Genomic DNA, 56,643 nt, shown 5'->3' on the forward strand with positions numbered 1-56,643 from the left:
GCGACCAGGCGACCGAGCAGCCGCATCGGGCCGCCCCGCCCGTACGGGGTACGGATCAGCACGCAGGCCGCGCCCGGCAGGTCCGGCGCGTAGTGGTCGGTGCGCAGGGTGACCCCGTCGCGGACCCGCACCGGGGCGTCCCGGGTGACGGTGACCCGGCCGACGCGGGCGGCGGGCAGCCGCAGCACGGCCGCGGCGAGCCGGGTGACGAGCCGCACGGTCAGCGGTCGCCGGACGGTTCGGTGGTGGTGCCGCGGGCGGCGCGCACCTCGTCGCGGTGCGCCCGCATGCTGTGCACCATCTCGCCCATGAACCGGTGCACCACGGCCAACTCCTCGTCGGTGAACCGGTCCATCACCTGGTCGGTACGCCGGCCCAGCGGGCCGAAGAAGCTCTGCGCCAGCGTCGCGCCGCGGTCGGCGTAGTGCAGGAGGATCTTGCGGCGGTCGGTGGTGTCCCGGTCGCGCCGGATGTGCCCCGCGCGCTCCAGCCGGTCGACGAGCGCGGTCACCGAGCCGGAGGAGAGGTTGAGCACCTCGCCGAGGCGGCCGGGGGTGATCGGCTCGCCCACCAGCTCGGCCTCCATCACCGCGATCAGCGCCTGGAGATCGGTGGGGTTCAACCCGTGCAGCCCGGCGAACGCGTGCCCGACGTGCTGGGCGTCCGCCGAGTAACGACGCAGGTCGTTGGTGATCTCCGCGACCATGCGCCCCCGTGGGTCGCTCCGTCGCCGGTACATGCCGTGCCCCGTCACCGCTCGCCGCCATCCCCTCGGTCCGGCTTGCAGCATAGAGCCTTGCCGGATAATCTCGCTCATCAAGATACTCGGCTGGCGAGAATCATCCCGCAGGATCAAGAGGGCATCCGATGTCACTGTTCACCCGCGTAGCCCGGGGCCGGCTGGCCGCCTGGCTCACCGTGGCCGCCGCACTCGTCGTCGGCGCGGTGGTCTTCGGGTTACCCCGACCGGACAACCCCGAACCGGTCTCCGCCACCGGCCTCTCCGTCGAGTGGCAGTCCACCCAGGTCGAGCGCCTCCAGGACCAGTTGCCGTCGCGGGACACCCAGCCCGCGCTGGTCGTGGTCAGCCGCGCCGACCGGGCTCCGCTCAGCGCGTCCGACCGGTCCGCGCTGGACGCCGCGGCCGGCAAGCTCGGCCCGCTCGCCGTCGGCGGCCGGGTCGCCCCCGCCCAGCTCTCCCCCGACGGCACCGTGGCGCTGGTCGCCGTGCCGCTGTCCACCGCGGGCGACCAGCAGGCCGTGGTCGACGAGGTGGGCAAGGTGCGCGACGCGGTGGCCGACCTGCCCGACGACCTGACCGTCGAGGTCACCGGCGGTCCCGCCTTCACCGCCGACCTGAGCAAGGTCTTCCAGGGCGCCGACACCACACTGCTGCTGGTCACCGCCGCCGTCGTGGCGCTGCTGCTGCTGATCACCTACCGCAGCCCGTTCCTGTGGCTCGTGCCGCTGCTCGTGGTGGCCGCCGCCGAGCAGTTCACCCTGCGCACGGTCGAGACCGTCGTGCCCGCGCTGGGGATCTACCTGCCCAGCGGCCAGGTCACCGGCATCGCCAGCGTGCTGGTCTTCGGCGCCGCGACCGACTACGCCCTGCTGCTCATCGCCCGCTACCGCGAGGAGCTGCGCCGCGAGGAGAACCGGTTCACCGCCATGCGGGCCGCGCTGCGCCGCACCGCCGAGCCGATCCTGGCCAGCGGCGGCACCGTCGTCCTCGGCGTGCTCACGCTGCTGCTGTCCGAGCAGGAGACCAACCGGGCACTCGCGGTGGCGTGCGCCATCGGTGTGGTGTTCGCCATGCTCTCCGCCCTGTTCGTGCTTCCCGCCGCGCTGGTGCTGTTCGGCCGGGGCCTGTTCTGGCCGTTCGTTCCGCGCGTCGGCAGCGCCGCCCGGGAGGGCCGGCTCTGGGGCCGCCTCGGCGAGCTGGTCGTCCGCCGGCCCCTGCCGGTCGCGGTGCTGGCCACGCTGCTGCTCGCCGGCCTCGCGCTCGGCGGGCTGGGCATCCGCACCGGCCTGTCCGAGACCGAGCAGTTCCGGGAGCGGCCCGAGGCGGTCGCCGGCGCGGAGACGCTCGCCCGCGCCTTCCCGGCCGGCAGCACGCAGCCGGTCGCGGTGCTCACCAACCCGCAGGCGGCACCCGCGGTGCTCGCCGCCGCCGGCGCGGTCGACGGTGTCGCCTCGGCCCGGCCCGGCCTCGCCGGGGACCGGGTCGCCCAGGTCGACGTGGTGCTCACCGCCGAGCCCGGCACCGCCGCCTCCGACCGGGCCGTGACGGCGCTGCGCGACGCGGTCGCCGCCGTGCCCGACTCCGCGCCCCCCACCGTCGCCGGGGCGGACGCCCCGGACGGCGCACTGGTCGGCGGCACGGTCGCCGCCACCTACGACTCCGACCAGGCCAACACCAGGGACCTGCGGCTGATCCTGCCGATCATCCTGCTGCTTGTCGGCGCCGTGCTGGTGCTGCTGCTGCGTGGCCTGCTGGCCCCGCTGCTGCTGGTGCTGACCGTGATCGCGTCGTTCTTCGCCAGCCTCGGCGCCGCCTGGCTGCTCTTCGACCACGTGCTGGGCTTCCCGGCGCTGGACAGCGGCGTGCTGCTGCTGGCGTTCGTGTTCCTGGTCGCACTCGGCGTGGACTACAACATCTTCCTGGTCACCCGGGCCCGGGAGGACGCCCGTCGGACCGGGACCCGCGACGGCATGCTGTCCGCGCTGCGGGTCACCGGCGGCGTCATCACCAGCGCCGGCGTGCTGCTGGCCGCGGTCTTCGCGGTGCTCGGCGTGCTCCCGCTGATCACGCTCACCCAGATCGGGATCATCGTCTGCGTCGGCGTGCTGCTGGACACGCTGCTCGTCCGTACCGTGCTGGTGCCGGCGCTGGCGTTCCTGCTCGGCGACCGGTTCTGGTGGCCCGGGCGGATCACCCGCGACCCGGACGCGCCCACCGAGGCGGCCCACGCACCGGCCGAGCCGGTCACCGCGCGGGACTGACCAGGTGACCGGGCGTCGGCAGCACGCCGACGCCCGGTCGCCGCGGGCCGCTCAGAAACCGAGGCACTCGCAGCTGGTCATCAGCTCGCGGACGTTGTGGACGTACTGCGGGTTGGGGATCGCCAGCGGCTGCCCCTCCCGGGCCACCGCGCCGTGCCCGTAGTTGTACGCCGAGATCACGGCGTTGAGCAGGCAGGAGTTCAGCTCGGCGGTGCACAGCGAGGCGTCCAGCCGGTAGTCCGACTCGAAGTACATGTCGCCGATGTACTTCGTCAACCAGGCCAGATAGGTGCCGCCCAGGTAGGCGTTGTCCCGGTAGTCGTCGATGTCGTACGACTGCTCGAACCGCTGGTTCATCCACTCCGCGGTGGCCGGCATGACCTGCATCAGCCCGACGCCGCCGTCGCAGGCCACGATTGTCGACTGCCAGCCGCTCTCCTGCCAGGCGGTCGCCTTCATCAGCGCCGACGGGACGCGGATGTCGGGCGCGGAGGTGGGCCAGTAGGTGCGGGCCGCCGCGTCGGCCAGCGCCGCCTTGACCTGGCTCTGCGTCGCCTTGGTGCCCCGGTGGGTGGGCTTGCAGCCGCTGGGCGCCGGCTTCGGCGGGGGCGGCGGCACCCGCGTCTCGGTCGGCGGCTTCGGCCGGGCCAACGGCGCCGTCGACGTGCGGGACGGCTTCGGCCGTGGCTTCCCGCTCGCCTTCGCGCTGGGGCTGGGCTTGCCACCGATCGCCTCGACCGCCGGCGGCGCCTCGCTCGGCGCGTCGGCCGGCGCCTCCGCCGGCTCCTCGACCGGACCCGCCGTGGGCAGCTCCGCCGCCACCTCGCGGACCGGCCGTTCCTCGCCGCCGCACCCGGTCACCGTGCCCGCCGCCAGCAGTGCCGCCACCGCAGCCGCGGCCCACCGGCCGACTCCTCGCCGCATCGATCCTCCCCGTGGTCCCCCGTCCGGCGCACCCTAGCAGGGATCGACGGGGGTCCGGGGCCCCCGCGACGCCGGCCGGTGCGCCCGGGGCCGCGGCGGCCCCTCTCCCGCGTCCGGGCCGTCCGGGCCGGCGTCCGCCGGGTTGGCGGGATCAGCACCCGCCGCCAGGGTGGACCGGTCGACGCCCGCAGCCGGGTCGGACGGGTCGACGCCCGCAGCCGGGTCGAGCCGGCCGTCCCCGCTCGCCGCCCGGTTCCGGGTCGACCAGGCGATCACGAACACGGCGGTCCAGGCGGCGCCCAGCAGCACCGACGAGGCGGTGCCGCTGGCCGCGCTCCAGCCCAGGTAGAGCCGCGCGCCGGTGACCGCCACCACCCCGGCCGAAGCGACCGTCCAGACCGCCACCCCGACCGGCCAGCGCGCGCCGCGCGCCAGCAGCCAGGCCAGCGTGCCGAAACTCGCCGTCACCACCGCGTTCTGGCCGGGGAACAGGTCCCGGACCCGCTCCGGGACGCCCGGACCGGTCAGGTCGACCACCCCCACCAGCAGCACCAAGGGCACCGCCGCACCGACCGTGCCGACCACCCCGAGCAGGTCCGCCCGCCAGGGCCGGTGCCGCCGGGCCACCACCGCCGCCACCAGGGCCACCGCGGTGATCAACACCCAGCCGCGCAGCACCGACACGAGGGCCAGCGCCGCGTCCGCCACCCCCGGGGTACGCCGGGCGGCGAACCAGTCGCCGACCAGCCCGTCGAGCACCCCGAGCCCGCTGTGCCGGACCACCGCCGCCAGTAGGGCCGCCACCGCCAGCCCGGCGGCGAACAGCAGCGCCAGCCCGAACGCCAGGTTGACCAGCCACGCGCCGACCGGACCGACGCGCATGCCGAGCAGGAGGAACAACACCCCGTACCGGGCCCGGAGCCAGCGCAGCGGTGGCAGCGCGGCGGCGCGGGCCGCCAACGCCCGGGCCGGGTCCGGATTGCGCCCGAGCCAACGGCCGGCCAGCACCACGCCGAGCAGGCACAGCAGCAGCATCAGCACCGCGCCGGTGGCGCGGCCGAGCAGGTCCGACACCCGCCGGTACGACTCGCCGGCCAGATAACCGGCCAGCACGGACGCGCCGACCCAGCTCACCACCCCGGCCAGGTTCCACGGCGCGAACCGCCGGTACGACATCCCGGCGCCGCCGGCCAGCCGGGGCGCCAGCGTGCGGGCGAACGCGACCCAGCGCGCGGCCATCATGCCGCGCCCGCCCAGCCGGTCCAGCAACTCCTCGGCGCGTCGCCACCGGTGCGGGCCGATCCGGGCGCCGAGCCCGGAGGCGCGCAGCCGCGGCCCGTGACGCCGCCCGGCCCGGTAGGCGAGTGTGTCTCCGATCACGGCGGCGGCCACCATCGCCGCCAGCGCGGGGGCGAGCCGTAGCGTCCCCGCGTACGCTAGGAAGCCGACCAGCAGCAGGGTCGCCTCGCCCGGCACCAGCAGCCCGAAGATCACCGCGGTCTCGCCCGCGACGATCATCGCGGCGACCAGGTAGATCAGCAGGGGCGGCAGCTCCTGCAGCCAGTTCAGCAGATCAGGCATTCGGCACCCCGCACGGGAGCCAGCATGCCAGTGGCTGGAACGGTCGGCCCAGCACTTTCGACACAGATCCGGGCCATCTCGGGGTGACCCCGAGGCGTGCCCCGGCAACCGCAGACAGGAGTATGGAGGGTATGCAGCTTCGCACCGACCTCCGCAACGTCGCCATCATCGCCCACGTCGACCACGGCAAGACGACCCTGGTCGACGCCATGTTGCGGCAGGCCGGCGCCTACGGCGCCCGCGGCGAGGACACCGAGCGGGTCATGGACTCGATGGACCTCGAGCGGGAGAAGGGCATCACCATCCTCGCCAAGAACACCGGCGTGCGATACCTGCCGGCGGACGGCGACCCGGTCACCATCAACATCATCGACACCCCCGGCCACGCCGACTTCGGTGGTGAGGTCGAGCGCGGCCTGACCATGGTCGACGGCGTGGTGCTGCTGGTCGACGCCAGCGAGGGCCCCCTGCCGCAGACCCGGTTCGTGCTCCGCAAGGCGCTGCGCGCCCGGCTGCCGATCATCCTGGTGATCAACAAGGTGGACCGCCCGGACGCCCGGATCAAGGAGGTCGTGGACGACACCTACGAGCTCTTCCTCGACCTGGACGCCGACGAGGAGCAGATCGACTTCCCGATCGTCTACGCCTGCGCCCGCGACGGCATCGCCTCGCTGACCCAGCCGGCCGACGGCGCGATCCCGGACGACAGCACCAGCCTGGAGCCGCTGTTCCGTACCCTGCTGGACACCATCCCGGCCCCCGCGTTCGACGAGGACGCGCCGCTCCAGGCGCACGTCACCAACCTCGACGCCTCGCCGTTCCTGGGCCGGCTCGCGCTGTGCCGGGTCCGCCAGGGCACGATCAGCAAGGGTCAGACCGTGGCCTGGTGCCGTACCGACGGCAGCACCCAGCGGGTCCGCATCTCCGAGCTGCTGATGACCGAGGGCCTGGAGCGCAAGCCCGCCGAGTCCGCCGGGCCGGGCGACATCATCGCGGTCGCCGGCATCCCGGAGATCATGATCGGCGAGACGCTCGCCGACGCCGAGAACCCGGTCCCGCTGCCGCTGATCACGGTGGACGAGCCGGCCATCTCGATGACCATCGGCACCAACACCTCGCCGCTGGTCGGCCGGGTCAAGGGTGCCAAGGTCACCGCGCGGATGGTCAAGGACCGGCTCGACAAGGAGCTGGTCGGCAACGTGTCGCTGCGGGTGCTGCCCACCGAGCGGCCGGACGCCTGGGAGGTGCAGGGCCGCGGTGAGCTGGCCCTGGCGATCCTGGTCGAGCAGATGCGCCGCGAGTCCTACGAGCTGACCGTCGGCAAGCCGCAGGTGGTCACCAGGGAGATCGACGGCAGGACCTGCGAGCCGGTCGAGCGGCTGACCATCGACGCCCCGGAGGAGTACCTCGGCGCGATCACCCAGCTCCTCGCCACCCGCAAGGGCCGGATGGAGCAGCTGGTCAACCACGGCACCGGCTGGATCCGGATGGAGTGGCTGGTCCCGGCGCGCGGCCTGATCGGCTTCCGCACCGAGTTCCTCACCGACACCCGGGGCACCGGCATCCTGCACCACGTCTTCGAGTCGTACGAGCCGTGGTTCGGTGAGCTGCGTACCCGCAACAACGGCTCGCTGGTCGCCGACCGGGCGGGCGCGGTCACCTCGTTCGCGATGATCAACCTGCAGGAGCGGGGCCAGCTCTTCGTCGAGCCGACCACCGAGGTGTACGAGGGCATGATCGTCGGGGAGAACTCCCGCTCCGACGACATGGACGTCAACATCACCAAGGAGAAGAAGCTCACCAACATGCGGGCGTCGACCTCCGACGAGACCGAGAAGCTGATCCCGCCGCGCAAGCTGTCGCTGGAACAGGCCCTCGAGTTCTGCCGCGAGGACGAGTGCGTCGAGGTCACCCCGACCGCGGTGCGCATCCGCAAGGTGATCCTCGACCAGACGCAGCGGGGCCGGATGGCCGCCCGCCGCAAGCACGCCGGCTGACCCACCCCGCACACCACCGGAGCCCGGCCCGCCCCCTGGCGGACCGGGCTCCGCCGTCTCCCCCGTCGGGTGGGGGTCAGGCGGGCTTGGTGGCCTGGAGGGCGAGGACGTCGGGGATCGGGGCGGAGCCGGACTCGACCACCCGGTCGAGCACCAGGCCGGCGGCGGTGACGGCGGTGAGCAGGTCGGCCAGCGGCAGGTGCCAGGCGCCCACCCGGGCCCGCACCCCGTGCGAGTTCCAGGACCGGAAGGTGTGCTCCGGCTCGGCGTAACCGCCGTCGATCACGACCCGCTCCGGGTCGGACCGGTCGGCGAACGCGCCACAGAAGCACGGATGCACCCCGACGTGCACCAGCCGGCCGCCCGGTGCCAGCACCCGGGCCATCTCCGCGACCGCCGCCGGATAGTCCGGCATGTCGGTGTGCGCCAGCACGCAGACCGCGGCCGGCACCGCGCCGTCGGCCAGCGGCAGCGCGGTCGCGTCGGCGCGGGCCACCGGCAGCCGGGCCCGGGCGTGGCGGAGCTGCCCGGCCGACAGGTCCACGCCGACCGGCGTCCAGCCGAGCCGGGCCAGCTCGGCGGCGTGCGCCCCGGTGCCGCAGCACAGGTCCAGACAGCGACCCGGGCCGCCGCCCAACAGCTCCGCCAGCACCGACTGGACCCGGTCCATGTAGGTCGCCGAACCGACCGTGGCGTACTCCTCGTACCAGTCGGCGATGTCGTCGTACAAAGCGGTCGCCATCCTGGCACGTTAACGCCGTACCGGCCGCGCCGCAGCCCCGCGCGTCGAGAAGATCGGCTACGGTCGGCCCATGATCTGGGACGAGCTCGACGCGCACCTGGACCGGGTGCCCGGCACCGTCTCCGCGTACGTGGGACGTCCCGGCGCCCGGCCCGTCTGGACCCGACAGGCCGACGCCACCCACTACGCGGCGAGCACCATGAAGGTGGCCGTGCTGGTGGCGCTGCACCGGGCCGCCGAGGCCGGCCGGCTCGACCTGGACGCGGCGGTGCCGGTGCGCAACGCGTTCGACTCCGCCCAGCCCGGCGCGCCCCGCTTCGCCAACGCCCGCGACTACGACAACGACGAGGCGGTCTGGGACGCCGTCGGCGGTACCGCGCCGCTGCGCTGGCTCGCCGAACGCATGATCATCCGGTCCAGCAACCTGGCCACGAACCTGTGCGTCGGCCAGGTCGGGCTGCCCGCCGTGGCGGAGGCCTGGGCGCGGGCCGGCGCGCGGCACAGCGTCACCGGCCGCGGCATCGAGGACTTCGCCGCCCGCGACGCCGGCATCGACAACCTGGTCACCGCCGCCGACCTGGCCGCCCTCCTCGGCGAGCTGGCGCTGGGCGCGAGCCGGCCCGGCCCACTCGCCTCGCCGGCCGGCTGCGCCGCCATGCTCGACGTGCTCGTCGCCCAGGAACACCGTGAGGACCTGGCCGCCGGGCTGCCCGACGGCACCCGCATCGCGCACAAGAACGGCTGGGTACGCGGCGTCCGCCACGGCGCCGGCGTGGTCTTCCCGGACGACGCGCCGCCGTACGCGATCGTGGTGTGCACGACCACCGACCTGGCCGACGGCGGCGCGGACGGCGAGCAGGTCGAGGACGACGCGTGCCGGCTCATCGCGCACGTCTCCGCGCGGGTGTGGGACGCCCGGCACGAGCTGGCCGGCTGAGCCGCTACTCCAGCAACTGCTCCCGCAGCCCCGCCCGGACCTCGTCGGTCACGCCCAGCCCGTCGCGCAGGTACGCCTCGAACGAGCCGTGCGCCCGGCGCACCTCGTCGTACGCGGCGTCCAGGTACTCCGCGCGCACCTCCAGCAGTGGCCGGGCCACCGCCGGGTCGAGGTCCGGCCGACGGCGCGTCATCGCCGTCAGCAGCACCTCGCGCAGGCTCTCGGTCAGCTCGTTGTGCCGCAGGTAGTCGGCCCGGATCGCCGGTTCCGGCACGCCCAGCGCGGTCAGCAGCACCACCGACAGCCATCCGGTGCGGTCCTTGCCGGCGGAGCAGTGGAACAGCAACGGCAGGTTCGCGCCGTCCGCGGCCAGCCGCACCGCCGCGCCGAACCCCGCCCGCGCCGGTTCCCCGGTGACGAACCAGCGGTAGATCGCCGTCATCGCCCCCGGCATGCCCTCGCGGGCCAACTCCGCGTACGCCGCCAGGTCGTGCCCCTGCAACACGGCCGAGACGTAGGTGAACACCGGGTGGGCCGCGTCGTACACCGGCAGGTGCACCACGCGGGGCGCGCCCACCAGCCGGTCCGGCGGCGCCACCTCCTGCTCCTGCACGGCGCGCAGGTCCACCACGCAGGCCGTGCCGAGCTTGCCCAGCACCGGCAGATCGTCGTCGGTCAGCCGGCCCAGCGCCGCGGTCCGGACGAGCCGCCCGGCACGGACCCGCCGCCCGTCGGTCGTCGGCAGCCCGCCCAGGTCACGGGCGTTCGGCGCGCCCACCAGCTCCCAGTCCCGCCCGGTCATCGGCCCTCCCCTGCTCGCCACCAGTGCCTATAGGGTGCCCCACATGACGATCGCGGCGGTACGCACCCACCGGCTCTCGGCCCCCTTACACACCCCGTTCGTCACCGCGCTGCGGAGCACCACCTCCGTGGAGACCCTGATCGTCGAGGTGATCGACAGCGACGGCCGGTCCGGGTTCGGCGAGGCCCCGCAGGTCTGGCAGGTCACCGGCGCGTCGATCGGCGGCGCCGAGGCGTGCGTCCGCGAACTGCTCACCCCGCTGCTGACCGGTCGCGACGCGGACGACCTCCAGGCCCGCTGCCGACAGGTGCGCCGGGCCGTGGTGGGCAACGAGTCGGCGAAGGCGGCCGTCGACGTGGCGCTGCACGACCTGGCCGCGCGGCGGCTCGGCGTACCCCTGGTGCGGTTGCTCGGCGGCACCGCGCTGCGCGTCCCGACGGACGTCACGCTGGCCGCCGGCGACGCGGTCGACCTGGCCGCGGCGGCCGGTCGGCGCCGGGCCGAGGGTTTCACGGTGCTGAAGCTCAAGGTCGGCACCGACGCCCACGGCGACCTGGACCGGGTCCGCGCGGTGCGCGCCGCCGTCGGCCCGGACGCGCGGATCCGGCTGGACGCCAACCAGGGCTGGACGCCGCGCGAGGCGGTCCGGGTGATCCGCGGCATCGAGGACGCCGGGCTCGACGTCGAGCTGGTCGAGCAGCCGGTGCACCGCCGTGACCTGGACGGGCTGGCCTGGGTCAGCGACCGGGTGGCGGTGCCCATCCTCGCCGACGAGTCGGTCTTCGACGTGCGCGACCTGGTCGAGGTGATCCGCCGTCGGGCGGCCGACATGGTCAACGTGAAGCTGGCCAAGTGCGGCGGCCTGCAACCGGCCCGCACGCTGCTGGACCTGGCCGCCGCGCACGGCATGGGCACGATCGTCGGCTCGATGATGGAGGGTCCGGTCGGCGTGGGCGCCGCGGCCAGCCTGGCCGCCGCGCACGGCACCACCGCCGTGTCGGATCTCGACGCCGCCTGGTGGCTGGCCTGGTCGCCGGTCACCGGCGGGCTCCGGTACGAGGGCGCGGACGTGCTGCTGCCGGACGCCCCGGGGCTCGGCATCGCCGACGTGAATGAAGCTAAAGTTCAGCGCCACGGTTGAGTGAGGTTGGATTTTTTCATAGGGTCCCCCACAGGAGCGTGGGAGGAGGGGTGCGGATGACGCCTCAACCGGGCCACCAGGCCGTGGTACGGGTCCCGGTGGCGACCCTGTGGGCAGACCCCGACGCGGTCCGCCCGATCGACGGACCCGCCCTGCGCGACCGCCCCGACGTCGCCGCCTGGGTTGCCGGGATGGATCGCGACCAGTGGGTCGGCGACTGCGTCCTGACCCAGTTGCTGCTCGGCGAGCCGGTGCTGGTCACCGGGGCCGGGCCGGACGGCTGGGTCCGGGTGGTCGCCCTCGGGCAGCCCGCCGCCAAGCTGGACCCTCGCGGCTACCCGGGCTGGATGCGGTCGGCCCACCTGGCCGCGCCCGCCGACACCGGTCCGACCGGGTCCGCGTTGGTGGTCGACGTCCGCCGGACCACACTGCACGAGGCCGCCGGCGGGTCGCCGGCGCTCACCGGGGTGACCCTGGGCACCCACCTCACCTCCGCCGGCCGGCCGGCGGACGGCTGGCGGCCGGTCCGGGCGCCCGGGCGGGTCGAGCCGCTCTGGGCCCCGGAGGGCGACCTGGTGCCGCTGCCCGCCGAGCGGCCCCAGGCCAAGGAGGTGCTCGCGGTCGCCGAGCGGCTGCGCGACCTGGTCTACATCTGGGGCGGCCTGTCCACCGACGGCATCGACTGCTCCGGTCTGGTGCACCTGGCCTGGCGGCGGTACGGCGTCACGCTGCCCCGCGACGCGGACGACCAGGCCGAGGCGACCACGCCGCTGGCGCTGGACGACGAGCGCCCCGGCGACCTCTACTTCTTCGCCCGCCCCGGCCGGCGCATCCACCACGTCGGGATCGTCACGGCCGAGCCGCACGGCGGCCGGCGCCGGATGCTGCACGCCTGCTACCTCACCCGCCGGGTGGTCGAGGAGGAACTGCCCCCGGACCGGGTCGCCACCCTGGTCGGCGCGCACCGCGTCTGACCCGGTGTCCGGGGCGTGTCCGCCCCGGACACCGGCGCGGTCAGCGACGCGCCTCGGCCAGTTCCCGGCGCCGGTCCCGCGACGACTTGGCCAGGCTCGCCACCGTGGCCACGGCCAGCGTGCCGAGGATGACCGTCAGCGAGAGCCAGATCGGGATGTGCGGCGCCCACGCCACGTGCTCACCGCCGTTGATGAACGGCAGGTTGTTGTCGGCCAACGCCTCCAGCACCAGCTTCACGCCGATGAAGCCGAGCACCACGGCCAGCCCGTAGCTGAGGTAGATGAGCCGGTCCAGCAGACCGCCCAGCAGGAAGTAGAGCTGCCGCAGCCCCATCAGCGCGAAGACGTTCGCGGTGAACACCAGGTACGGCTCCTGGGTGATCCCGAAGATCGCCGGGATCGAGTCGAGCGCGAAGATGAGGTCGGTGGTGCCGATCGCGATCATCACGATCAGCATCGGGGTGAACAGTCGCCGCCCGTTCTCCCGGGTGGTCATCTTCGCCCCGTCGAAGTCCCGGGACAGCGGCAGCGCCTTGCGGCTCCACCGGATCAACAGGTTCTCGCTGAACTCGTCCTCGTCCGGCTCGCCCTGTCGGGCCAGGTTCACCGCCGTGTAGATCAGGAACGCGCCGAAGATGTAGAACACCCAGGAGAACTGGGAGATCAGCGCCGCGCCGGCGGCGATGAACCCACCGCGCATCACCAGCGCCAACAGGATGCCGATGAGCAGCACCTTCTGCTGGTACTGCCGGGGCACCCCGAAGCGGGCCATGATGATCACGAAGACGAAGAGATTGTCCACCGAGAGGCTGTATTCGGTCAGCCAGCCGGTGTAGAACTGGCCGGCCACGCTCGGCCCGGCCGTCACCCAGAGCACCACGCCGAAGAGCAGCGCCAGCACCACGTAGAAGCCGACCCACAGGCTGGACTCGCGGACGCTGGGCTCGTGCGGGCGGCGGCCGATGATGAACAGGTCGGCGAGCAGGACCGCGATCATCGCGGTCAGGGTTACCGCCCACACCAATGCGGACACGTTCAAATCCATCCTCCGGCAGACACGCAGCGTCGGGCACACCGTACGCCGGGTGTTGGGCCGGGGTGCGTCGACGCTGACTGTGGTGACTGTCGGAGGTCTCTTCCGCCGGCGCCCGGGTGGACTCCGACCGACGGAGCCGGGTCGAGCGACCGGGGGTGCTGGCGCTCTTCCGTGCTGACGACTCCGTCACGGGGGAATACTCCCCTCCTCGGCCGCCATTGTTCACCATGCCGGCCCGGTAGCGCATCTCCGGGCGCCGATCTGCCGTCATCGGGTGCCGCTCCTCACGTATTCGCGGGACGTCCTAGGAGGCTAGCCTTACCCTCCTCGCGCCAGCGGCTCTCGGATGCGGGCAGCACCGCCGGGTGCCGGCGCGCCCGGCACACTCCGGTGCGGTGCGGACGAGGGGCCTCAGTGGGCGGGCAGCAGCGGGTCGGTGAACGCCCACCCGGCGGCGAGCAGATCCTCGACCGCGGCGACCGCCGTGGCCAGCCGCTCCTCGTGCGTGCCGCGCAGCTCCACCACCGGCACCCCGCTGGCGGCCAGCTCCACGCGGAACCGCCCGGTCATCCACGCCCGCAGGTGTTCCCCGTCGCGCAGGCCGTCGTCGGCGAAGGGCACCCCCTCGTGGTCGGTGAGCAGATAGAGCGCCGGGCGGCCGGCGGCGGCCCGGACCTCGGCCGACGACGACCCCAGGTAGCGCTCCTCCCAGAGCGCGGTGGCCCGGGCGTCGGTGTCGCAGCACAACAGCGGGCCGCTGACCCGTGCCGCGGCGTCCTCGGCGGCCTGCTGCTCGCGTACCACCTCGACGAAGTCGTCCCGGTCCCAGGTGACGTCGAAGACGGTCGCGTCCGGTCGGGAGCGGCGCAGCGTGGCGAGTTTGCGGGCGGTCAGCTCACGGCCGTACTCGGGGACCCAGGCGGTGCGGAAGCGCTCGGCGAGCGCCTGCGTCATGGTCGTGGTGCCGGTGGACTCCGCGCCGACCACCACGACGCGGCGGACCAGCCACGCCCGCACCGGCGCGCTCAGCCACCGCCAGTGCGCCGCCGGGTCCGCGCGCACCGCGGTGCCGGAGACCGGTACCGCCCGCCGCCGCGGATCCACGTCGACCGCGACCGCGCCGAACCGGCGGGCCAGCTCCCCGCCGTACGCCTCGGAGGAGAAGACGGCGTCCACCGACTCGCCGCCCAGCGCGTCGGCGAACACCGCGCAGTGCAGGTCCCAGACCGCCGGGTCGGCGTAGTCGACCGGATGGTCGTCGTACCGGCCGACGAACCGCACCCACGGCGTGCCGGCGTGCACCTCGCGCAGCCAGGCCAACCGCAGGTCCAGCGGGATCGACTCGCGTCGGGACGGCGCCACCACCACGGTCACCGCCGCGCAGCGGGCCGCGGCGGCCTCGACGAGCGCATGGTGCCCGGCGTGCGGCGGATAGAACTTGCCGACCACCAGGCCGTGCCGGAACCGGCACGGGCCCGCCCCGGTCGCGCTCACGTCGCAACCAGAGTTCGCGACTGCGGGGCTCGCAGACCCGGCTCACTCCTCGCGCTCACGCAGCCACCGGTGCCGGGCCGGGCGGCACCGGCGTGGCCGCCGCGCGCCGACGCAGGTCCGCCCGCCAGGACCGCAACCCCACCACGCAGAGGGCCAGGAAGATCAGGTACAGGCCGCCGGTCAGCCACAGCCCCTTGTACGCGTAGAGCGGGATGTAGATCAGGTCGGCGGCGATCCACAGCCACCAGCTCTCCACCAGCTTGCGGGTCTGGCCGTAGGTGGCCAGCAGCGACAACGCGGTGGTGACCGCATCGGCCAGCGGGACGGTCGAGTCGGTGGCCCGGTCCAGCAGCGCCCACAGCCCGGCGGTGAGCAGCAGCCCGGCCAGGCCCAGCGCCCACCACTCCCGCCGCCCGGTGCGGGCCACCGTGAGCCGGCTGCGCCGGGCCCCGCCGAACAGCCAGTGCCACCAGCCGTAGATCCCGAGCACCACGTAGACGAGTTGCAGGCCGGCGTCGGCGTACAGGCCGGCGGTCCAGAACAGCACCATCAGCAGCAGCACGTTGGCGATGCCGACCGCCCAGTTCGCGATGTGCTGGCGGGCGACCAACCAGACGTTGACCACGCCGGTGCCGAAGCCGAGCAGCTCCGCCCAGGTGGTGCCGGCGCCGAACACGGTGAACGCGGTGCCGGTGAGCCAGTCGAGCATGTGGGTGTCCCTCCCCCGCCGCCGGAGCGCCCCCGGAGCGTACCGGGGGTGGCCGGGCATGGGAGGCTTCGGGCATGGTTCTTGAGGTCGCGCTGATCGACGTGACGCCCGGACACGAGGACGACTTCGCCGCCGCCTACGCGCAGGCCCGGCCGATCCTCGCCGAGGTGCAGGGGTGCCGCTCCGTGCGGATGACCCGCGGGGTGGAGTCGCCCACCCGGTTCGTGCTGCTGGTCGAGTGGGACTCGGTGGAGGCGCACGACGTGAACTTCCGGCAGACCGAGCGCTTCGGGCGGTGGCGCGGGCTGATCGGCCCGTACTTCGCCGGCCCGCCGCTGGTCGAGCACTTCGTCGACGTGCCGGCCTGAACTGTCGTACCCCACGCGTAGCCTGCGCGCGACGCGCGGTCACCGGTCCCGACGGGCAACGGGGGCGCCGGGCCCGGTGGGCGCGCGGCGGCCCCGGTTCAGCCCGGTGGGCGCGCGGCGCCCCTCACCCCGGCTCGCGCGCATCGCGGGGCCGGGGCACCGGCGCGGGGCCGAGCCGCCGAGCCAGCAGCTCGGCCGTCGCGTCCTCCGGCAGCGCCGCCGCGAGCAGCCGCTCGATCACCTGCTCGTAGCGGGCCACATCCGCCTCGCCGACCAGGCGCAGGTCGGTGGTGAGCGTCTCCACCAGCACGGTGCGTGGATCGTCCGGGTCCGGATAGGCGTAGTAGGAGAACGGCGCCAGCGGGTGCAGGTCGTCGCCGGACGAGGCGTCCCGCGGCAGCACCCGGACCGTGACGTGCGACCGCTCGGCCAGCGCCAGCAGATGCCGTAGTTGCTCCCGCCACACCTCGGCCGGCAGGCCGCCCGGCTCGCAGGCCCGCTCGTCGATCAACGCGGTGTAGTGCGGCGGGTCCGGCCGGACCAGCAGTTCCTGGCGCACCGCCCGGGCGCGGACGTCGGCCTCCACGTCCACCCCGTCGGCGACCGACGCGCCGGCCGACACCCGCAGCCGGGCGTACGCCGGGGTCTGTAACAGGCCGGGCACGAGCGCCGGCTGGTATTCCACGATGCGCTCGGCGCCGGCCTCCAGCTCCGCGTACGCCCGCTGCCGCTCGCCCATCTCGCCCAGCGCCTTGGACCAGCCACGCCCGGTGGCGGCGTCACGCGCGATGACGATCAGATCGTCCCGCTGGTGCGGCGGGACCGCGTAGACGTCGAGCAGGTCGAGCACGTCGGCCAGGTCCGGCCGGCTCTGCCCCAGCTCGATGCGGGACAGCTTCGACGTGGACGCCCAACCGAGCCGGGCGCAGACCTGCTCGAGCGTCAGTGACTCACGGCGGCGCAGCCGGCGCAGCTCGACGCCGAGCCGCACCCGCCGGACGACCGGACTTGCTGACATCGGCATGCGCTCCTCCCAGGGTGGGAGCGTACGCATGACCATCACACACGGCAATACCTCGCTTGCGCAGAGCAACAGACGCCGGGTGGGTCAGGGACGGTACGTGCCGAACGACCAGACCATGCCGACCAGGTCACGGGCGGCGTAGTCGCGGGAGCCGTAATCGGTGTCGAACGGCGACCTGACGATTTCCGCGCCGGCCGCGCGGGCCCGCTCGTGGTGCGCGTCCACGTCGTCGACCGCCAGGTAGACGCGGTAGTCGTCGTCGGCCGGGCGGCTCGCCGGTGCGGGCCCCGGCCCGACCATGACGAGGCCGTCGCCGTGACCGAGCTGGGCGTGGCGCACCGCGCCGTCGGGCCCGGAGTGCAGCTCGTGGACCGTGAGACCGAACGCCGACCGGAGGAAGTCGACAGCGGCGTGGACGTCGGGGTACCGGAGGACCGGGTAGATGCTTCGCATGGCACCAGCCTGCCGCGCGCCGGTCAGCCCGGATAGGACGGATGTGATCCGGGCCGGGCCAGCACCGCCGGCGTGGCCCCGGCGAACGCCTGGAACTCCCGGATCAGATGCGACTGGTCGTAGTAGCCCCAGCGGGCCGCCCGCTCCGCCCAACCCGCCCCGCCCGCGCCGGCGGCCGGCGCGGTGAGCACCGTGCGACCCAGACCGGCGTACGCCCGCTCGAAGCGCAGGAGCCGGGCCACCGTCCTCGGCGGCAGCCCGAACTCCTGACGGAACCGGACCGCCAGGTGACGACGGGACCAGCCGATCTCGTCGGCCAGCGCGGCGACGCCGACCGCTCCCCCGCTGACGTCGAGCCGCCGCCACGCCGCCCGCAGCCGACCGTCGACCGGGTCGGTGGCCGCCAGCCGGGCGGCGAGGGCGGCGTCGAGCCGGGCGAAGCGCTCCGCCCAGCCGGCCGCGCCGGCCAGCGCGTCCCGCAGGTCGGTCAGCCAGCCGGCGACCCGGTCGACCGGGACCACCCGGTTGGCCAACTCGCCGAGCGGCAGCCCGAGCACCCGGCGCGCCGCCGGGGCGGTCAGGACCACCTGCACGCCGACTCCCGTGCCGGCGGTACGGGTGGCGCACCAACCGTCGAACGGGCCGGCCAGGAACGCGTTGCCGGACACGCCGCGGCCGGCCCCCCGCGGATCGTGCACGTCGAGCGGGTCGCCCCAGCCCAGGATCAGCACCACGAACGCGCCGGCCACCTCGCGGCGCACCAGCGGCGCCGGCGCGTCCTCCCGGTAGCCGAGGTACCGGTCCACCCAGGGACGCAGCCGCGCGTCGGGACGCCCGACGACCGCCTCGGTCAGCATCCCGCCCTCCCGGCCGGCAGGCCGCTCACCGCACCCCGGCCGCGTCCATCCCGCGCAACTCCTTCTTGAGGTCGGCGACCTCGTCGCGGATCCGCGCCGCCAGCTCGAACTGGAGCTCCCGGGCGGCGGCCAGCATCTGGTCGTTGAGCTCCTGGATGAGGTTGGCCAGATCGGCCCGGGCCATCCCCTCCCGGGACGGGGTCGCCGCGCCGCCCCGGCCACCGCGGCTGCGGGTCTCCTTGACCGGCGCCTTGCCCCGGGACAGCTGCCGCGCGGCGCCGCCGACGGTGGTGGCCTCGGTGTCCTCCGCCTCGCGGTAGATGTCGTCGAGGATGTCGTGGATCTTCTTGCGCAGCGGCTCGGGGCTGATGCCGTGGGCCTCGTTGTGCGCGATCTGCTTGGCCCGACGCCGGTTCGTCTCGTCGATCGCCGACGCCATCGACGGGGTGATCTTGTCGGCGTACATGTGGACCTGGCCGGAGACGTTCCGGGCCGCGCGGCCGATGGTCTGGATCAGCGACCGGCCGCTGCGCAGGAAGCCCTCCTTGTCGGCGTCGAGGATCGCCACCAGCGAGACCTCGGGCAGGTCGAGGCCCTCCCGGAGCAGGTTGATGCCGACCAGCACGTCGTAGTCACCCTTGCGCAGCTCACTCAGCAGCTCGACCCGGCGCAGCGTGTCCACCTCGGAGTGCAGGTAGCGCACCCGGATGCCGTTCTCCAGCAGGTAGTCGGAGAGGTCCTCGGCCATCTTCTTGGTCAGCGTGGTGACCAGCACCCGCTCGTCGCGCTCGGTGCGCAGCTTGATCTCGTGCATCAGGTCGTCGATCTGCCCCTTGGTCGGCTTCACCACCACCTCGGGGTCGATCAGACCGGTGGGCCGGATCACCTGCTCGACGAACTCGCCCTGGGCCTGCTCCAGCTCCCACGGGCCCGGGGTGGCGGAGAGGAAGACCGACTGACCCACCCGTTCCAGGTATTCGTCGAAGCGCAGCGGCCGGTTGTCGGCGGCGCTGGGCAGCCGGAAGCCGTGGTCGATAAGCATCCGCTTGCGGGAGGCGTCGCCCTCGTACATGCCACCGATCTGCGGGATGGTGACGTGCGACTCGTCGACCACGGTGAGGAAGTCGTCGGGGAAGTAGTCGAGCAAACAGTGCGGCGGACTGCCGGGCAACCGGCCGTCCATGTGCATCGAGTAGTTCTCGATGCCGGAGCAGAAGCCGACCTGACGCATCATCTCGATGTCGTAGGTGGTGCGCATGCGCAGTCGCTGCGCCTCCAGCAGCTTGCCCTGCCGCTCCAGCTCGGCCAGCCGCTCGGCCAGCTCGGCCTCGATGTCGCGGATCGCCCGCTCCATCCGCTCCGGGCCGGCGGCGTAGTGCGTGGCCGGGAAGATCACCAGGCTGTCGACCTCGCGGACCACGTCCCCGGTCAACGGGTTGAGGTAGTAGAGCTTCTCGATCTCGTCGCCGAACAGCTCGATCCGGACGGCGAGCTCCTCGTACGCCGGGATGATCTCCAGTGTGTCGCCGCGGACCCGGAACGTGCCGCGTTGGAAGGCCATGTCGTTGCGGGTGTACTGGATGTCGACCAGCCGGCGCAGCAACTGGTCCCGGTCGAGCTCCTGCCCCACCTTGGCCCGCACCGCGCGGTCGAGGTATTCCTCCGGCGTGCCGAGGCCGTAGATCGCCGACACGGTGGCCACCACGATGACGTCGCGTCGGGTGAGCAGCGACATGGTCGCCGAGTGCCGCAGCCGCTCCACCTCCTCGTTGATCGAGGAGTCCTTCTCGATGTAGGTGTCGGTCTGCGGGATGTAGGCCTCGGGCTGGTAGTAGTCGTAGTAGGAGACGAAGTATTCCACCGCGTTGTGCGGCAGCAGCTCGCCGAACTCCTTGGCGAGCTGGGCGGCGAGCGTCTTGTTGGGGGCGAGCACCAGCGTGGGCCGTTGGAGCCGCTCGACCAGCCACGCCGTGGTGGCGCTCTTGCCGGTGCCGGTCGCGCCCAGCAGCACCGTGTTGCGGTCGCCGCGGCGCACGCGACGCTCAAGATCGTCGATGGCTGCCGGCTGGTCGCCGGCCGGCTGGAACTCGCTGACCACCTGGAAGCGGCCGTCGAGCCGGGGAATGTCGAGCGCCATGTCACCAACGGTACGCCCGCGGTCCGACACTTCCCCGCCGACCACGGATCGTCCCTGACCGGCTTCGATATTCCCATTGTGTGGCTCATCTCACCGGACTACCCTCGTACCGTAGGCCGCTCGCGGCGGCCGACCGGGCCGGTGGCCGCCTCCCTCGCGGGGGCCCGGCCGCCCCCGGCGCCGAAGGCCGCAGCACCCGGGACGACCGGCGTGCGCGCCCATGGTGGTCGCGCCGAGAGGCGCTCACCGGCCGCCGCGAGCGCCCCTGCGTCGTCACCCGTGACCCCGCAGCCGCGTTGTCCCCTCGTGGAGCCCTCTCCCGACCGCCGGCCGCGCCGTGACCGCGCGCCCGGCACCGGCGCGTCCACCCCGCCGCCGGAGCCGGGCCGGCCGCCCGCACCGCCGCGCCCGCACCGGGTCACCGCGCGCGGCGACGCCGACCAGCACGTGCCGCGCGAGCCCGGCCGAGGCCACCGCCGATCCCGCACCAGTGTCCCGACCCGGCCCGGCACCACGGCCGGCCGCCGGCGGCGCGGCGGCGCCGCGACCGGCCCGAGACCGGCCGGCACCGCCCGAGCGGGCGACGATCCCGCGCTGGACGGGGCGGGCGACCCACCGGACCGACCTACCCGCCGACGCGCCGCGCTGGCCTCGCTCGTGCTGGCCGCCGCCGCCTCGGCGACCCTCCTGGTCGCCGGGCTGCCCGGCGCGTCCCCACCGCGGTCGGGCCCGGCGGACCGCCCGCTCACCGCCGACGAGGCCGAGCGGGTGGCCGCGCTGCGGGTGACCAACGTACGGGACCTGCGCGCCGGCGTCCGGGGCACGGTCGGCGCCGGCCGGGACCGGATCGAACTGCTCGGCTGGGTCGACTGGGCCCGGCCGCTGCTCTACCTGGACGTCGGCGGACCCGGCGCGGGCGCCGACCGGGGGCTCGTCCAGGCCACCACGGCGGCGCTGTTGGTCCGCCCGGCCCCGGCCGCGCCGCCCAGGCCGGCGCGACCACCGCTGGTGCCGCCGCCCGACCGGTGGCGGCTCCGCGAACCGCCGGCCGGCCGAGGGTTGGCCGCCGTCCGCGACCTGCTGCTCGGGCTGGGCGCGGACCGGCTCGACCCGGTCGCGCGGGACGGCCGTTGGCTGCGCCGGGAGAGCCTCGCCGGCGTCCCGGTGGACGTGCTCCGGGCACCGCTGGCCGCCCCGTCGGGCGACCCGCGGCCGACGCTCTGGCTGGACCGGGACGCCCGACTGCACCGGTTGGCCGGGCGGCTGCCCGACGGCACGCCGGTCACCGTCGACCTGGAGCGTGCCGACCGGCCCGCCCCGCACCCGGTGGACGCGCTCGGCGGCCGGGCCGGGCAGCCCCGGCCGCTGACCGACGACGAGGCGGACCGGTTGGCCGGGCTGCCCGCCCGGCTGCGGCGCGCCGGCGGCGCGGCGGTGACCGTGGCCGCCCCGCTCGACCCGTCCACCACCCTGCACGGGGTGGGCACGCTGAGCTGGTCGACGCCGTCGGCGTACCTCACGGTGACCGACGACGACACCGGCCGGCGTACGCTGCGACGGGCCGGACCGGGCGGGGTGGCCCACGCGCAGGCGTCCCCCGACGGGCCCGGCACGCCGCCGCCGACGCCCGGCGGGTTGCTCACGGCCGCCGCCCGGCCGCCCACCGACGCCCTCGACCGGCTCCTCGAGGCCGCGCTGCGGGCCGGCACCCGGCCACCGGACCGACCGGCGCTACGGATCCGGGCGGACGCGACCGCAGGCCGTGCGGTGGACGTCATCGAGGTGCCGGGCGGCCTGCGCTGGTGGCTGGACCGGGCCGGACTGCCCCACCGCCTGGAACTACGCACCCCCGAAGACGTGTGGATCCACCTCACCCTCACCCTCACCTCCACCCCGCCGAAGCGCGCAGATTCCCGGAAAGTGGGGCCATCCGACGCGGAATGAGCACGCTTTCCGTGAATCTGGGGCCAGCGGGGCGGCGGGGCGGGAGGGGTGGAGGTCAGGGGTGCCAGCCGGTCTGGGCGGCCCAGTCCTCGGCGCGCAGGTGCTCCTCGTCGAACCAGGGGTCGGTGAGCGTGCCGTGCGCCGCGCTGTCCGGCGCGGCAGCCACCAGGTCCCGCTTCACCTGGAGGTACGCGGCCCGGCGCGCCGGGTCCGCGCGGAGGTGGTCGCGCATCAGCAGCGCGTACCGCCAACCGGCCGAGCCGGCCACCCGCAGATGCAGCAGCACCGGGCGACCCGGGTCCGCGCCGCCGTGCAGCCGCTTCACCCACCGCACCCGGTCGGGGCGACGCGGCGCGTCCCGCCACTCGCCGGGCAGCCGGGGGAAGCCCGCCTCGGCCAGCCGGTCGGCGAGCGGACCGTCCGCCTCCGCCAGCGAGGGGACGGTGAGCTGGATGTCGATGACATCCGGCGCGGCCAGGCCGGGCACGGCGGTGGAGCCGACGTGGTCGACCCGGAGGTCGCCACCGGCCGCGTGGTGGATCCGCGCGGCCAGCCGGGCGTACTGCGCGGGCCAGGTCGGATCCGGCTCGGTCAACGTCGACGGCTCGGCCCGGACGGCGTGCCGCTCGCGGACGTTGCGCTCGTAGGGCAGCAACCGGTGCCGCCAGAGGTCGTCCACCGCGTCGTGCAGGTCGGTCAGTGTGCCGTCGTTGGTGAGCAGCACATCCGCCACCGCCGCCCGGCGGGCGTCATCGGCCTGCGCGGCGATCCGCCGCTCGGCCTCGGCCGGGTCCATGCCCCGGTCCCGGGACAACCGCGCCAGCCGGGTCGGCACCGCCGTCTGCACCACCAGCACCAGGTGGTACGTGGGTGCGAGCCCGACCTCGACCAGCAGTGGCACGTCGTTGACCACCACCGCGTCGGCGGGCGCGGCGGCGACCAGCGCGGCGGCCCGCGCCCGGACCCGGGGATGGGTGATCGCCTCCAGCCGGCGTCGGGCGGACTCGTCGGCGAAGACCAGCGCGCCCAGCGCGGCCCGGTCCAGCGAGCCGTCCGGGCCCAGGACCCGGTCGGAGAACGCGGCGACCACCTCGGCCAGCCCTTCGGTGCCGGGCGCGACCACCTCGCGGGCGATCCGGTCCGAGTCGACGACCACCGCGCCGAGCGCGGCGAGGCGGGCCGCCACCGCGCTCTTGCCGGATCCGATCCCGCCCGTCAGCCCCACCTTCAGCATCCGGACAGTCAACCGGATCACCGGACACATGCCAAACAGGCCGCCGCCTCCACGTCGACCGGGACGGCACGCGAGCGGCGTCCGCACGTGTCCACGACGCGGGCCCCGCCCCCGGCGCTCCGCTGGTGCGGAACGCGGGGACGGGGCCCGTCGTCAGAGGCAGCCGCTGGTGCGTCCGGATGGACGAACCGGCGTCAGCGACCGGTCACTTGCCGCCGGCGAGCTTCTCCCGCAGTGCGGCGAGCGCCTCGTCGGTGGCCAGCGTGCCGGCCGGCTCCTCGGCCTGACGGCTCGGGGCCGACGAGGTCGAGGTGGTGGTGCTGGTGGCCGGCGGAGCCGGGTTGGCCGCGGCCTCGGCGTCGGCGGCGCGGGAGGTCTGCACCTGCTTGGTGTGGGCCTCCCAGCGCTGACGCGCCTCGGCGTACTGGTTCTCCCAGGTCTCGCGCTGCTTGTCGTAGCCCTCGAGCCACTCGCCCGTCTCCGGGTCGAAGCCCTCCGGGTAGATGTAGTTGCCCTCGTTGTCGTACGTCGCGGCCATGCCGTAGAGGGTCGGGTCGAAGTGCTCCTCGCCCTCGACGAAGCCCTCGTTGGCCTGCTTGAGCGACAGCGAGATCCGGCGGCGCTCCAGGTCGATGTCGATGACCTTGACCATGACCTCGGAGCCGACCTGCACGACCTGCTCCGGGATCTCCACGTGGCGCTCGGCCAGCTCGGAGATGTGGACCAGGCCCTCGATGCCGTCGTCCACCCGGACGAACGCGCCGAACGGCACCAGCTTGGTGACCTTACCCGGCACGATCTGCTGGATCGCGTGGGTGCGGGCGAACTGACGCCACGGGTCCTCCTGGGTCGCCTTCAGCGACAGCGAGACCCGCTCGCGGTCCAGGTCGACGTCCAGGACCTCGACCTCGACCTCCTGGCCCACCTCGACGACCTCGGACGGGTGGTCGATGTGCTTCCAGGACAGCTCGGAGACGTGCACGAGGCCGTCCACGCCGCCCAGGTCGACGAACGCGCCGAAGTTGACGATCGAGGAGACGACGCCCTTGCGGACCTGCCCCTTCTGGAGCTTGTTGAGGAACTCGGTGCGCACCTCGGACTGCGTCTGCTCCAGCCAGGCCCGGCGGGACAGGACCACGTTGTTGCGGTTCTTGTCCAGCTCGATGATCTTGGCTTCGAGCTCGCGGCCGACGTACGGCTGGAGGTCACGCACCCGCCGCATCTCGACAAGCGACGCGGGCAGGAAGCCGCGCAGGCCGATGTCGAGGATGAGACCACCCTTGACGACCTCGATGACCGAGCCGCGGACGACCCCGTCCTCGTCCTTGATCTTCTCGATCGTGCCCCAGGCCCGCTCGTACTGCGCCCGCTTCTTGGAGAGGATCAGCCGACCCTCCTTGTCCTCCTTCTGGAGGACGAGGGCCTCGATGTGGTCGCCGACCGAAACAACCTCGGCCGGGTCCACGTCGTGCTTGATCGACAGCTCCCGAGAGGGGATCACGCCCTCGGTCTTGTAGCCGATGTCGAGCAGGACCTCGTCCCGATCGACCTTGACGACGGTGCCTTCGACAATGTCGCCGTCGTTGAAGTACTTGATGGTCTCGTCGATAGCGGCGAGGAATGCTTCCTCAGAGCCGAGATCGTCGTGCGTGACCTTGTTGGCGCTCGAGGTGGCCTCGATGCTGCTCGTCATGTGGGCGGTTGCTCCGGTCGGATGGGTTGTCACAGCGGGCATGGGTGTCGCGGTGACTCTTCCGCGCCAGCGGATCCGTCGCCGGGCACACCGAACGATCGACGCAAGAAGATCATTAGTGGCTCCGGTGACCGCACACCTGCTCCCTGCCGAGGCACACGATCCGCGAGCGCATCGTCTAGCCTACCCGCTGTATTACCACAGCGTGCAAGCCCTCCCGGGTCCGTGCGACCTCATCCGCTGCGAAAGCGGAGATTTCGCGCGGTAAGGGGCCACTCCTGTCTCGTCCGTCACATCCGCCCCACCCGCAACACGCCGGCCCGCCCGCGACGCGGCGCCCGACCGGCCCTAGCGTGGACTCCGTGGACGACGACAGGGTGACCCGCCGGCGGGTCGGGGCCGCCGAGATCCGCCGGGCCAACCGCGGCTGGTGGGACACCGACGCCGACGCCTACCAGGCCGAGCACGGCACGTTCCTCGGTGACGTCGACTTCGTCTGGTGCCCGGAAGGGCTGCGCGAGGCCGACGCGCGACTGCTCGGCGACGTCACCGGCCGCCGGATCCTCGAACTCGGCGCCGGCGCGGCCGCCGCCGCCCGCTGGCTCGCCGCCCAGGGCGCCCGGCCGGTCGCGCTGGACCTCTCCGCCGGCATGTTGCGGCACGCCGCCGACGCCGCCGACCGCAGCGGGGTACGCGTGCCGCTGGTCCAGGCCGACGCGCTGGCGTTGCCCTTCGGCGACGCCGCCTTCGACACGGTCTGCACCGCGTTCGGCGCGATCCCGTTCGTCGACGACTCGGCGGCGGCGATGCGCGAGGTGGCCCGGGTGCTGCGCCCCGGCGGCCGGTGGGTCTTCTCGGTCACCCACCCGATGCGCTGGATCTTCCTCGACGACCCGGGCGAGGGCGGGCTGACCGCCGTGCACTCGTACTTCGACCGCTCCCCCTACGTCGAGCAGGACGCGCGCGGCGTGGCCACCTACGTCGAGCAGCACCGCACGCTGGGCGACCGCATCCGGGAGCTGGTCGGCGCCGGGTTCCGCCTGCTCGACCTGGTGGAGCCGGAGTGGCCGGCCGGCCACGAGGGGATCTGGGGCCAGTGGAGCCCGCTGCGTGGCCGGCTCTTCCCCGGCACCGCCATCTTCGTGACGGAGAAGCCGACGACCTGAGCGCGTCGCACATCCGGTCCGACCCGGCCCGCTCCACCGGCGGTACGCTCACCGCATGAGCGCCGAGCCCGTCCCGACATCACCTGGCCCCTGGTGTCCGGACCCGATGCGGCAGCAGCGTGCGGACTACACGCTGGACGACCTGCTCACCCTGCCGGACGACGCCCCCCGCGTCGAACTCGTCGACGGAGTCATCCAGGTGACACCCTCCCCCACCCTGGGCCACCAGAGCATCTCCAGCCTGCTGTGGCTCTGGCTTCGGTCCCACGCGCCGGCCCACCTGCGGGTCGCCCAAGCGGTCGGAGTCGGGCTCAGTCCGAACACCAGCCGGCAACCGGACGTGCTGCTCCACCACGCCGGGCTGCCGAACGACCGGTCGCGCCTGCGCCCGGCCGACGTCGTGCTGGCCGTCGAGATCGTCTCGCCCGGCACCCGGCGGGTGGACCGGTTCGCCAAGCCGGGCGAGTACGCCGCCGCCGGCATCCCGTTCTACTGGCGGATCGAGCAGGACCCGGTGCACCTGTACGCGTACCGCCTCGGTGACCGGATCGGCCCCGGCGGCGAGCGCCAGTACGAGCTGGTGGCCGACGGCAGCGAGGTGGTCGAGTTGGCCGAGCCGTTCGACATCAAGCTGCCGATCGCCGAGATCCGGCCCTGACCGCAGGCGTTACTCGGCCATGCCGGCGGGTAACCGCCGGCATGGCCGAGAAGGAGTTCCGCGCCGGCGACCACGTCTCCTGGGCCAGCCACAGCGGTCGGGCGTACGGCGTGGTCAAGGAGAAGCTGACCGAGCGCACCCACGTCCGCGGGCATCCGGTGCACGCGTCGCCGGAGCAGCCGCAGTACCGGATCACCAACGACGACTCCGGCCGCGACGTCGCCCACCGACCGGAGGTGCTCCGCGATGAGTCGCAGTGAGGACCCGCAGCAGACGTACCGCGAGTTCACCGACGCGGTGAACATGAAACCCGCCGAGCTGACCCGCTGGCTGGAGACCGACGAGTCCAAGCACGTCGGCTGGCACAAGCCGGGCACCAAGGGCGGCGAATCGGTCGGGCACGACTCCGGCCGCCGGATCGTGGACCTGCTGCGCCGCAAGCGCGACCAGCTCACCGCCGCCGACTACAAGCACATGCGCAAGGTGGTCGGCTACGTGCACCGGCACCTGGCCCAGCGCCCGTCCGGCGACGTGCGCGACACGAGGTGGCGCTGGTCGCTGATGAACTGGGGCCACGACCCGCTCAAGGGCTGAGCGTCCAACCGTTTTTGACCCTGCCGTCGACGGCAGGGTCAAGGAGGGGGCGGTCAGTGGTCGGCGCTGTTCCAGTCGCGGCCCTCGCCGACCGACACCTCCAGCGGCACCGACAGCGGGTACGCCGCGCCCATCTCCTTGCGCACCAGCGCCTCCAGCGCCTCCCGCTCCCCCGGGGCGACCTCGAAGACCAGCTCGTCGTGCACCTGGAGCAGCATCCGGGAACGCAGCCCGGCGTCGCGCAGCGCGCTGTCGACGTGCAGCATGGCGACCTTGATGATGTCGGCCGCCGAGCCCTGGATCGGGGCGTTGAGCGCCATCCGCTCGGCCATCTCCCGGCGTTGCCGGTTGTCGCTGACCAGGTCGGGCAGGTAGCGGCGGCGACCCAGGATGGTGGAGGTGTAGCCGTCCTGCCGGGCCCGGGCCACCACCTCGTGGAGGTAGTCGCGGACGCCACCGAACCCGGCGAAGTAGTTCTCCATCAGCCCGCGGGCCTCCTCGGCGGAGATGCCGAGCTGCTGGGACAGGCCGAACGCGCTCAACCCGTACGCCAGGCCGTAGTTCATCGCCTTGATCTTGCGGCGCTGGTCGGCGGTGACGTCGCCGACCTCGACGGTGAAGACCGAGGAGGCGGTCGCGGCGTGGAAGTCGTGCCCGGAGTTGAACGCCTCGACAAGCGCCTCGTCGGCGGACAGGTGCGCCATGATCCGCATCTCGATCTGGCTGTAGTCGGCGGTGAGCAGGCATTCGTAGCCCTCGCCGACCACGAACGCGCGCCGGATCCGCCGCCCCTCCTCGGTGCGGATGGGGATGTTCTGGAGGTTCGGCTCGGTGGACGACAGCCGCCCGGTCGCGGCCACCGTCTGGTTGAACGTGGTGTGGATCCGGCCGTCGTCGGAGACGGACTTGAGCAGCCCGTCGACCGTCGACTTGAGCTTGGCGACGTCGCGGTGGCGCAGCAGGTGGTGCAGGAGCGGGTGCTCGGTCTGCGCGTAGAGCCACTGGAGGGCGTCGGCGTCGGTGGTGTAGCCGGTCTTGATCCGCTTCGTCTTGGGCAGCGCCAGCTCGGTGAAGAGGATCTCCTGCAACTGCTTCGGCGAGCCCAGGTTGAACTCCCGGCCGACCACGGCGTACGCGCTCTGCGCGGCGGCCTTCACCTCGGCGGCGAAGTGCGCCTCCAGCTCGGACAGGTAGTCGGTGTCGGCGGCGATGCCGGTGCGTTCCATGGCGGCGAGCACCCGCATCAGCGGCAGCTCCACCTCGGCCATCAGCCGGGCGGACTGCTCGCCGTCCCGGGACAGTTCGGCGTCGATCGCGTCGGCCAGGTCGAGCGTGGCCCGGGCCTGGAGCATCAGGTTCTGCTCGGCCGCGTCCTCGTCGCCGAACCCGTCCAGGGTGAGCTGGCCGGTCTCCGGCGCGTCGACGCGCAGCTCCCGGTGCAGGTATCGAAGCGCCAGGTCGGTGAGGTCGTAGGAACGCTGGTCGGGACGGGCCAGGTAGGCGGCGATCTGGGTGTCGCGGGCGATGCCCCGCAGCTCCCAGCCGTGCGCGGCGAACGCCAGCACCGCCGGCTTGCTGTCGTGCAGCACCTTGGGCCGCCCGGCGTCGGCCAGCCAGCCGGCCAGCGCGGCCTCGTCGTCGGCGGCCAGCCGGCTCGGATCGAACCAGGCGCCCGCGCCGTCGGTGGTGGCCAGCGCCATCCCGGTCACGGTCGCGGTGTGCCGGCGGTTGGGCCCGGTGTCGAGCGTGGCCGCCAGGCCGACCGACGTGCCGGCCGGGGCGTGCGTGCCGAGCCAGCCGGCGAGCGCGCCCGGCTCGGTCAGCACCTCGCCGGCCAGCTCGAAGCCGGCCTCGGCCTCCGGCTCGACGGCTTCGAGGTACTGGTAGAGCCGGTCGCGCAGGATGCGGAACTGGAGCGTGTCGAAGACCTGGTGCACGGCCTCGCGGTCCCAGCCCTGCCAGCGGGCGTCCTCGGGACGCACCGGCAGCTCCAGGTCGGTGACCAGGCAGTTGATCTCGTAGTTGCGGATCACGTCGGCGAGCCGCTCGCGCAGGCTGTCGCCCGCCTTGCCCTTGATCTCGTCGGCGCGCGCCACCACGCCCTCGACCCCGTCGTACAGGTTGATCCACTTGGCCGCGGTCTTCGGGCCGACCCCGGGCACGCCGGGCAGGTTGTCGCTGGTCTCGCCGACCAACGCGGCCAGGTCGCGGTAGCGGCCGGGGGTGACGCCGTACTTCGCCTCGACCGCCGCCGGGTCCATCCGGGCCAGGTCGGAGACGCCCTTGCGCGGGTAGAGCACGGTGACCTGGTCGCCGACGAGCTGGAACGCGTCCCGGTCGCCGGTGGTGATCAGCACGTCCATGCCCTGGTCGCGGGCCTGGCAGGCGAGCGTGGCGATGACGTCGTCGGCCTCGTAGCCCTCCTTCTCGACCACCGGCACCCGCAGCGCGGCGAGAACCTCCTTGACCAGGCTGACCTGGCCCTTGAAGTCGGTCGGGGTCTCGCTGCGGCCGGCCTTGTATTCGGAGTACTTCTCCGTGCGGAAGGAGCGGCGGGAGACGTCGAACGCCACCACGATGTGGGTCGGTTGCTCGTCGCGCAACACGTTGATCAACATCGAGGTGAAGCCGTAGACGGCGTTGGTCGGCTGCCCCGTGGTGGTGGAGAAGTTTTCCACCGGCAGGGCGAAGAACGCCCGATATGCCAGGGAGTGTCCGTCGACGAGGAGCAGGCGCGGCGTCGTAGCTGTCACGGCAGCGACTCTAGTCCGTGACCCCGACATCCCCGGCACCAGCAGCCCCCACGGATCGCGACCGGGCCGCTACGGTATGGAGATCAGTCGATGGCATTTCACAAGGAGGACCCGATGCGACGATGGGGTGTCCGAATCCTGGCGCCGGCGCTCGCCACCGCCGGCATGGTGGCCGCGTTCAGCGCGCCGGCGTTCGCCGGCTGGGTCAGCGGTGGGGTCTACGCGACCCAGTCGAAGTGCATCTCGGTCGGGCAGTCCCGGGTCAGCAGCGGCATCTACCAGACGTACGTCTGCGAGTCGCAGAGTCCCGGCTGGCTGCTCCGGGGCTTCGTGAACTGACCGGCGGGGTCCGGTGCGGCCCACGCCGCACCGGACCCGTCAGAGCACCTTGGCCAGGAACGCCTGGGTCCGCTCGTGCTTCGGCGCCGAGATCACCTCACGCGGGTCGCCCTGCTCGACGACCACCCCGCCGTCCATGAAGACCAGGTGGTCGCCGACCTCCCGGGCGAAGCCGATCTCGTGGGTCACCACGATCATCGTCATGCCGTCGCGGGCCAGGTCCTTCATCGTATCCAGCACCTCGCCCACCAGCTCCGGGTCGAGCGCGCTGGTCGGCTCGTCGAAGAGCATCAGCTTCGGCCGCATGGCCAGCGCCCGGGCGATCGCCACCCGCTGCTGCTGGCCGCCGGAGAGCTGACCCGGGTACGCGCCGAGCTTGTCCCCCAGCCCCACCCGCTCCAGCAGCTCCGCGGCGTGCTCCCGGGCCTGCGCCTTCTTCACCTGGCGCAGCAGCAGCGGCGCCTCGGTCACGTTCTGTAGCACGGTCATGTGCGGGAACAGGTTGAACCGCTGGAACACCATGCCGATCGCCCGGCGCTGCGCGGCCACCTCCTTGTCCCGCATCTCGTGCAGCTTCCCGCCGCGCTCCCGGTAGCCGATCAGGTCGCCGTCCACCCAGATCCGGCCGGCGTCGATCTTCTCCAGGTGGTTGATGCAGCGCAGGAACGTCGACTTGCCGGAGCCGGAGGGCCCGAGCAGGCAGCACACCTCGCCGGCGCGGACCTCCAGGTCGATGCCCTTGAGCACCTCCAGCGGCCCGAACGACTTGTGCACCTGTTCGGCGCGCACCATCAGACCGGACTCGGCCGTCGGCGCGGTGGCCTGCGTGGGCACGATCAGCTCGGTCATGGTGTTCCCGCCCCTCCGGCGCCGCCGCCACCGGTCTCCGCGGCCAGCGTGCGCAGCCGCGCCCGGGCCCGTTGCGTGGTCCCGTAGCCCTTGCCGAAGTGGCGCTCCAGGAAATACTGCCCGACCAGCAGGATGCTGGTCAGGAACAGGTACCAGAGGCAGGCGGCGACGTACATCGGGAAGATCTGGAACGTCCGCTTGCCGACGGCGTCGAGCTGGAAGAACAGTTCTACGCTGACCGGCACGTAGAGCAGCAACGACGTGTCCTTGAGCATGGCGATGGTCTCGTTGCCGGTCGGCGGGATGATCACCCGCATCGCCTGCGGCAGCACCACCCGGCGCAGCAACTGGCCCCGGCTCAGGCCGAGCGCCTGGGCCGCCTCGGTCTGTCCCGGATCCACCGACTGGATGCCGGCCCGGACGATCTCCGCCATGTACGCGGCCTCGGAGAGCGCCAACCCGAGCAGGCCGGCCATGAAGCCGGTGAGGATGTCCCGGGAGGAGAACCCGAACAACCGCAGTTGCAGGTTGTCGATGCCGAACAACTGGCCGAGCTGGGTGTCGAACGGCACGCCGAACTCGACCCGGCTCCACAGGATGCCGATGTTGCCGAAGACGGCCAGCAGCACCAGCCGGGGCACGGCCCGGAAGAACCAGGTGTACAGCCACGCCACGCCGCGCAGGATCGGGTTGTCGGAGAGCCGCATCACCGCGATCACCACGCCGAGCGTGACGCCGATCAGCATCGCGCTGACCGTCATCAGCACGGTGCCGCGCAGCAGCCCCTCGATGATCGGCGGGCGGAACATCTTGTCGACCATGAAGGACCAGTTGAAGGCCTTGTTGGTCACCAACAGGTGGACGAACATCGCGGTCAGCACGGCGAGCACCGCCACCGCGATCCAGCGTCCCGGGTGCCGCACGGGCACGGCCTTGATCGGTTCCGGCCGTGCCCGCGCGGTTGTCGCTTCCTCGGTGGTCATGTCGTCACGGGTTGATCGCGGGATCCGTGATCGCGCCGTCCCCCACCTTCCACTTGTCGAGCACCTGCTTGTACGAGCCGTCGGTGATCAGCGCCTTGGTGGCGTCGCGCACCGCCTCGGCGAACTGCGCCTGCTCCTTGGCCACCACGTAGCCGTACGGGGCCGCCTCGTACTGCTTGTCCAGCAGCTCCAGGGCGTCCTTGGACTGGGTCACCGCGTACACCCCGACCGGGTAGTCGGCGAGCATCGCGTCGTCCTTGCCGGAGACGACCGCGGCGGTGGCCGCGTCCTGACCCGGGAACTGGTCGATCGTGATGGCCGGCTTGCCGGCGTCGGTGCAGGTCTTGGAACGCTTCTGGATGTCCTCGACCTGGACCGTGTCCTTCTGCACCGCGATCTTCTTGCCGCAGGCGTTGTCCAGCGCCACCCCGGCCGGGTTGCCCTTCTTGGTCACCCACTGGGTGCCGACCTGGAAGTAGCTGACCATGTTGGCCTGGCCCTTGCGCTCGTCGTTGACGGTGAACGACGAGACGCCGACCTCGTACTTGCCCGAGTTGACGCCGTTGATGATGTCGCCGAACGGCGCCGAGACGAACTCCGCCTTCAGGCCGAGCTTGGCCGCCACGGCGGTGAACAGCTCGACGTCGAAGCCGATGACGGTCTTGCCGTCGGAGTCGAGAAACTCGGCCGGGGCGTACGTGGAGTCGGTGCCGACCACGATCTTGCCGTCGGACTTGATCGCGTCGGGCACCTTGGCGGCCAGCGAGGAATCCGCCGTGGCGGTCACGCTCGCGCCGCCGCCGGGCTGCTCGGTCTGCTCCTCCTCACCGCAGGCGGCGAGGGAGAGCAGGAGGACGGCCGCGCCGGCGACGCCGAGCGCCGCCCGACGGCCGGGGCTGGGGTGGAACATGGGGTACTCCTTTTGCGAGGGGGGCGTCGGTCAGGCCACGCCGAGGTAGGCCTCTTTGACCGAGGGGTCGTGCAGCAGGTCGGCGCCGGTGCCGCTCTTGACGATCCGGCCGGTCTCCAGCACGTACGCCCGGTGTGCGCGGGCCAGGGCCTGCTGGGCGTTCTGCTCCACCAGCAGGATGGTGGTGCCCTGCTGGTTGATCTCCGTGATGATGGTGAAGATCTGCTGGATGAGCATCGGCGCGAGACCCATCGACGGCTCGTCGAGCAGCAACAGCTTCGGCCGGCTCATCAGCGCCCGGCCGACCGCGAGCATCTGCTGCTCGCCGCCGGAGAGCGTGCCACCGGGCTGCTTGCGCCGCTCGGCCAGCCGGGGGAACAGCTCCAGCACCCGCGCCAGGTCCTGCGCGATGCCGGCCCTGTCCCGCCGGGTGTACGCCCCCATGTCGAGGTTCTCCAGCACCGTCATGCCGGGGAAGATGCCCCGGCCCTCGGGCGCCTGGCACAGCCCGCGCCGGACCCGCAGGTCGGCCCGGAGCTTGGAGATGTCCTCACCGGCGAACCTGATGCTGCCGGTGGCGATCGGCCGGATGCCGGAGATCGCCCGCATGGTGGTGGACTTGCCGGCGCCGTTCGCGCCGATCAGCGCGACGATCTCGCCCTCGTCCACGGTCAGGCTGATGCCGTGCAGCGCCTGGATCCGCCCGTAGAGCAGGCTCACGTCCTCGATCTCAAGCAGCATCGTCCGGCACCCCCAGGTACGCCGCGATCACCTTCGGGTTGTCCCGCACCTCGGCGGGCAGCCCCTCGGCGATCTTCTTTCCGAACTCCAGCACCACGATCCGGTCGGTCACGCCCATCACCAGGCGCATGTCGTGCTCGATCAGCAGCACCGTCACGCCGGTGTCGCGGATCTGCCGGATGAGCTGGAGCAACTCCTCCTTCTCCGCCGGGTTGAAGCCGGCGGCCGGCTCGTCCAGGCAGAGCAGCACCGGGTCGGTGGCCAGCGCCCGGGCGATCTCCAGGCGCCGCTGCTCGCCGTACGACAGGTTGCGGGCGAACTCGTGCATCCGGGGCAGGATGCCGACGAACTCCAGCAGGCGTTCGGCCTTCTCCCGGCCCTCGCGCTCCTCCTTCCAGTGCCGCGGCAGCCGCAGCAGCGCGGAGAGCACGCTGGTCTTGTGGTGCGCGTCCGCGCCGACCTGGACGTTCTCCAGCGCGGTCATCTCCGGGAAGAGCCGGATGTTCTGGAACGTGCGGGCCATGCCCATCCGGGTGATCTGGTGGCGCTTCTTGCCGCTGATCTTCTCGCCCCGGAACCGGATCTGCCCCTCGGTGGGCTGGTAGATGCCGGTCATCGCGTTGAAGCAGGTGGTCTTGCCCGCGCCGTTGGGCCCGATCAGCCCGAGGATCTCGCCCTTGTAGAGCGTGAAGTCCACGTCGTTGAGCGCGACCACACCGCCGAAGCGCAGCGTGACGTGGTCGACCTCCAGCAACGGCTCGCGCTTGTCCACCGTCTCGACGGCGGGCGCCGCGGCCTGGGCCGGAACGGCCGGGGTCTGTTCGGTGTCACTCACCGACGATCACCTCCTTGCGACGGTCCTTGAACTCCGCCGCTCGTCGCCGGTTCGGGATGAGGCCCTGCGGCCGGAAGATCATCATCACCACGAGCACCAGACCGAAGAAGAGGAACCGGTACTCGTACAGCTCGACGCCGAACAGCTCGATGCCGCGGAACCGCTCGATCATGTACGCCACCAGGCCGCCGCCGACGATCGCGCCGACGATGTTGCCGGAGCCGCCGAAGATGACCGCGGCCAGGATGATGATCGAGTTGAGCAGCTCGAAGTTCTGCGAGTTGACGAAGTTCTGCTTGCCGGCGAACAACGCGCCGGCCAGGCCGGCGATCGCCGCGCCGGAGGCGAACGCCCACAGCTTGAACTTGAACGTCGGCACACCCATGAGCTGGGCCGCGTCCTCGTCCTCCCGGATCGAGATCCAGGCCCGGCCGACCCGGCTGTGGGTCAGGTTCCGCACCCCGATCACCACCAGGATGATCAGCGTGAGCACCAGCCAGTAGTAGGGGCGGGCGTCGAGCACACCGAAGAACGGCTTGCCGTCGGCGTACTTGCCGGGCGGGTGCGGGATCTGGTTGAAGCCCCGCTGCCCCTTGAGGAACTCGGAGCTGACCGCCGCGATCCGGATCATCTCGGCGAAGCCGAGCGTCACCAGCGCCAGGTAGTCGCCGCGCAACCGCAGCGTCGGCGTGCCCAGCATGACGCCGGAGACCATGGTCAGGGCGATCGCGATCGGCACCACCAGCAGCCACGGCCACAGCGTCTTGATGTTGCTGCTCGGCGACGTCAACACCGCGACCGTGTACGCGCCGACCGCGAAGAAGCCGAAGTAGCCCAGGTCGAGCAGGCCGGCGAAGCCGACCACGATGTTCAGCCCGACCGCCAGCAACACGTAGATCGAGACGGTGAAGAGCACCTGGGTGAAGTTCGCCCCGGGCGTCGGGATCGGCCCGAGGTACTGGTAGAACTCCTTGTTCGGCAACGCGTAGAAGAACACGATCACCGCGGCCAGCAGCACCCAGCGCACCCAGCGCGGAGCGTGGTGCCAACGATCCGAGATCGCCGCCCGGCCGTGCCGCAGCTTGTCCACCGCCGTCTCCCGCCGCTCCGGCGGGTCAATGGTGGTCGTCATGCGCGTGCCCTCCCCAGTGATTCGCCCAGCAGACCGGTCGGCCGGAACATCAGCAGCACGACCAGCACCGCGAACGCGGCGAAGTCCTTCCACTGACTGCCGAACAGGCCCGAGGCGTAGTTCTCCACGACGCCCAGCAGCAGGCCGCCGATCAGCGCGCCGCGGAGATTGCCGATGCCGCCGAGCACCGCCGCGGTGAACGCCTTGAGGCCCAGCAGGAAACCGACGCTGTAGGTGAGCGTCTGGATCCGGACGTCGTAGAGCAGGCCCGCGACACCGGCCATGGTGCCGCCGGCGATGAAGACCATCAGGATGATCCGGTCCTTGTTGACGCCCATCAGCGCCGCCGTGTTGGCGTCCTGGGCCACCGCCCGGATACCGCGGCCGGTGCGGCTGCGGTTGATGAACTGGTCCAGCGCGAACATCATCACCAACGCGGCGCCGATGGTGAGCAGCTGGATGCTGTCGATCGGCACACCGGCGACGTGGAACAGTGGCTTGGAGCTGACCAGCGACGGCGCGCCCTGCGGCAGGCGTCGGGTGTAGACGCCGAACGCCTCGGAGATCGCGATCGAGGCGCCGATCGCGGTGATGAGGAACGCCAGCGGCGGCGCGTTGCGCTTGCGCAGCGGCCGGTACGCCACCCGCTCGATCACCGTCGCGGTGCCGGCCGAGGCGATGGCCGCCACGATCATCGCCACCAGCAGGTAGAACAAGATCGAGCCGACGCCGCTGACCTGCGAGTCCTGGTCGAGGCCGAAGCCGTTCCAGGTCCAGATCGCGGCGAACGCGCCGGCGATGAAGACCTCGGAGTGGGCGAAGTTGATGAGCCTGAGCACGCCGTAGACAAGCGTGTAGCCGAGCGCGACCAGGGCGTAGATCGCACCCTGCGTCAGGCCGGTCGTGGTGAGTTCCCCGAAGTTGGAGAACAGTCCGTCGAAGTTCAAGGGAGGGACGCTCCGTCGCTGAAGAGAAAAAGGGGGTGCGGCCGGGAGCCAGCTCCCGGCCGCACCCGCGATTCACAACTCAATCGCCAGTCGCAGCGATCGACCGATCAGGACTTGGGGATCTCCTGGTCCGGGACGACCTTGCCGCCCTGCACCTTGAACGCCCAGACCTTGACCTGCGCCGGGTCCAGCTCGCCGCCCTCGACGAACTTGTAGCTGGCCGCCACGCCCTCGCCGCTGTAGCCCTTCACGAACTCCAGCAGGTCGGCGCGGGAGGACTTGCCGGCCTTGATGCCCGCCAGCAGGATGTTCGCCGCGTCGAACGCGGTGTCGCTGTAGGTGCCCGGGTCGGCGCCGTTGAGCGCCTTGTAGTCGGCGGCGAAGGTGCCGCGCGCCTCGGTGGACGGCTGGCAGGGGCAGGTGAGGATGGTGCCCTCGGCAGCCGCCGCGCCGGCGGAGGTGATGTACGCGCCGTCGTTGACGCCGTCACCGGCGACCAGCGGGGCGGTGACGCCGGCAGCGGTGAGCTGCTTGCGGATCAGGCCGGCCTCCTGGTAGTAGCCACCGTAGAAGACCGCCTTGACGTTCGCGGCCTTGACCTTGGTGACCACGCCGGAGAACTCGGTCTGCTTGCCCTCGCCCTGGACCTTGTCGCTACCCACGACCGCCGGGCCGAGCACCTTCTTGACCTCGTCGGCCAGGCCCGCGCCGTACGCCGACTGGTCGTCGATGACGTAGACCCGGTCGGCCTTCATCACGTTCTTCATGTAGTTGCCGGCGGCCGGGCCCTGGCTGAAGTCGTTGCCGACCGCGCGGAAGAACGTCTTCCAGCCCTGCTCGGCGAGGCTGGGCCGAGTCGCGGAGGGGGTGATGGTGACCAGGCCGGCCTCGCTGAACAGCGGACCGGCGGCCTCCGACTCACCCGAGTAGGCCGGACCCACCACGCCGAGGATCTTGGCGTCGTCGATCGCCTTCTGGGCCAGACCGGGCGCCTGGTCCGGGCTGCCCTGCGAGTCGAGCTCGGCGAGCTCCACCTTGCAGTCGGCGTTCTCCTTGTTGTACTTGTCGACCGCCAGCTTGACGCCGTTCTTCTCGTTGATGCCCAGCGCGGCCGAGCTACCGGTCAGCGCGCCGAAGAAAGCGATCTTGCTCCCGCAGGCGCTGCCCCCGGACGCTTCGTCGTCGCTGCCGCTGGAACAAGCGGTACCACCGGCGACGAGCGCCAGCATGGCGACCCCGCCGATCACGCGTGCGAGCTTCTGCCTCAAGGCCCGAACCCTCCTCCGTCCATGGTCCGAACCACCCGCTGCTGATTGGCACTTGCGGGGGGCGGACGAACCAGACCGTCGTCGCCGGTCTGGGCCGGGACGTTATCCCACCGGCCAGCGGTGGCGTAAGACCCGGAAAGCGGGGTTGACCGAACCGTTACACGCCGTGGCGGATTCCCGACGCTTCCCGTAAGAACCGAAGGCGACGCAGGGCGTTCACCGAGGTTTCATCGGTAACGGGTGAACCCGCCATCACCCGCTACTCATCGACGGCCGGCAACGCCGCCCACCAGGCACGGGAGCTTTTCCCGTCGTCGGCGACCACAAGCAATCCGGCCTTGTCGGCGGCCACCGCCAGCGCGGCGTCCCCGCGGTCCGGCACCGACGCCGGGACGATCACCGGCCGCCACGACGCGCCACCGTCACCCGAGATCCACAGCCGCCGATCCGCGCCGTCCCCGGTCGCCGCGAACAGCCGGCCGTCGACGCCCACCAGGCCCGCCACCGACAGCACCCCGGGACCGGCCGCGCCGAACCCGCCCACCCGCTGCCAACCGTCCGACGACCCCGCCGGCGCGCGCCACACCGCGAAGCCGTCCCGGACCGGACCCACCACGGTCGGCGCGCCGTCGCGCGTCACCACCCGCTCCGCCGCCCCGCCGCCCGCCGCCACCGGCAGGGCCGACCGCCGCCACGACCGGCCGTCCACCGACGACCAGGCCAACGGCATCAGGGCGGCGCCGCCGGTCGGCAGCAACGACCCCACCACCAGCCAGCCGGAACCCACCGCCACCGCGTCGTACGCCGCCGTCCGGCCCCGGGCGTCGCCGGCCAGTTCCGGCACCCCGTCGCGCAACGCGAACCCTCCGGCGTCCGGCGACGACCACACCGCCGCCCCGTCGACACGCGCCCCGGCGATCAACCAGCCCGCCGGCCCGGCCGCCAGCCGCGCCGCGCTCACCGCGCGCGGCCCGCCGAACAACTCGAACGCCGCCGGCACCTCCCGCACCGGCCCGCCCGGACGCCACACCCAGGTTCCGGTACGCGGATTGCCGTGCACGCCGCCCGTCTTCGCGCCGAGCGCCGCCATTCCGTCGTCGCGGCAGGCCACCGCGTAGAGCACGTGCTGCCGGCCGTAGAACGTCTGCGCCCGCACCGGCAACGCCGACCAGCTCAGCCCGTCCGCGCTGGACCAGGCCGCCGGCCGGGTCTCCCCCGCGCCGTCGACCAGCCCGCCGACCGCGTACCAGTGGTTCCCGCAGTGCGCCGCGTCGCGCAGCAGCGGCCGACCCGCGACGCCCGCCGGCACGGGCAACTCGACAGCCCGCCAGGCCGGGCGCACCGGGGCCGGATCAGCGGGCCGCTCCGGCGTCGACCGGCAGGCGGTCAGCAGCACCGCCACGCCGGCCACCACGGCGAGCACCGACCTGAGGCGCGAAGAAGGCATGCATCCGATCCTATCGATCGGCAGTCCTCCCGGGCGGGCCGTTCGTCGCCGGCGGGTGGCTCAGGACGCGGGCTGCGCCACCTCTCCGCCGGCGGTCTCCGCGAGGATCCGCTCGGCGACCTCCTTCATGGTCATCCGGTGGTCCATCGCGGTGCGCTGGATCCACTTGAACGCCTGCGGCTCGGTCATGCCGTACGTCGTCATCAGCGCGCCCTTGGCCCGCTCGACGGTCTTGCGGATCTCCAGCCGGTCGGTGAGGCCGGCCACCTCCGCCTCCAGGGCGGAGATCTCCGAGTACCGGGACAGCGCGATCTCCACCGCCGGCACCAGGTCGCTCTTCTGGAACGGCTTGACCAGGTACGCCATCGCACCGGCTGCCCGGGCCCGCTCGACCAGGTCACGCTGGCTGAACGCGGTCAGGATGATCACGGGGGCGATGCGCGCGCCGGCGATCCGCTCGGCGGCGGCCAGCCCGTCCATGATCGGCATCTTGATGTCGAGGATGACCAGGTCGGGCTTGAGCTCCTCGGCGAGTTTGACGGCGGTCTCCCCGTCGCCGGCCTCGCCGACCACCTCGTAGCCCTCCTCGACCAGCATCTCGGCCAGGTCCAGCCGGATCAGCGCCTCGTCCTCGGCGATCAGAACGCGCTTGCGCTCGGCATCCGTCTGCATCTCGCCCACGAGCCACTCCCACCATCGATCCCGGCACGGTCACCACCCATGCTCCCGCATGAGCGTAGTCGGGTACAGTTACCCCACCCCGCCGGGATGGTGGAACGGCATACACGGAAGTCTCAAACACTTCTGCCCGAAAGGGCTTGCGGGTTCGAATCCCGCTCCCGGCACTTTTGTCATACGCCTGTTCGAAGATGTCGCTGTGCATCCTCCCGAAATGCGGGCACGGGCCCGCGCCCTCCGTGCCCGGGGTCACAACATCCGATCGGTTGCCCGCAGCCTGTCCCTGCCCTACACCACCGTCTGGCACTGGTGCGTCGACCGGCCGGAGCCGACCGTCTTCGGTAGCGCGGTCCGATGCTTCCGCTGTCGACCCGGCCAGGACAGTCCAACCGATCCGGCCGCCTACGCCTACCTGCTCGGGCTCTACCTGGGAGACGGTCATCTCGTCACCACCGACCGGACGCCGGTGCTCCGCGTCTACTGCGCGGACACCTGGCCGAACCTGATCGACCTGTGCGACGCCGCGATGCGCGCCGTCCTGGCCAACAAGGTGCAGCGCATCCAGAAGCGAGGTTGCGTCGCCGTGCAGAGCACCGCACTTCATTGGCCGTGCCTGTTTCCCCAGCACGGGCCGGGCAAGAAGCACGAACGCCCGATCGTCCTGGCCGACTGGCAGCGGAGCATCGTCGAGGCCCAGGCGGGCGGCTTTCTGCGTGGCCTCTTCCACTCCGACGGCTGCCGCTTCGCCAACCGGGTCGTGGTCCGCGGGAAGGAGTACGTCTATCCCCGCTACATGTTCTCCAACCGCTCCACCGACATCATGGCGCTGTGCCAGTGGGCCCTCGACCTGCTCGGCATCGCCTGGCGGATGAACCTGCCGTGGTCCCTCTCGGTCGCTCGGAGGGAGGCGGTCGCCTCGCTGGACCGGCACGTCGGCCCGAAGTCCTGACCGGACGCCACGGCCGAGCGCACGCCTCGACCGGACGCGCGGCGGCGTCGCGTCAGGTGGACGCCAGCGCCCGCGCCAGGTCCGCGCGCAGGTCCTCCGGGTCCTCCAGCCCGACCGAGACGCGCAGCAGCGCGCCGCCCGGCTTGGCGTCGCCCTCGACCGGCCGGTGCGTCAGCGACGCCGGGTGCTGGATGAGCGTGTCGACGCCGCCGAGCGAGACCGCGTGCGTGATCAGTTCGCAGGCGCCGGCGACCGTGGCCGCGGCGGGCGCGCCGCCGCGTACCTCGAAGGCGAGGAGGCTGCCGCCGCCGGACATCTGGCGGCCGACCAGCCCGGCCGGGTCGTGCCGGGACGGGTGGTGGACCCGTTCGACGGCGGGGTGACCGGCGAGCCAGGCGGCGAGTTTCTCGGCGCCGGCCTGCTGGGCGCGGACCCGCAGCGGGAGGGTCTGGAGGCCGCGGTGCAGCAGGTACGCGCCGAGCGGGTGCAGGACGGCGCCGGTGACGGCGCGCACCTGGCGCAGCCGGGCGGCCCAGTCGGGCGCGCAGGCGACGACGCCGGCGAGGACGTCGCCGTGGCCGCCGATGCTCTTGGTGGCGCTGTGCAGGACGAGCGCGGCGCCGTGCCGGGTGGGCTGCTGGAGGACGGGCGTGGCCACGGTGTTGTCGACGAGCAGCGGGACGTGGCCGGCGGCGGTGGCGAGCGCGGCGATGTCGACGAGGTCGAGCGTCGGGTTGGCCGGGGTCTCCACCACGACGAGCGCGGTGTCGGGGCGGATCGCGGCGGCGACGTCGTCGGCGCGGGCCCAGGTGACCTCGGTGCCGAGCAGGCCGCTGGCGAGGACGTGGTCGGTGCCGCCGTAGAGCGGGCGGACGGCGACGACGTGGCGCTTGCCGTCGCGGGTGGCGGCGAGCAGGGTGGCGGTGAGCGCGGCCATGCCGCTGGCGAAGGCGACCGCCTCGGCGGTGCCCTCGAGGTGGGCAAGCGCGGTCTCGAAGCGGGCCACGGTGGGGTTCCAGAGCCGCTGGTAGACGGCGCTGCCGCCGGCCGGGAGCGGGTTGCCGGTGGCGAGCGTCTCGTAGTCGTCGCCGCCGCCGGCGACCGAGGGCAGCGGGTTGGTGGTGGAGAGGTCGATGGGCGGGACGTGGACGCCGAGCCCGGCGAGGTCGTCACGCCCGGCGTGCACGGCTGCGGTGTCCACGGCGGTCATGCCGGGAAGCGTCGAACATGACGACGGGTCAGGGCAAGGGGAGCGAAGAAGATTCTGATGATCTCGCTTCCGCCCGGAGCTTGTTCGGTGGAGGATGTCGGCATGCCTCTCGCACCGAACGATGTACGGCCGTTCTCCGCCCTCGACGACGTCGACCGCGCGATCCTCACCGAGCTGACCGCGGACGGGCGGCTGCCGAACAACGCGCTCGCCGAGCGGGTGGGGGTGGCGCCGTCGACGTGCCTGACGCGTACCCGCGCGCTGCGGGAGTGCGGGGCGATCCGCGGGTTCCACGCCGAGGTGGACCCGGCGGCGGTGGGCCTGCCTTTGCAGGCGTTGGTGTCGGTGCGGTTGACCGCGCACGAACGGGCCGCGGTGGACGCGTTCCGGGCCCGGTCGGTGCGGCTGCCCGGGGTGGTGTCGGTGTTCCACGTGGCCGGCGCGGAGGACTACGTGCTGCACGTGCGGGCGGCGTCCGGGGACGCGTTGCGGGACTTCGTGCTCGACCATCTGGCGGTCGATCCGGCGGTGCAGCACACCCAGACCAGTCTGATCTTCGAGCAGGCGCGGGGTATGGGCTGACCCACTCGGCGGAACAATTCCGGCACGTCGCCGGTTGCACCATCGCGTGATCGACGTACCGATGTCTGTTCTTGACCTTGCCCCGGTGGCCGCGGCCGGCAACGCCGGTGAGGCGCTGCGGCACACCACCGAGCTGGCCCGCCGCACCGAGGAGCTGGGCTACCGCCGGTTCTGGGTGGCCGAGCACCACAACATGCCGGCGATCGCCAGTTCGGCGCCGGCGGTGCTGCTCGCGCACCTGGCCGCGCACACCAGCACGATCCGGTTGGGCTCGGGCGGAGTGATGCTGCCCAACCACGCGCCGCTGGTGGTGGCCGAGCAGTTCGGCACGCTCGACGCGCTGCACCCGGGCCGGATCGACCTGGGCATCGGGCGGGCGCCCGGCACCGACCAGGGGACCGCGCTGGCGTTGCGCCGCACCATGGAGGGCCTGTCCGCCGAGCACTTCCCGCGCGAGCTGGCCGACCTGATGAACTACTTCAGTGGCGCCGAGCCGGGTCCGATCACCGCGACGCCGGGGCGCGGGCAGTCGCCGCAGGTGTGGCTGCTCGGGTCGAGCGGCTTCAGCGCCCAGCTCGCCGGCCTGCTCGGGTTGCCGTTCTCGTTCGCGCACCACTTCAGCGCGCAGAACACCGTCCCGGCGTTGCAGCTCTACCGGCAGCACTTCCGGCCGTCGCAGTGGCTGGACCGGCCGTACGCGATGGTGGCGGTCAACGCGGTCTGCGCGGAGACCGACGAGCGGGCGGAGTGGCTGGCCGGGCCGGCCGGGCTGTCGTTCCTGAAGCTGCGGTCGGGGCGGCCGGAGCCGCTGGTCACGCCGGAGGAGGCGGCGGCCTATCCGTACTCCGCGCTGGAGCGGGACTTCGTGGCGCAGCGTCGCGACGGTCAGGCGACCGGTTCGCCGGAGACGGTGGCCCGGCAGCTCGGGACGCTGCTGGAGCGCACCGGCGCGGACGAGCTGATGCTGACCGCGATGGTCTACGACGTGGACGACCGGGTCCGCTCGTTCGAGTTGATCGCCGAGAAGGTGTCCGGTGGCCTGCGCCGCGAAGGCTGAAACACGCTCTTCATAGCCACGTCACCGCAGCGTCGCGTGGGACGCATAGCTTTGTCCCCGGTGGTGGTACGGCATTCCCGGTCGGGACGGGTCGGGAATGCTGCGGTGTGGTGCACCGGGTCGCCGGCTGAGCGGATTCCGCGGCCGGCGACCCGGTGCCTGCCGTTTCAGCGCAGGTAGATGTTCGGCGCGGCCGGCGTGCTCATGCCGTCCCCGAGGTGGAAGCCCGGGTGCGGCGGCTGGTTGTAGGCGGTGTTCTGCCAGGCGACGGCGACCCGGTACTGCGGGTCGTGCATCAGCGTCGGCAGGCGCAGGCCGGTGGTGACCGGCGTGCTGTAGATGCGCAGCGCCGAGCTGTCGGCGGTGCGCCAGACCACTTCCTCGCGCCAGTCGCCGAGGAGGTCGGCGGAGAGCGCCGGGGTGGACTTGGTGCCGTTGTTGGACGCGACGTTGCTGCCGGTGAGCAGTCGCGTCTCGCCACCGGTGCCGTACTTGTCGATCTTGGTGCCGTCGAGCAGCTCGCGGACCGGGTCGCCGTCCCACCAGATCAGGAAGTTGGCCGAGGACGGCTTGCGGCCGACGTTCTGCCCGCGCGTGTTGAGCAGGCCGTCGACCGCCGAGGACCAGGACTCGGCGCCGGGGCTGCCGGCCCAGATGTCGTCGGAGACGCCGCGACCGTTGTCGCCGTTCGGCGCGGTCTGCCAGAGGAGCTGACCGGTACGCGCGTCGGACATCCACGAACTGGGCTTGCTGCCGTCCTCGTCGACCTTGAAGACCTCCAGGCCGGCGCGGGACGGGTCGAGGTCGCCGACGTGCAGCGCGTCGCCGTGCCCGTTGCCGGTCGAGTAGAGGAGCCGGCCGTTGTCGTCGATGGTGGCGGCCCCGTACACGATCTCCTGACGGCCGTCGTTGTCCACGTCGGCCACCGAGAGCTGGTGGTTGCCCTGACCGGCGGCGGCGCCGTTGCCGGAGACGTTGGAGTCGAACGTCCACCGCTTGCGCAACGTGCCGTCGCGGAAGTCCCAGGCGGCGATCACCGCGCGGGTGTAGTAGCCGCGCGCCATGATCAGCGACGGGCGCTGCCCGTCCAGGTAGGCGGTGCCGGCGAGGAACCGGTCGACCCGGTTGCCGTACGAGTCGCCCCAGGAGGAGACCGTGCCGCGCGGCGGGTCGTAGTCGACGGTGGACAGCGCCGCGCCGGTGCGCCCGTCGAACATGGTCAGGTACTCCGGGCCGGCGAGCACGTAGCCGCTGGAGTTGCGGTGGTCGGCCGAGGACGAGCCGATCACCTGGCCGGTGCCGGAGCGCGAGCCGTCGGCGGTCTTCATGGCCACCTCGGCGTCCCCGTCGCCGTCGTAGTCGTACACCTGGAACTGGGTGTAGTGGGCGCCGGCGCGGATGTTGCGGCCCAGGTCGATCCGCCACAGCCGGGCGCCGGTCAGGGTGTAGGCGTCCACGTAGACGTTGCCGGTGTAGCCGGACTGCGAGTTGTCCTTGGCGTTCGACGGGTCCCACTTGAGCACGAACTCGTAGCGGCCGTCGCCGTCGAGGTCGCCCACGCCGGCGTCGTTGGCCGAGTAGCTGTACGCCTCGCCGCTCGGCGTGGTGCCGCCGGGCGGGGCCTGGATCGGCACGTCCAGGTAGCCGTTGGCGAACTGGAGCGCCGGGGCGGACGCCGCCTGCTCGGCGCCGTTCACCACGGCCCGCACGGTGTACGCGGACCCGGCCGCCGCGCCGCCGTCCAGGTAGCTGGTGGCGCCGGTGATCGGGCTCGTGTTGACCTTGGTGGCGCCGCGGTAGAGGTTGAACGACACACCCGAGGTCTCGGTGCCGAGCAGCCGCCAGGAGACCAGGTTCCCGCTGCCGGAGCGGACGCTGACCAGCCCTCGGTCGAGTTTCTCCATCTGCTTCGCCCCGGCCGGCGGAGTGGTGGGCGGCGGGGTGGTGGGCGGCGGCGTGGTCGGGGGCGGCGTGGTCGGGCCGGACGTCGTCGGCGTCGCGGTCGGGGGCGCGCCGGTGCACGTGGTGCCGTTCAGGGTGAACGTGGTGGGGGCCGGGTTGCTGGCGTTGTTCCAGGAGGCGTTGAATCCGAAGTTCGCGGTGCCACCGGTGCCGATGGCGGCGTTGTAGCCGGCGTCGCGGGCGGTGACCTGGACGCCGGACTGGCTGACCGTGGCGTTCCACGCCTGGGCGACCTGCTGACCGGCGGCGAAGCTCCAGCCGAGTGTCCAGCCGTCGACCGGGTCGCCGAGGTTGGTCACGGTGACGTCGGCGCCGAAGCCGCCGCCCCACTGGTTGGTGATCCGGTAGTCGACCCGGCAGGCGGCGGCCGCCGCCGAGGCGGTGACGGTGGTGAGCACGCCGGCCGCCAGCGTGGCCGCCGAGACCGCGGCGAGCAGGGCGAGCCGGCGTGAGGTGGTGTGGTGCACGGGGGTTGCCTTTCGCGAAGGTCGGGCACGCGGCGACGCCGGCCTGCCCGGACCGGCGGGAGTGTGCACGTGCGCTGACGCGACGGGAACGTCGACGCATCGACGTTGATGATTAGGCTCCGCGCTCCGCAAGCGTAGCCACCACCGCGCACCCCCACAAGCACGCCGCGCCCCGGCGGAACCTCGCCCGCCGCTCTGAACACGGAGAGTGACGTCTCAGTACCACAATTCGCGGGACGGCGATATACCACTGAGGCATAAATATGACGGAGCGGTATATCGCGCGCGAGTGCATCCACCAAGGGCCGGCGACACGCCGACGAACGCGGCGCGCCGGCCGGGATGCCGCTCGTCAGCGCCGCCGGCGGCTCAACCCTCGACCCGGGAGGCTCAACCCCCGACGTGGGAGGCTCAACCCTCGACGGCGGCGGCGAGCGGCCGGGGCTCCCCCGCCTCGACCGGCGGAGCCGAGGCGTCAGCCACCGCGACCGACGGAGCCGGCGCCGCGGCGAGCGCCGCCTCGACCGTGGCCCGGGCCCGGCGGGCGCGACGCAGCGCGCGTACCGCCAGCACCATGGCGACCAGCCAGCCGGCGCCGAGCACGGCGTAGACCAGGGCCGGCACCGGGCCGCCCAGCTCGCCGGCACGCAGCAGGGTGCGGGCGTTGGTCAGCACGATCACGCCGCCGATCACGGCGCCGAGCACCTGGGCGGGCACGATGCGGACCAGCCAGGCCGCGATCGGCGCGGCGATCAGGCCGCCGATCAGCAGCGCGGCGACGGTGGGCAGCAGGAAGCCCTCCGAGCCGAGGCCGATCAGGAAGCCGACGCTGGCCGCGCCCGCCACCACGAACTCGGAGGTGTCCACCGAGCCGATGACCTTGCGGGGCTCCATCCGGCCGGAGACCAGCAGCGCCGGGGTGGCGACCGGACCCCAACCGCCACCGCCGGTGGCGTCGACGAAGCCGGCGACCAGCCCGAGCGGGGCCAGGAATCGGCTACGCAGCCGGCCGGCGGCGCGGTTGGCACGCAGCGGCCGGGAGAAGCGGATCAGCAGGTACGCGCCGAGGGTGAACAGGATGGCGGCCATCCACGGGGCGGCCGACTCGGTGGAGATGGAGCTCAGGAACGTGGCGCCGGCGAACGCGCCGATCGCACCGGGCAGCGCGATCCGGCCGACCACCTTCCAGTCGACGTTGCCGAAGCGCCAGTGCGACACGCCGGCGGCAAGCGTGGTGCCGATCTCGGCCAGGTGCACCGAGGCGGAGGCCGCGGCCGGCGCGACACCGGCGAAGAGCAGCAGCGTCGAGGACGTCAGCCCGTACGCCATGCCGAGCGCGCCGTCGACAAGTTGCGCGAGGAGCCCGACGAGGGCGAGTACCAGCAGCTTGCGCACGAGCGCCCCCTGACTTTTCGGTATCTCCTATCAACTTGGTCGACAATGCGGCACGGAGGCACCCCGGGTCAAGTCCCCCATCCGGTTGGTGGGACACGCCGGACGGCCGTCAGCTCCAGGCGCGCGGGTCGGCGGCCAGCTCGTTGACCCGGGCGGGCAACGTGCCGGTGGCCACGTCGGCGATCGTGACCAGCTCCAGGATCTCCCGCTCGCTGGCCCGCAGCGCGATCCACACGTCCTGCAACGCGCGGGCCGCGCCCTGGTAGCCGAGCTGCTCCGGGCGGTGGCCGCGGACGTGCGCCAGCGGCCCGTCGATCACCCGGATCACCTCGGCCAGGGAGATCTCCCCGGCCGGACGGGCCAGCCAGTAGCCCCCCTCGGGGCCTCGCTGGGCGTGCACGATGCCGCCCCGGCGGAGCTGGAGCAGGATGCTCTCCAGGAACTTCGGCGGGATGTCCTGCGAGCGGGCGATCTGCTCGGCGGTCACCGGCCGGCTCCGCCCGGCGGCCGTGCCCTCGGCGACCGTGCCCTCGGCGACCGAGGCCAGCTCGGCAGCCGCACGGAGGGCATAGTCGACCCGGGCGGAGAGACGCATGCCGGCAAGGTTAGTCGCCTGTTCAGCCGCCCGGTCTCCCGACCCTCGGCCGAACGGTCACGGTTGCCGGGTCAGCCACCCACCCGGCGCAGCAGCCCCTCCTGCACGGCGCTGGCGATGTGCCGGCCGTCGGTGGTGAACATCCGGCCGGTGGCCAGGCCCCGGGCGCCCGAGGCGGACGGGCTCCAGCAGTCGTAGAGGAACCACTCGTCGGCGCGGAACGACCGGTGGAACCAGAGCGCGTGGTCGAGGCTCGCGCCCACCACCCCGCCCGGCCCCCACACCTCGCCGTGCACCGACAGCACCGAGTCGAGCAGCGTCAGGTCCGAGGCGTACGTCAGCGCGCAGGCGTGCAGCAGCGGATCGTCCGGCAGCTTGCCGTCGATGCGCATCCAGACCCGCTGGTGCGGCTCGGCCGGGCGGTCGCCGGGGCGTACCCAGCCGGGCTCGCCGACGTACCGGACGTCGATCGGGCGCGGGATCTGCCCCCAGATGCCGAGCCGTTCCGGGTAGCGGGACAGCCGGTCGGTCATGGTGGGCACGTCGTCCGGGCCGGGCACGTCGGGTGGGAGCGGGGCGTGGTGGTCCAGCCCCTCCTCCTGCCGTTGGAACGACGCCGACATGAAGAAGATCGGCTTGTCGTGCTGGAGCGCCACCGAACGGCGCACCGAGAAGGACCGGCCGTCGCGGACGTTCTCCACCTGGTAGTCGATCGGCTCGGCCGGGTCGCCGGGCCGCACGAAGTAACCGTGCAGGGAGTGCACGGCCCGCTCCGGGCCGACCGTGCGGCCGGCCGCCACCAGCGCCTGACCGGCGACCTGGCCTCCGTAGACCCGCTGCGGGCCCACCTGCGGGCTCATCCCGCGGAAGGCCATCTCGCCGGTCTGCGCGAGGTCCAGCACCTCCAGGAGCTGGTCGACGGCGGCCTGCCCGGTCGCCACCGGAGCGTCACTCACTGGAGGGCCCGGGCCGCCGCGGCGTCGACGAGCGAGCCGAGCTGGTGCACGCGCAGCGTGTTGGTGGAGCCGGGGGTGCCGGGCGGGCTGCCGGCCACGATCACCACGTAGTCGCCCGGGTTGGCCCGGTTCAGGCCGAGCAGCGCCTGGTCGACCTGGCGGAACATGTCGTCGGTGTGCTGCACGAACGGCATCAGGAACGTCTCCACGCCCCAGCAGAGCGCCAGCTGGTTGCGCACCTCCGGCACCGGCGTGAACGCCAGCAGCGGCAGGTCGCAGTGCAGCCGGCTGAGCCGCTTGACGGTGTCGCCGGTCTGCGAGAACGCCACCATGGCCTTGGCGCCGATGGCGCGGGCGATCGACGACGCGGCGACGGTGAGCGCGCCGCCGTGCGTACGCGGGTCGTGCTGGAGCCGGGGCACGGCGATGGAGCCGGCCTCGGTGGTGGTGACGATCTTCGCCATGGTGCTGACGGTGAGCACCGGGTACTTGCCGACGCTGGTCTCGCCGGAGAGCATCACCGCGTCCGCGCCGTCGAGCACGGCGTTGGCCACGTCGGAGGCCTCGGCGCGGGTCGGGCGGGAGTTCTCGATCATCGAGTCGAGCATCTGGGTGGCCACGATGACCGGCTTGGCGTTCTCCCGGCAGAGCTGCACGGCGCGCTTCTGCACCAGCGGGACCTGATCCAGCGGCAGCTCCACGCCGAGGTCGCCACGGGCGACCATGACGCCGTCGAAGGCGAGCACGATCGCCTCCAGGTGGTCGACCGCCTCCGGCTTCTCGACCTTGGCGAGCACCGGGCGACGGACACCCTCCTCGTCCATGATCGAGTGGACGAGCTTGATGTCGTCCGGCGAGCGGACGAAGGAGAGCGCCACCAGGTCGACGCCGAGGCCGAGGGCGAAGCGCAGGTCCTCGGCGTCCTTGTCGGACAGGGCCGGGACGCTGACCGCCACGTTCGGCAGCGAGACGCCCTTGTTGTTGGAGACCGGACCGCCCTCGGTGACCAGGCAGCGGATGTCGTTGCCGGTGACGTCGCTGACCTCGACCGCGACCCGGCCGTCGTCGATCAGCAGCCGGTCGCCCGCCTTCACCTCCTGCGGCAGCTTGCGGTAGGTGCAGGAGACCCGCTCCTTGGTGCCGAGGATGTCGTCGCCGGTGATCACCACGGAGTCACCGGTGCGCCACTCGTGCGGCCCGTCGGCGAAGCGCCCGAGCCGGATCTTGGGGCCCTGGAGGTCGGCGAGCACGGCGACCGGCTGCCCGGCGGCCTCGGCCGCCTCCCGGACCAGCCGGCAGACCGACTCGTGGTCGGCGTGACTGCCGTGGCTGAAGTTGAGCCTCGCCACGTTCATGCCGGCCTCGACGAGCCCCCGGATGCGCTCCGGGGACGAGGTGGCGGGGCCCAGAGTGCAGACAATCTTCGCGCGGCGTGTCACGCCCATCAGGCTAGTCTCTCCTCCGGGTCGGCTCACCAGCCGACCCCTTGCGGACTTGCGGAACAGTTGTCCAACGATGCGCGAACAAACGCGCGGGCGGGCGGTAGGCGTACCGCACCGGAACGTCGTGTGGCGGGCATCGGCGACCGCGCGGCGGAAATCGTACCGCCCGTCGTCACCGCCCGACGCGGGGTCCGGGCCGGCCGGCCGGCGGCGTGGGCACGGCGGAGAACACCTCGTGCGGGTCGTACCGGTGATTGGCCCGGCGCAGCCGGTCCCGGACCGGCCCGTAGGCGAGCCGGACCCGGTCGGTCTCCTCCGGCGCGAGCAGGTTCGGGTGGCCGCCGGGCAGCGCGTGCGGCGCCCGCGCCGCCGCGGTGCGCTCGGCCCACGCCCGGTGCGGCGCCGGGTCCCCGCCCGGCGTCCGGACCGCGATGATCTCGACCGGCAGGTGGTCGGCACGCAGCCCGAAGGCGGTCCCGCCGACCGGCGCCCGGGCCGCCGCGCCGTGGAAGTGGGCGGCGCGATCGCCGAGAACGGCGGGCTGACCGCGCCGGCCGCTGCGGTCAGTCCCTCAGCTCTCCGCCTTGACCAGCGGGAACTCCAGCGAGCCGGCCGGGCAGAGGAAGGTCAGCACCTCCACCCGGTAGAGCCCGGCCTGCACCGCCGGGTCGGCCTCCATGACGCTGCGTACGTCGTCCACCGAGCCGGTCCGGGCCAGGCCGAAGCCGATCGGCGGGTCGGGTTCCCGGGCCGGCCCGTCCACCGAGCCGTCGATCAGCACGATGCCGCGCCGCTGCAACGCCTGCATGTGCCGGAGGTGCTCGGACTGCAACCGCTGCACGGTCTCCTCCGGCAGCGCCCGACCGGAGGGTCCGGGGTAGAGCACGATGCACTCGTAGGTGTCCAACGCGAAGTCGAGCCGGGGCGTGGGGCCCATGCGCACCTCCTGACCGCCGTCGCGTCCAGCCTCGCACGGGGCCGCGTCACCGCGGGGTCGCTCGCCGCAACTGCCCCGGGTCACCGCCGGAACAGGGCGTTCGTCCCGCCGTTGCCAGCGCCTTCAGGGCATTGATATCTTTCCGCGTGCACATCGCCCGGGGCTCGGCCGCGGCCGCCTCACCGTGGTTGGCCGGCCCGCCGGGCGACGCCGACGTCGACCCGGAGCCGTCCTCGCTGGGGCAGGCCCTCCGCGGGTTCGCGACCCGTACGCTCACCGAGTTCGTGACGCGCTACACGCCGCGCTTCCGGGTGCCCCGCGTCCTCGCCGGGTTCCCGGTGCAGGCGGACGTGCACGCCGACCTCGCCCACGTCCTCGGGCTGCTGCACGCCGGCGGGGTGACCCGGCTCGCCGGCACGCCGATCGACGACGCGTTGCTGACCGTGCTCGGCGCGGTCGACGGCGAGCGGACCCACACGTTCGCCTCCTACCGGGTGGCGGAGACGCTGCGCCGGTTCGGCCCGTGGACGGACAACGCGCTGCTCCCCCGACTGCCGCCGGAGCGGCGGGAGCAGCTGCGGGCCGCCGTGGACACCGGTCCGCACGAGAGCTGGCTGGACGCCCGGACGCCGCGCAACTACGCGGCGGTGCTGGCCCGGTGCGAGCACGCCCGGGCGGAGCTCGGGCTGCCGGTGGACGCCGCGGCGCTGGACGACCTGGTCCGCCGCACCCGCGACCTGATCGAGGAGACGCCGGGTCGGCAGTTGGACGACTCCACCGACGGCTCCGGCCGGTTCGACATCTACGGCCCGGCCCTGTATCCGGTCGCCGAGCCGCTGGCCGCCCGGATCGGCCCGGTCTGGGCGGCGGGCGCCCGCGACGCGCTCGCCCTGGTGGATCTCGTGGTGACCGACAGCGGGAGCGCCGTCGCCTGGGGCCGCTCCGCCGGGGCGCTGGCCCGCTGCCTCACCGTCGAACTGGCCGGGCTGGTCGCGCGCCGCCCCGAGCTGTCCCCGACCGGCCGCGACGAGTGGGCGGCCCGGGCCCGCGACGCGTTCGACGCGCTCCGCCCCTGGTTCGACCAGGGGTTGATCCAGGCCCACCGGTACCGGTCGACCTACGCGTACCGGGGTCCCGCACGGCGGCTCCAGATGACCCTCGACTGCCTCGGCAAGCTGCTGGACGCGGCGAACTCGCTGGACTCCGTCCCGATGCCGGGCCCGACGCCCCGCCGGCCGCGCGACGCGGTCTTCTTCTTCGACCGCGCCCGCCACGCCGGCGTCTGGTCGTACCGCTCGGCGCAGACCGCGTTCGTGCTGCCGCTGGTCGGGTCCACCGTCTCGGACTACCTGCCCGCCCCGCAGTGGCCCGGCCTGTTCGAGGTGCCGGTGGACAGCGCCCTCGCCACCGGCGTGCCGGTGGCGGTGCGGGACGGGCGTACGGTCGTGCCCGCCGGTCGGCCCGACCGGGTGGTCCACCGGCCGGGCGGCCTGGAGGTGGTCCACCACCGCTGGCAGGAGCCCGGACGGCGGCAGACACCCGCCGACCTCCCGCCGGTGCCCGCGACGCGTCGAGCCCGGTACGAGGTGCGCGGCCGGACCCTGCACGTGCACGAGGAGCTGCGCTTCGACCAGCCGCCGGAGGCGGTCGCGCTCCAGGTGACGGAGGCGGCGGCCCGGCCGCTGCGGGTCGAGTTCGGCGTCGGCCCGGCGGACGTGGTCACCACCGTCGAGGTGGCGGGCGTGTCGGCCTACCGCAGCTACTTCGGCGAGTTGCCGGTCGTGCACCAGGTGGAGGTGGCGCCGGCCACCCGGATGGCGTTCACCTGGTCGGTGACGCCCAAGCTGCGGGTGGCCAGCTCGGCGTACGGCCACCACTACGACGCCCTGCTCTACGGTCCGCTGCGGGACCGGGTGCACGAGGTGGCGCTGGGCCGCGGGCAGCTCGACCGGCACCGGGAGATCCTGGCCGACGTCGACGTGTTCCACCTGCACTGGCCGGAGCGGCTGCTCCCGGCGGAGCTGGCCGGGCACCTCGCCCTGATCGACGCGATCCGGGACAGCGGGGTACGGCTCCTGCTCACCCAGCACAACCTCACGCCGCACGACCGGCAGCCGCGGTGGCGGCCGGTCTACCAGGCCTGGGCGGCGGCCGCCGACGGCGTGGTGCACCACAGCGCGCGCGGCCGGGACCGGGCGCGCGACGTGCTGCCCTACCCGGACGACGCCCGCCACTGGGTCGTTCCGCACGGGCACTTCGGCGACCTGATGACCGACATCCGCGCCGACGACCGGGCCCGCACCGAGCGGGAGTACGGCCTGCGGCCGGGCGCGCTGCGGCTGGGCGTGATCGGGGCGCCCCGCCCGGAGAAGGACACCGCGCTGGTCATCGACGCGGTGGCCGCGTCCGCCCGCGACGACATCGAACTGCTGGTCCTCTCCGGCACCCCGGAGCTGCCCCGGTCACCGGACCCCCGGATCCGGGTGGTGCCCTACGATCTGGTGCCCCGCCGCGAGTACAACCGGCGGCTCGCCGCGATCGACGTGCTGGTGCTGCCGTTCCGCGACGGCGAGATGCTGGCCACCGGGACCGTGGCCGACGCGATCGGGCGGGGGCTGCCGGCGCTGGTGTCGCCGTGGCCCTTCCTCACCGAGATGCTCGGCGGGTCCGCCATCCCGTACGGCCGCACCCGGGAGGACCTGACCCGCTGCCTGGACTCGCTGGACGACGCCCGCCTCGACCGGGCCCGCGCCGCGAGCGGACGGCTACGCGCCACGTACGACTGGGCCCGGGTGGCGGAGTCGCACCTCGCCGCGCTGGAGTCCCTGGGTCCCGCGAAGCTCTGAGGAGAGTGGATGACCGACCAGACCACCGACCGGACCGCGTCGCCGGACCACACCGTCGACCACCCGGCCGCGCTGCGCGTCGCCGCCGCCTCGGTGGCGGCCCGGGCCACCCACGCCCGGCCCTCGGCGCGCCCGGTCGACGCCAGCTACCTCGACGAGCTGCGCCGCCAGCCGCCGGTGGAGTCCGGGCTGGCCCGGCTGCCGGACGAACGGACCCGGATCGGCTTCGTGATCGTCCGCGACGCCGTCAACTTCGGCTCCGGCCTGCACCCGCACCTGGTGAAGCTGCCCGGCCTGTCCGGCGCCCGGACCATCGGCCAGCTCCTGCTCGACCGGGTGCGCCGGGACGGCGTGCCGACCCCCGCGTACCTGGCCGGGCTGGACGGGCGGGCCTGCGCGGAGATGTTCGGCCAACCCACGCGGGGTCCGGCGTTCACCCTGATGACCATGTTCGCCACCGCCTGGAACGAGCTGGGCGCGTACACCGGGGACCGGTTCGGTGGGGAGTACCCGGCGCTGGTGGAGGAGGCGGCCGGGTCGCCGACGGCGATGGTGGCGATCCTGGCCGGGATGCCGCACTGGCGGGACGTCTCCCGCCACGGCGACCTGGACGTGCCGTTCCACAAGCGGGCCCAGCTCGCGACGTACGGCCTGTCGTTGTGCCACGACCCCGGCGGCGCGCGACGGTTCGCCGACCTCGGCCGGCTGACCGCGTTCGCGGACAATCTCATCCCGCACGTGCTGATCGAGGACGGGCTGCTGGAGATCGACGCGGAGCTGGCCGACTCGCTGCGGGCCGGCCGGCCGTTGGCGCACGGCAGCCCGGCGGAGGTCGAACTGCGGGCCGCGGCGGTCGAGATCTGTGAGCGACTGGCCCACCGGGCGGCGGCGGCCGGCGACCCGGTGCACCCCGTGGAGCTGGCCAGCCTGCTGTGGAAGAAGGGGCAGCAGCCGCGCTACAAGGCCCGGCCCCGGCCCCGCAGCGTCAGCTTCGCCTACTGAGGAGGACGCGGATGCTCCCGGCCGCCCTGCTGATGCGCGCGGACCTGCCCGACCAGCTCTTCACCCCCACCAGCCGGGCCCGGCTGGACCGGCTGGTCAGCCTCCCCCCGGGCCCCTGGACCGGCTGGTCCGACGCCACCCCGGCGGCGTTGCGCCGCACCGAGCTGTTGCTGACCGGCTGGGGCTGCCCACGCCTCGGCGTGGCGGAGCTGGCCGCCATGCCCCGCCTGCGGGCGGTGGTCCACACCGGCGGCTCGGTCAAGGAACTGCTCGACCCGGCGGTGTGGGAGCGCGGCGTCCGGGTCACCACCTCGGCCCGGGCCAACGCGGTGCCGGTCGCCGACTACACGGTGGCGATGGTGCTGCTGGCCGGCAAGAACGTCCTCGCCGCCGCCGACCGCTACCGGCGCAGCCTGGACCGCCGCGCCCTGCTCACCGGCTACCCGGCGACGGGCAACGCGGACCGGACGGTGGGCCTGGTCGGCGCGTCCCGGGTCGGCCGGCTGGTGGCGGCCCGCCTGTCGGACCTCGGCTTCCGGCTGCTCTGCCACGACCCATTCCTGGAACCGGACGACGCGGAGCGGCTCGGGGTACGGCCCGTCGAGCTGGCGCACCTGCTCCGCGAGTCGTCGATCGTCAGCCTGCACGCCCCGCTCACCCCGGAGACGGCCGGGATGATCGACGCGGCCGGACTGTCGCTGCTGCCCGACGGCGCCACCCTGATCAACACCGCCCGGGCCGGGCTGCTGGACCAGGAGGCGCTGCTCGGGCACCTGCGTACGGGCCGGCTCTCCGCCGTGCTGGACGTGACCGACCCCGAGCCGCTACCGCTGGACCATCCCCTGCGCACCCTGCCGAACGTGCTCGTCACCCCGCACGTCGCCGGCGCGCAG

50 protein-coding genes, 1 tRNA gene and 1 pseudogene (2 of these 52 cut by a window edge) are annotated in these 56,643 nt (G+C 73.1%); 19 read left to right on the forward strand and 33 right to left on the reverse strand.

The window, feature by feature from the left end; translation table 11 throughout:
* A protein-coding gene (locus tag TPA0908_RS08650; protein ID WP_374709189.1) for a CocE/NonD family hydrolase crosses the window boundary here: on the reverse strand, positions 1–218 show its start. 1,438 nt of this gene lie to the left of the window's left edge; 218 of the gene's 1,656 nt are visible here — the first part of the coding sequence; the start codon lies at positions 216–218; its stop codon lies beyond the left edge, outside the window.
* 2 nt (positions 219–220) lie between these two features.
* Complete coding sequence (locus tag TPA0908_RS08655; protein ID WP_281938486.1) at positions 221–739, reverse strand: MarR family winged helix-turn-helix transcriptional regulator; 519 nt, start codon at positions 737–739, stop codon at positions 221–223.
* A gap of 128 nt (positions 740–867) precedes the next feature.
* Between TPA0908_RS08655 and TPA0908_RS08660 the strand changes: the two genes are divergently transcribed.
* Positions 868–3,003, forward strand: a complete 2,136-nt coding sequence (locus TPA0908_RS08660) for an MMPL family transporter (protein WP_281936394.1) — start codon at positions 868–870, stop codon at positions 3,001–3,003.
* Positions 3,004–3,054: 51 nt separating this feature from the next.
* On the opposite strand, the gene TPA0908_RS08665 is transcribed toward TPA0908_RS08660, so the two are convergent.
* Together TPA0908_RS08665 and TPA0908_RS08670 are read right to left on the reverse strand one after the other, a co-directional pair.
* Entirely contained in the window at positions 3,055–3,927 is an 873-nt protein-coding gene (locus tag TPA0908_RS08665; RefSeq protein WP_281936395.1) for a transglycosylase SLT domain-containing protein, read from the reverse strand.
* A 33-nt stretch (positions 3,928–3,960) separates the two neighbouring features.
* Positions 3,961–5,508, reverse strand: coding sequence for a DedA family protein (locus TPA0908_RS08670; protein WP_281936396.1), 1,548 nt, complete (start codon positions 5,506–5,508; stop codon positions 3,961–3,963).
* Positions 5,509–5,639: 131 nt separating this feature from the next.
* Between TPA0908_RS08670 and typA the strand changes: the two genes are divergently transcribed.
* A complete protein-coding gene (gene typA / locus TPA0908_RS08675) occupies positions 5,640–7,505 on the forward strand; it encodes a translational GTPase TypA (RefSeq protein WP_281936397.1) in 1,866 nt (621 codons plus the stop codon).
* A 76-nt stretch (positions 7,506–7,581) separates the two neighbouring features.
* Here typA and TPA0908_RS08680 read toward each other — a convergent pair whose 3' ends face one another.
* The gene (locus TPA0908_RS08680; RefSeq protein WP_281936398.1) at positions 7,582–8,247 is read right to left on the reverse strand and encodes a class I SAM-dependent methyltransferase; all 666 of its coding nucleotides are present in this window, start codon (positions 8,245–8,247) and stop codon (positions 7,582–7,584) included.
* A 70-nt stretch (positions 8,248–8,317) separates the two neighbouring features.
* Between TPA0908_RS08680 and TPA0908_RS08685 the strand changes: the two genes are divergently transcribed.
* Complete coding sequence (locus TPA0908_RS08685) at positions 8,318–9,184, forward strand: serine hydrolase (RefSeq protein WP_281936399.1); 867 nt, start codon at positions 8,318–8,320, stop codon at positions 9,182–9,184.
* A gap of 4 nt (positions 9,185–9,188) precedes the next feature.
* Here the strand turns inward: TPA0908_RS08685 and TPA0908_RS08690 are convergent, their stop codons facing one another.
* A complete protein-coding gene (locus TPA0908_RS08690) occupies positions 9,189–9,986 on the reverse strand; it encodes a tyrosine-protein phosphatase (RefSeq protein WP_281936400.1) in 798 nt (265 codons plus the stop codon).
* Positions 9,987–10,029: 43 nt separating this feature from the next.
* On the opposite strand from TPA0908_RS08690, the gene TPA0908_RS08695 reads away from it, so the two are divergent.
* Both TPA0908_RS08695 and TPA0908_RS08700 read left to right on the forward strand, forming a co-directional pair.
* On the forward strand, positions 10,030–11,127 hold the full coding sequence (locus tag TPA0908_RS08695) for a mandelate racemase/muconate lactonizing enzyme family protein (protein ID WP_281936401.1): 1,098 nt from the start codon (positions 10,030–10,032) through the stop codon (positions 11,125–11,127).
* A gap of 56 nt (positions 11,128–11,183) precedes the next feature.
* A complete protein-coding gene (locus TPA0908_RS08700) occupies positions 11,184–12,101 on the forward strand; it encodes a C40 family peptidase (RefSeq protein WP_281936402.1) in 918 nt (305 codons plus the stop codon).
* A gap of 40 nt (positions 12,102–12,141) precedes the next feature.
* Here TPA0908_RS08700 and TPA0908_RS08705 read toward each other — a convergent pair whose 3' ends face one another.
* The 3 genes from TPA0908_RS08705 to pnuC form a co-directional block, all read right to left on the reverse strand.
* Positions 12,142–13,140, reverse strand: coding sequence for a TerC family protein (locus tag TPA0908_RS08705; protein ID WP_281936403.1), 999 nt, complete (start codon positions 13,138–13,140; stop codon positions 12,142–12,144).
* Between the two features lie 408 nt (positions 13,141–13,548).
* Positions 13,549–14,631, reverse strand: a complete 1,083-nt coding sequence (locus TPA0908_RS08710) for an AAA family ATPase (protein ID WP_281936404.1) — start codon at positions 14,629–14,631, stop codon at positions 13,549–13,551.
* Between the two features lie 55 nt (positions 14,632–14,686).
* The gene (gene pnuC / locus TPA0908_RS08715; RefSeq protein ID WP_281936405.1) at positions 14,687–15,340 is read right to left on the reverse strand and encodes a nicotinamide riboside transporter PnuC; all 654 of its coding nucleotides are present in this window, start codon (positions 15,338–15,340) and stop codon (positions 14,687–14,689) included.
* 74 nt (positions 15,341–15,414) lie between these two features.
* Here pnuC and TPA0908_RS08720 point away from each other — a divergent pair, with 74 nt between their 5' ends.
* Complete coding sequence (locus TPA0908_RS08720; protein ID WP_281936406.1) at positions 15,415–15,708, forward strand: antibiotic biosynthesis monooxygenase family protein; 294 nt, start codon at positions 15,415–15,417, stop codon at positions 15,706–15,708.
* Positions 15,709–15,832: 124 nt separating this feature from the next.
* Here the strand turns inward: TPA0908_RS08720 and TPA0908_RS08725 are convergent, their stop codons facing one another.
* The 4 genes from TPA0908_RS08725 to uvrB all read right to left on the reverse strand — a co-directional run bounded on the left by TPA0908_RS08725 (position 15,833) and on the right by uvrB (position 20,179).
* Entirely contained in the window at positions 15,833–16,732 is a 900-nt protein-coding gene (locus TPA0908_RS08725; RefSeq protein WP_281936407.1) for a DUF5753 domain-containing protein, read from the reverse strand.
* Positions 16,733–16,816: 84 nt separating this feature from the next.
* Positions 16,817–17,185, reverse strand: a complete 369-nt coding sequence (locus TPA0908_RS08730) for a VOC family protein (RefSeq protein WP_281936408.1) — start codon at positions 17,183–17,185, stop codon at positions 16,817–16,819.
* Positions 17,186–17,208: 23 nt separating this feature from the next.
* Positions 17,209–18,042: a helix-turn-helix domain-containing protein gene (locus tag TPA0908_RS08735; protein WP_281936409.1), complete on the reverse strand. Its 834-nt coding sequence runs from the start codon at positions 18,040–18,042 to the stop codon at positions 17,209–17,211.
* Between the two features lie 25 nt (positions 18,043–18,067).
* The gene (gene uvrB / locus TPA0908_RS08740; protein WP_281936410.1) at positions 18,068–20,179 is read right to left on the reverse strand and encodes an excinuclease ABC subunit UvrB; all 2,112 of its coding nucleotides are present in this window, start codon (positions 20,177–20,179) and stop codon (positions 18,068–18,070) included.
* A gap of 306 nt (positions 20,180–20,485) precedes the next feature.
* On the opposite strand from uvrB, the gene TPA0908_RS08745 reads away from it, so the two are divergent.
* Positions 20,486–22,123, forward strand: a complete 1,638-nt coding sequence (locus TPA0908_RS08745) for a hypothetical protein (protein ID WP_281936411.1) — start codon at positions 20,486–20,488, stop codon at positions 22,121–22,123.
* A 55-nt stretch (positions 22,124–22,178) separates the two neighbouring features.
* Here the strand turns inward: TPA0908_RS08745 and coaE are convergent, their stop codons facing one another.
* Together coaE and rpsA are read right to left on the reverse strand one after the other, a co-directional pair.
* A complete protein-coding gene (gene coaE / locus TPA0908_RS08750; RefSeq protein WP_281938488.1) occupies positions 22,179–23,357 on the reverse strand; it encodes a dephospho-CoA kinase in 1,179 nt (392 codons plus the stop codon).
* 205 nt (positions 23,358–23,562) lie between these two features.
* Complete coding sequence (gene rpsA / locus TPA0908_RS08755) at positions 23,563–25,092, reverse strand: 30S ribosomal protein S1 (protein WP_107157503.1); 1,530 nt, start codon at positions 25,090–25,092, stop codon at positions 23,563–23,565.
* A 320-nt stretch (positions 25,093–25,412) separates the two neighbouring features.
* Here rpsA and TPA0908_RS08760 point away from each other — a divergent pair, with 320 nt between their 5' ends.
* The 4 genes and pseudogenes from TPA0908_RS08760 to TPA0908_RS08775 all read left to right on the forward strand — a co-directional run.
* Positions 25,413–26,216: a class I SAM-dependent methyltransferase gene (locus tag TPA0908_RS08760; RefSeq protein ID WP_281936412.1), complete on the forward strand. Its 804-nt coding sequence runs from the start codon at positions 25,413–25,415 to the stop codon at positions 26,214–26,216.
* 55 nt (positions 26,217–26,271) lie between these two features.
* A complete protein-coding gene (locus TPA0908_RS08765) occupies positions 26,272–26,874 on the forward strand; it encodes a Uma2 family endonuclease (RefSeq protein WP_281936413.1) in 603 nt (200 codons plus the stop codon).
* A gap of 41 nt (positions 26,875–26,915) precedes the next feature.
* Positions 26,916–27,134 (forward strand): hypervirulence associated TUDOR domain-containing protein, encoded by a 219-nt coding sequence (locus TPA0908_RS08770; protein WP_281936414.1) that lies wholly within the window; start codon positions 26,916–26,918, stop codon positions 27,132–27,134.
* Positions 27,121–27,465 (forward strand): annotated as a pseudogene (locus TPA0908_RS08775) (DUF3140 domain-containing protein); the annotation flags it as partial. The gene TPA0908_RS08770 and the pseudogene TPA0908_RS08775, both read left to right, overlap by 14 nt.
* Before the next feature lie 56 nt (positions 27,466–27,521).
* Here the strand turns inward: TPA0908_RS08775 and polA are convergent.
* Positions 27,522–30,221, reverse strand: a complete 2,700-nt coding sequence (gene polA, locus TPA0908_RS08780; RefSeq protein WP_281936415.1) for a DNA polymerase I — start codon at positions 30,219–30,221, stop codon at positions 27,522–27,524.
* A gap of 114 nt (positions 30,222–30,335) precedes the next feature.
* Between polA and TPA0908_RS08785 the strand changes: the two genes are divergently transcribed.
* On the forward strand, positions 30,336–30,560 hold the full coding sequence (locus TPA0908_RS08785) for a hypothetical protein (protein ID WP_281936416.1): 225 nt from the start codon (positions 30,336–30,338) through the stop codon (positions 30,558–30,560).
* A gap of 39 nt (positions 30,561–30,599) precedes the next feature.
* Here TPA0908_RS08785 and TPA0908_RS08790 read toward each other — a convergent pair whose 3' ends face one another.
* The 10 genes from TPA0908_RS08790 to TPA0908_RS08835 form a co-directional block, all read right to left on the reverse strand.
* A complete protein-coding gene (locus TPA0908_RS08790; protein WP_281936417.1) occupies positions 30,600–31,409 on the reverse strand; it encodes an amino acid ABC transporter ATP-binding protein in 810 nt (269 codons plus the stop codon).
* Positions 31,406–32,392: an amino acid ABC transporter permease gene (locus tag TPA0908_RS08795; protein ID WP_281936419.1), complete on the reverse strand. Its 987-nt coding sequence runs from the start codon at positions 32,390–32,392 to the stop codon at positions 31,406–31,408. The genes TPA0908_RS08790 and TPA0908_RS08795 overlap by 4 nt, the downstream gene beginning before the upstream one ends.
* Before the next feature lie 4 nt (positions 32,393–32,396).
* Positions 32,397–33,302, reverse strand: coding sequence for an ABC transporter substrate-binding protein (locus TPA0908_RS08800; protein WP_281936421.1), 906 nt, complete (start codon positions 33,300–33,302; stop codon positions 32,397–32,399).
* A gap of 30 nt (positions 33,303–33,332) precedes the next feature.
* Entirely contained in the window at positions 33,333–34,043 is a 711-nt protein-coding gene (locus TPA0908_RS08805) for an ABC transporter ATP-binding protein (RefSeq protein ID WP_281936423.1), read from the reverse strand.
* Positions 34,033–34,878 carry an ABC transporter ATP-binding protein gene (locus TPA0908_RS08810; RefSeq protein ID WP_374709190.1) on the reverse strand — a complete coding sequence of 282 codons (846 nt, stop codon included), beginning with the start codon at positions 34,876–34,878 and terminating at the stop codon, positions 34,033–34,035. Before TPA0908_RS08810 ends, TPA0908_RS08805 begins: the two co-directional genes overlap by 11 nt.
* The gene (locus TPA0908_RS08815) at positions 34,871–36,010 is read right to left on the reverse strand and encodes a branched-chain amino acid ABC transporter permease (RefSeq protein ID WP_281936425.1); all 1,140 of its coding nucleotides are present in this window, start codon (positions 36,008–36,010) and stop codon (positions 34,871–34,873) included. The genes TPA0908_RS08810 and TPA0908_RS08815 overlap by 8 nt, the downstream gene beginning before the upstream one ends.
* Positions 36,007–36,957 (reverse strand): branched-chain amino acid ABC transporter permease, encoded by a 951-nt coding sequence (locus tag TPA0908_RS08820; protein ID WP_107157517.1) that lies wholly within the window; start codon positions 36,955–36,957, stop codon positions 36,007–36,009. The genes TPA0908_RS08815 and TPA0908_RS08820 overlap by 4 nt, the downstream gene beginning before the upstream one ends.
* Positions 36,958–37,064: 107 nt before the next feature.
* Entirely contained in the window at positions 37,065–38,225 is a 1,161-nt protein-coding gene (locus TPA0908_RS08825) for a branched-chain amino acid ABC transporter substrate-binding protein (protein WP_281936428.1), read from the reverse strand.
* Positions 38,226–38,484: 259 nt separating this feature from the next.
* On the reverse strand, positions 38,485–39,672 hold the full coding sequence (locus TPA0908_RS08830) for a hypothetical protein (RefSeq protein WP_281936430.1): 1,188 nt from the start codon (positions 39,670–39,672) through the stop codon (positions 38,485–38,487).
* 60 nt (positions 39,673–39,732) lie between these two features.
* Positions 39,733–40,353 carry an ANTAR domain-containing response regulator gene (locus TPA0908_RS08835; RefSeq protein ID WP_281936432.1) on the reverse strand — a complete coding sequence of 207 codons (621 nt, stop codon included), beginning with the start codon at positions 40,351–40,353 and terminating at the stop codon, positions 39,733–39,735.
* An 81-nt stretch (positions 40,354–40,434) separates the two neighbouring features.
* On the opposite strand from TPA0908_RS08835, the gene TPA0908_RS08840 reads away from it, so the two are divergent.
* Positions 40,435–40,517, forward strand: a tRNA-Leu gene (locus tag TPA0908_RS08840).
* A 47-nt stretch (positions 40,518–40,564) separates the two neighbouring features.
* Positions 40,565–41,299, forward strand: coding sequence for a transcriptional regulator (locus tag TPA0908_RS08845; RefSeq protein WP_281936435.1), 735 nt, complete (start codon positions 40,565–40,567; stop codon positions 41,297–41,299).
* 52 nt (positions 41,300–41,351) lie between these two features.
* Here TPA0908_RS08845 and TPA0908_RS08850 read toward each other — a convergent pair whose 3' ends face one another.
* Positions 41,352–42,509, reverse strand: coding sequence for a trans-sulfuration enzyme family protein (locus tag TPA0908_RS08850; protein WP_281936436.1), 1,158 nt, complete (start codon positions 42,507–42,509; stop codon positions 41,352–41,354).
* Positions 42,510–42,611: 102 nt separating this feature from the next.
* Here TPA0908_RS08850 and TPA0908_RS08855 point away from each other — a divergent pair, with 102 nt between their 5' ends.
* Complete coding sequence (locus TPA0908_RS08855; protein WP_281936438.1) at positions 42,612–43,091, forward strand: Lrp/AsnC family transcriptional regulator; 480 nt, start codon at positions 42,612–42,614, stop codon at positions 43,089–43,091.
* Between the two features lie 61 nt (positions 43,092–43,152).
* Positions 43,153–44,148, forward strand: a complete 996-nt coding sequence (locus tag TPA0908_RS08860; RefSeq protein WP_281936440.1) for an LLM class flavin-dependent oxidoreductase — start codon at positions 43,153–43,155, stop codon at positions 44,146–44,148.
* Between the two features lie 167 nt (positions 44,149–44,315).
* Here the strand turns inward: TPA0908_RS08860 and TPA0908_RS08865 are convergent, their stop codons facing one another.
* The 6 genes from TPA0908_RS08865 to TPA0908_RS08890 form a co-directional block, all read right to left on the reverse strand.
* Entirely contained in the window at positions 44,316–46,577 is a 2,262-nt protein-coding gene (locus TPA0908_RS08865; protein WP_281936442.1) for a rhamnogalacturonan lyase family protein, read from the reverse strand.
* A gap of 411 nt (positions 46,578–46,988) precedes the next feature.
* Positions 46,989–47,972 (reverse strand): sulfite exporter TauE/SafE family protein, encoded by a 984-nt coding sequence (locus tag TPA0908_RS08870; RefSeq protein ID WP_281936444.1) that lies wholly within the window; start codon positions 47,970–47,972, stop codon positions 46,989–46,991.
* A gap of 109 nt (positions 47,973–48,081) precedes the next feature.
* A complete protein-coding gene (locus TPA0908_RS08875; protein WP_281936446.1) occupies positions 48,082–48,567 on the reverse strand; it encodes an RrF2 family transcriptional regulator in 486 nt (161 codons plus the stop codon).
* 71 nt (positions 48,568–48,638) lie between these two features.
* Positions 48,639–49,508: an acyl-CoA thioesterase gene (locus tag TPA0908_RS08880; protein ID WP_374709214.1), complete on the reverse strand. Its 870-nt coding sequence runs from the start codon at positions 49,506–49,508 to the stop codon at positions 48,639–48,641.
* Positions 49,509–49,519: 11 nt separating this feature from the next.
* Positions 49,520–50,968: a pyruvate kinase gene (gene pyk, locus TPA0908_RS08885; RefSeq protein WP_281936451.1), complete on the reverse strand. Its 1,449-nt coding sequence runs from the start codon at positions 50,966–50,968 to the stop codon at positions 49,520–49,522.
* Between the two features lie 568 nt (positions 50,969–51,536).
* A complete protein-coding gene (locus tag TPA0908_RS08890; protein WP_281936453.1) occupies positions 51,537–51,902 on the reverse strand; it encodes a YciI family protein in 366 nt (121 codons plus the stop codon).
* A 146-nt stretch (positions 51,903–52,048) separates the two neighbouring features.
* Here TPA0908_RS08890 and TPA0908_RS08895 point away from each other — a divergent pair, with 146 nt between their 5' ends.
* The 3 genes in view from TPA0908_RS08895 to TPA0908_RS08905 are tightly spaced (at most 11 nt apart) and all read left to right on the forward strand, a layout consistent with a single transcriptional unit that may run on beyond the window.
* Complete coding sequence (locus TPA0908_RS08895) at positions 52,049–54,748, forward strand: glycosyltransferase family protein (RefSeq protein ID WP_281936454.1); 2,700 nt, start codon at positions 52,049–52,051, stop codon at positions 54,746–54,748.
* Between the two features lie 9 nt (positions 54,749–54,757).
* Positions 54,758–55,750: a queuosine salvage family protein gene (locus TPA0908_RS08900; RefSeq protein ID WP_281936455.1), complete on the forward strand. Its 993-nt coding sequence runs from the start codon at positions 54,758–54,760 to the stop codon at positions 55,748–55,750.
* A gap of 11 nt (positions 55,751–55,761) precedes the next feature.
* Positions 55,762–56,643, forward strand: the 5' portion of a protein-coding gene (locus TPA0908_RS08905) for a hydroxyacid dehydrogenase (RefSeq protein ID WP_281936456.1). 114 nt of this gene lie beyond the right edge of the window; 882 of the gene's 996 nt are visible here — the first part of the coding sequence; it begins with the start codon at positions 55,762–55,764; the stop codon falls past the right edge of the window.

This window comes from Micromonospora sp. AKA38 (genome assembly GCF_027925725.1).
GTDB lineage: Bacteria > Actinomycetota > Actinomycetes > Mycobacteriales > Micromonosporaceae > Micromonospora.

Bases quoted from the DNA above. Each gene is read 5' to 3' on its own strand.
- TPA0908_RS08655 (WP_281938486.1), bottom strand. From the start codon at position 739: ATGTACCGGCGACGGAGCGACCCACGGGGGCGCATGGTCGCGGAGATC.
- TPA0908_RS08660 (WP_281936394.1), top strand. From the start codon at position 868: ATGTCACTGTTCACCCGCGTAGCCCGGGGCCGGCTGGCCGCCTGGCTC.
- TPA0908_RS08665 (WP_281936395.1), bottom strand. From the start codon at position 3,927: ATGCGGCGAGGAGTCGGCCGGTGGGCCGCGGCTGCGGTGGCGGCACTG.
- TPA0908_RS08670 (WP_281936396.1), bottom strand. From the start codon at position 5,508: ATGCCTGATCTGCTGAACTGGCTGCAGGAGCTGCCGCCCCTGCTGATC.
- typA (WP_281936397.1), top strand. From the start codon at position 5,640: ATGCAGCTTCGCACCGACCTCCGCAACGTCGCCATCATCGCCCACGTC.
- TPA0908_RS08680 (WP_281936398.1), bottom strand. From the start codon at position 8,247: ATGGCGACCGCTTTGTACGACGACATCGCCGACTGGTACGAGGAGTAC.
- TPA0908_RS08685 (WP_281936399.1), top strand. From the start codon at position 8,318: ATGATCTGGGACGAGCTCGACGCGCACCTGGACCGGGTGCCCGGCACC.
- TPA0908_RS08690 (WP_281936400.1), bottom strand. From the start codon at position 9,986: ATGACCGGGCGGGACTGGGAGCTGGTGGGCGCGCCGAACGCCCGTGAC.
- TPA0908_RS08695 (WP_281936401.1), top strand. From the start codon at position 10,030: ATGACGATCGCGGCGGTACGCACCCACCGGCTCTCGGCCCCCTTACAC.
- TPA0908_RS08700 (WP_281936402.1), top strand. From the start codon at position 11,184: ATGACGCCTCAACCGGGCCACCAGGCCGTGGTACGGGTCCCGGTGGCG.
- pnuC (WP_281936405.1), bottom strand. From the start codon at position 15,340: ATGCTCGACTGGCTCACCGGCACCGCGTTCACCGTGTTCGGCGCCGGC.
- TPA0908_RS08720 (WP_281936406.1), top strand. From the start codon at position 15,415: ATGGTTCTTGAGGTCGCGCTGATCGACGTGACGCCCGGACACGAGGAC.
- TPA0908_RS08725 (WP_281936407.1), bottom strand. From the start codon at position 16,732: ATGCCGATGTCAGCAAGTCCGGTCGTCCGGCGGGTGCGGCTCGGCGTC.
- TPA0908_RS08730 (WP_281936408.1), bottom strand. From the start codon at position 17,185: ATGCGAAGCATCTACCCGGTCCTCCGGTACCCCGACGTCCACGCCGCT.
- TPA0908_RS08735 (WP_281936409.1), bottom strand. From the start codon at position 18,042: ATGCTGACCGAGGCGGTCGTCGGGCGTCCCGACGCGCGGCTGCGTCCC.
- uvrB (WP_281936410.1), bottom strand. From the start codon at position 20,179: ATGGCGCTCGACATTCCCCGGCTCGACGGCCGCTTCCAGGTGGTCAGC.
- coaE (WP_281938488.1), bottom strand. From the start codon at position 23,357: ATGCTGAAGGTGGGGCTGACGGGCGGGATCGGATCCGGCAAGAGCGCG.
- rpsA (WP_107157503.1), bottom strand. From the start codon at position 25,092: ATGCCCGCTGTGACAACCCATCCGACCGGAGCAACCGCCCACATGACG.
- TPA0908_RS08765 (WP_281936413.1), top strand. From the start codon at position 26,272: ATGAGCGCCGAGCCCGTCCCGACATCACCTGGCCCCTGGTGTCCGGAC.
- TPA0908_RS08770 (WP_281936414.1), top strand. From the start codon at position 26,916: ATGGCCGAGAAGGAGTTCCGCGCCGGCGACCACGTCTCCTGGGCCAGC.
- TPA0908_RS08785 (WP_281936416.1), top strand. From the start codon at position 30,336: ATGCGACGATGGGGTGTCCGAATCCTGGCGCCGGCGCTCGCCACCGCC.
- TPA0908_RS08790 (WP_281936417.1), bottom strand. From the start codon at position 31,409: ATGACCGAGCTGATCGTGCCCACGCAGGCCACCGCGCCGACGGCCGAG.
- TPA0908_RS08795 (WP_281936419.1), bottom strand. From the start codon at position 32,392: ATGACCACCGAGGAAGCGACAACCGCGCGGGCACGGCCGGAACCGATC.
- TPA0908_RS08800 (WP_281936421.1), bottom strand. From the start codon at position 33,302: ATGTTCCACCCCAGCCCCGGCCGTCGGGCGGCGCTCGGCGTCGCCGGC.
- TPA0908_RS08805 (WP_281936423.1), bottom strand. From the start codon at position 34,043: ATGCTGCTTGAGATCGAGGACGTGAGCCTGCTCTACGGGCGGATCCAG.
- TPA0908_RS08815 (WP_281936425.1), bottom strand. From the start codon at position 36,010: ATGACGACCACCATTGACCCGCCGGAGCGGCGGGAGACGGCGGTGGAC.
- TPA0908_RS08830 (WP_281936430.1), bottom strand. From the start codon at position 39,672: ATGCCTTCTTCGCGCCTCAGGTCGGTGCTCGCCGTGGTGGCCGGCGTG.
- TPA0908_RS08845 (WP_281936435.1), top strand. From the start codon at position 40,565: ATGCGGGCACGGGCCCGCGCCCTCCGTGCCCGGGGTCACAACATCCGA.
- TPA0908_RS08850 (WP_281936436.1), bottom strand. From the start codon at position 42,509: ATGACCGCCGTGGACACCGCAGCCGTGCACGCCGGGCGTGACGACCTC.
- TPA0908_RS08855 (WP_281936438.1), top strand. From the start codon at position 42,612: ATGCCTCTCGCACCGAACGATGTACGGCCGTTCTCCGCCCTCGACGAC.
- TPA0908_RS08860 (WP_281936440.1), top strand. From the start codon at position 43,153: ATGTCTGTTCTTGACCTTGCCCCGGTGGCCGCGGCCGGCAACGCCGGT.
- TPA0908_RS08875 (WP_281936446.1), bottom strand. From the start codon at position 48,567: ATGCGTCTCTCCGCCCGGGTCGACTATGCCCTCCGTGCGGCTGCCGAG.
- pyk (WP_281936451.1), bottom strand. From the start codon at position 50,968: ATGGGCGTGACACGCCGCGCGAAGATTGTCTGCACTCTGGGCCCCGCC.
- TPA0908_RS08890 (WP_281936453.1), bottom strand. From the start codon at position 51,902: ATGGGCCCCACGCCCCGGCTCGACTTCGCGTTGGACACCTACGAGTGC.
- TPA0908_RS08900 (WP_281936455.1), top strand. From the start codon at position 54,758: ATGACCGACCAGACCACCGACCGGACCGCGTCGCCGGACCACACCGTC.